The sequence below is a fragment of the Paenibacillus sp. 1182 genome (assembly GCF_017833915.1).
GTDB lineage: Bacteria > Bacillota > Bacilli > Paenibacillales > Paenibacillaceae > Paenibacillus > Paenibacillus polymyxa_D.
Genome location: NZ_JAFICR010000021.1, coordinates 1 through 57,671, shown reverse-complemented (window position 1 = coordinate 57,671; position 57,671 = coordinate 1). Strand labels below are relative to the sequence as shown.

General features: G+C 46.3%; 48 protein-coding genes, 1 tRNA gene and 2 riboswitches (1 of these 51 running past the window's edge). Of the genes, 12 read left to right on the top strand and 37 right to left on the bottom strand.

Translation table 11 applies throughout. The annotated features are described in order from the left end of the window. The 30 genes from minC to JOD82_RS27510 form a co-directional block, all read right to left on the bottom strand. Positions 1-464 carry the 5' portion of a septum site-determining protein MinC gene (gene minC, locus JOD82_RS27655; RefSeq protein ID WP_013311597.1) on the bottom strand. 199 nt of this gene lie to the left of the window's left edge, so the window shows 464 of its 663 coding nt (coding positions 1-464); the start codon lies at positions 462-464; its stop codon lies beyond the left edge, outside the window. Between the two features lie 82 nt (positions 465-546). Then, the gene (mreD, locus tag JOD82_RS27650) at positions 547-1,077 is read right to left on the bottom strand and encodes a rod shape-determining protein MreD (RefSeq protein WP_069290212.1); all 531 of its coding nucleotides are present in this window, start codon (positions 1,075-1,077) and stop codon (positions 547-549) included. Continuing rightward, positions 1,077-1,898 (bottom strand): rod shape-determining protein MreC, encoded by an 822-nt coding sequence (gene mreC, locus JOD82_RS27645; RefSeq protein ID WP_029518420.1) that lies wholly within the window; start codon positions 1,896-1,898, stop codon positions 1,077-1,079. The genes mreD and mreC overlap by 1 nt, the downstream gene beginning before the upstream one ends. 55 nt (positions 1,899-1,953) lie before the next feature. Then, positions 1,954-2,988: a rod shape-determining protein gene (locus JOD82_RS27640; protein WP_013311600.1), complete on the bottom strand. Its 1,035-nt coding sequence runs from the start codon at positions 2,986-2,988 to the stop codon at positions 1,954-1,956. Between the two features lie 106 nt (positions 2,989-3,094). Beyond that, complete coding sequence (gene radC, locus JOD82_RS27635; RefSeq protein ID WP_025722728.1) at positions 3,095-3,787, bottom strand: RadC family protein; 693 nt, start codon at positions 3,785-3,787, stop codon at positions 3,095-3,097. Positions 3,788-3,800: 13 nt separating this feature from the next. Then, the gene (locus tag JOD82_RS27630) at positions 3,801-4,409 is read right to left on the bottom strand and encodes a Maf family protein (protein WP_039272577.1); all 609 of its coding nucleotides are present in this window, start codon (positions 4,407-4,409) and stop codon (positions 3,801-3,803) included. Positions 4,410-4,431: 22 nt separating this feature from the next. Then, entirely contained in the window at positions 4,432-4,674 is a 243-nt protein-coding gene (locus JOD82_RS27625; RefSeq protein WP_023989955.1) for a DUF4321 domain-containing protein, read from the bottom strand. A gap of 121 nt (positions 4,675-4,795) precedes the next feature. Beyond that, on the bottom strand, positions 4,796-6,016 hold the full coding sequence (locus JOD82_RS27620; protein ID WP_069011267.1) for an SPOR domain-containing protein: 1,221 nt from the start codon (positions 6,014-6,016) through the stop codon (positions 4,796-4,798). A gap of 166 nt (positions 6,017-6,182) precedes the next feature. After that, entirely contained in the window at positions 6,183-7,562 is a 1,380-nt protein-coding gene (gene murC, locus JOD82_RS27615) for a UDP-N-acetylmuramate--L-alanine ligase (protein ID WP_013311605.1), read from the bottom strand. Between the two features lie 6 nt (positions 7,563-7,568). Beyond that, complete coding sequence (locus JOD82_RS27610) at positions 7,569-8,945, bottom strand: bifunctional folylpolyglutamate synthase/dihydrofolate synthase (RefSeq protein WP_069011266.1); 1,377 nt, start codon at positions 8,943-8,945, stop codon at positions 7,569-7,571. 36 nt (positions 8,946-8,981) lie between these two features. Further along, positions 8,982-11,648, bottom strand: coding sequence for a valine--tRNA ligase (locus tag JOD82_RS27605; RefSeq protein WP_029518416.1), 2,667 nt, complete (start codon positions 11,646-11,648; stop codon positions 8,982-8,984). A 409-nt stretch (positions 11,649-12,057) separates the two neighbouring features. Beyond that, positions 12,058-13,395 (bottom strand): LysM peptidoglycan-binding domain-containing protein, encoded by a 1,338-nt coding sequence (locus JOD82_RS27600; protein WP_209950331.1) that lies wholly within the window; start codon positions 13,393-13,395, stop codon positions 12,058-12,060. 126 nt (positions 13,396-13,521) lie between these two features. After that, positions 13,522-14,436 (bottom strand): RluA family pseudouridine synthase, encoded by a 915-nt coding sequence (locus JOD82_RS27595; RefSeq protein WP_209950330.1) that lies wholly within the window; start codon positions 14,434-14,436, stop codon positions 13,522-13,524. Beyond that, positions 14,433-15,737 carry a glutamate-1-semialdehyde 2,1-aminomutase gene (gene hemL, locus JOD82_RS27590; RefSeq protein WP_069011263.1) on the bottom strand — a complete coding sequence of 435 codons (1,305 nt, stop codon included), beginning with the start codon at positions 15,735-15,737 and terminating at the stop codon, positions 14,433-14,435. The genes JOD82_RS27595 and hemL overlap by 4 nt, the downstream gene beginning before the upstream one ends. 30 nt (positions 15,738-15,767) lie before the next feature. After that, entirely contained in the window at positions 15,768-16,766 is a 999-nt protein-coding gene (gene hemB, locus JOD82_RS27585) for a porphobilinogen synthase (RefSeq protein ID WP_069011262.1), read from the bottom strand. 48 nt (positions 16,767-16,814) lie between these two features. After that, the gene (cobA, locus tag JOD82_RS27580; protein WP_209950329.1) at positions 16,815-18,371 is read right to left on the bottom strand and encodes a uroporphyrinogen-III C-methyltransferase; all 1,557 of its coding nucleotides are present in this window, start codon (positions 18,369-18,371) and stop codon (positions 16,815-16,817) included. A 4-nt stretch (positions 18,372-18,375) separates the two neighbouring features. Next, entirely contained in the window at positions 18,376-19,302 is a 927-nt protein-coding gene (hemC, locus tag JOD82_RS27575; protein WP_209950328.1) for a hydroxymethylbilane synthase, read from the bottom strand. A 1-nt stretch (position 19,303) separates the two neighbouring features. Then, a complete protein-coding gene (locus tag JOD82_RS27570) occupies positions 19,304-19,951 on the bottom strand; it encodes a precorrin-2 dehydrogenase/sirohydrochlorin ferrochelatase family protein (protein ID WP_069011260.1) in 648 nt (215 codons plus the stop codon). 8 nt (positions 19,952-19,959) lie between these two features. Next, positions 19,960-20,787 carry a cytochrome c biogenesis protein CcsA gene (ccsA, locus tag JOD82_RS27565; RefSeq protein WP_029518408.1) on the bottom strand — a complete coding sequence of 276 codons (828 nt, stop codon included), beginning with the start codon at positions 20,785-20,787 and terminating at the stop codon, positions 19,960-19,962. A gap of 16 nt (positions 20,788-20,803) precedes the next feature. Beyond that, a complete protein-coding gene (hemA, locus tag JOD82_RS27560) occupies positions 20,804-22,198 on the bottom strand; it encodes a glutamyl-tRNA reductase (protein ID WP_209950327.1) in 1,395 nt (464 codons plus the stop codon). A 249-nt stretch (positions 22,199-22,447) separates the two neighbouring features. After that, complete coding sequence (gene speD / locus JOD82_RS27555; RefSeq protein ID WP_025365654.1) at positions 22,448-22,846, bottom strand: adenosylmethionine decarboxylase; 399 nt, start codon at positions 22,844-22,846, stop codon at positions 22,448-22,450. A 268-nt stretch (positions 22,847-23,114) separates the two neighbouring features. Further along, on the bottom strand, positions 23,115-23,702 hold the full coding sequence (locus JOD82_RS27550; RefSeq protein ID WP_029518406.1) for a hypothetical protein: 588 nt from the start codon (positions 23,700-23,702) through the stop codon (positions 23,115-23,117). Positions 23,703-23,989: 287 nt separating this feature from the next. Beyond that, entirely contained in the window at positions 23,990-24,601 is a 612-nt protein-coding gene (yihA, locus tag JOD82_RS27545; RefSeq protein WP_029518405.1) for a ribosome biogenesis GTP-binding protein YihA/YsxC, read from the bottom strand. Between the two features lie 18 nt (positions 24,602-24,619). After that, positions 24,620-26,956: an endopeptidase La gene (gene lon, locus JOD82_RS27540; RefSeq protein ID WP_023989969.1), complete on the bottom strand. Its 2,337-nt coding sequence runs from the start codon at positions 26,954-26,956 to the stop codon at positions 24,620-24,622. Positions 26,957-27,066: 110 nt separating this feature from the next. After that, a complete protein-coding gene (gene lonB, locus JOD82_RS27535; protein ID WP_029518404.1) occupies positions 27,067-28,794 on the bottom strand; it encodes an ATP-dependent protease LonB in 1,728 nt (575 codons plus the stop codon). A gap of 218 nt (positions 28,795-29,012) precedes the next feature. Continuing rightward, entirely contained in the window at positions 29,013-30,131 is a 1,119-nt protein-coding gene (gene ispG / locus JOD82_RS27530; protein WP_025718670.1) for a flavodoxin-dependent (E)-4-hydroxy-3-methylbut-2-enyl-diphosphate synthase, read from the bottom strand. Between the two features lie 110 nt (positions 30,132-30,241). Then, positions 30,242-31,498, bottom strand: a complete 1,257-nt coding sequence (gene clpX / locus JOD82_RS27525) for an ATP-dependent protease ATP-binding subunit ClpX (RefSeq protein ID WP_013311623.1) — start codon at positions 31,496-31,498, stop codon at positions 30,242-30,244. A 12-nt stretch (positions 31,499-31,510) separates the two neighbouring features. Further along, positions 31,511-32,101, bottom strand: coding sequence for an ATP-dependent Clp endopeptidase proteolytic subunit ClpP (clpP, locus tag JOD82_RS27520; RefSeq protein ID WP_016324659.1), 591 nt, complete (start codon positions 32,099-32,101; stop codon positions 31,511-31,513). A 411-nt stretch (positions 32,102-32,512) separates the two neighbouring features. Beyond that, the gene (tig, locus tag JOD82_RS27515) at positions 32,513-33,826 is read right to left on the bottom strand and encodes a trigger factor (RefSeq protein ID WP_028541569.1); all 1,314 of its coding nucleotides are present in this window, start codon (positions 33,824-33,826) and stop codon (positions 32,513-32,515) included. A gap of 143 nt (positions 33,827-33,969) precedes the next feature. Beyond that, positions 33,970-34,878 carry a hypothetical protein gene (locus JOD82_RS27510; RefSeq protein WP_176715714.1) on the bottom strand — a complete coding sequence of 303 codons (909 nt, stop codon included), beginning with the start codon at positions 34,876-34,878 and terminating at the stop codon, positions 33,970-33,972. Between the two features lie 257 nt (positions 34,879-35,135). Here JOD82_RS27510 and JOD82_RS27505 point away from each other — a divergent pair. The 3 genes from JOD82_RS27505 to JOD82_RS27495 all read left to right on the top strand — a co-directional run bounded on the left by JOD82_RS27505 (position 35,136) and on the right by JOD82_RS27495 (position 37,381). After that, positions 35,136-35,209 (top strand) — tRNA-Arg (locus JOD82_RS27505). 311 nt (positions 35,210-35,520) lie between these two features. Next, the gene (locus JOD82_RS27500) at positions 35,521-36,600 is read left to right on the top strand and encodes a hypothetical protein (protein WP_069011259.1); all 1,080 of its coding nucleotides are present in this window, start codon (positions 35,521-35,523) and stop codon (positions 36,598-36,600) included. Between the two features lie 16 nt (positions 36,601-36,616). Further along, positions 36,617-37,381: an exodeoxyribonuclease III gene (locus JOD82_RS27495; RefSeq protein ID WP_029518401.1), complete on the top strand. Its 765-nt coding sequence runs from the start codon at positions 36,617-36,619 to the stop codon at positions 37,379-37,381. An 86-nt stretch (positions 37,382-37,467) separates the two neighbouring features. On the opposite strand, the gene JOD82_RS27490 is transcribed toward JOD82_RS27495, so the two are convergent. Genes JOD82_RS27490 through JOD82_RS27480 form a run of 3 tightly spaced genes read right to left on the bottom strand, consistent with a single transcriptional unit; the run spans position 37,468 to position 39,461 of the window. Then, entirely contained in the window at positions 37,468-37,791 is a 324-nt protein-coding gene (locus JOD82_RS27490) for a hypothetical protein (RefSeq protein WP_230585102.1), read from the bottom strand. A gap of 26 nt (positions 37,792-37,817) precedes the next feature. Beyond that, the gene (locus JOD82_RS27485) at positions 37,818-38,096 is read right to left on the bottom strand and encodes a hypothetical protein (protein WP_029518399.1); all 279 of its coding nucleotides are present in this window, start codon (positions 38,094-38,096) and stop codon (positions 37,818-37,820) included. An 18-nt stretch (positions 38,097-38,114) separates the two neighbouring features. After that, positions 38,115-39,461 carry a GH1 family beta-glucosidase gene (locus tag JOD82_RS27480; protein ID WP_069011258.1) on the bottom strand — a complete coding sequence of 449 codons (1,347 nt, stop codon included), beginning with the start codon at positions 39,459-39,461 and terminating at the stop codon, positions 38,115-38,117. Between the two features lie 311 nt (positions 39,462-39,772). On the opposite strand from JOD82_RS27480, the gene JOD82_RS27475 reads away from it, so the two are divergent. Continuing rightward, positions 39,773-40,813, top strand: coding sequence for a LacI family DNA-binding transcriptional regulator (locus tag JOD82_RS27475; protein WP_029518397.1), 1,041 nt, complete (start codon positions 39,773-39,775; stop codon positions 40,811-40,813). An 85-nt stretch (positions 40,814-40,898) separates the two neighbouring features. Here JOD82_RS27475 and glpK read toward each other — a convergent pair whose 3' ends face one another. Next, complete coding sequence (gene glpK, locus JOD82_RS27470; protein WP_069011257.1) at positions 40,899-42,392, bottom strand: glycerol kinase GlpK; 1,494 nt, start codon at positions 42,390-42,392, stop codon at positions 40,899-40,901. Positions 42,393-42,424: 32 nt separating this feature from the next. Further along, positions 42,425-43,249, bottom strand: coding sequence for an MIP/aquaporin family protein (locus JOD82_RS27465; RefSeq protein WP_069011256.1), 825 nt, complete (start codon positions 43,247-43,249; stop codon positions 42,425-42,427). 318 nt (positions 43,250-43,567) lie between these two features. On the opposite strand from JOD82_RS27465, the gene JOD82_RS27460 reads away from it, so the two are divergent. The 5 genes from JOD82_RS27460 to JOD82_RS27440 all read left to right on the top strand — a co-directional run bounded on the left by JOD82_RS27460 (position 43,568) and on the right by JOD82_RS27440 (position 49,610). After that, positions 43,568-45,049, top strand: coding sequence for a PTS transporter subunit EIIC (locus JOD82_RS27460; RefSeq protein WP_069011255.1), 1,482 nt, complete (start codon positions 43,568-43,570; stop codon positions 45,047-45,049). Between the two features lie 197 nt (positions 45,050-45,246). After that, positions 45,247-46,530: an ABC transporter substrate-binding protein gene (locus JOD82_RS27455; RefSeq protein ID WP_069011254.1), complete on the top strand. Its 1,284-nt coding sequence runs from the start codon at positions 45,247-45,249 to the stop codon at positions 46,528-46,530. Between the two features lie 33 nt (positions 46,531-46,563). After that, the gene (locus JOD82_RS27450; RefSeq protein WP_029518392.1) at positions 46,564-47,439 is read left to right on the top strand and encodes a carbohydrate ABC transporter permease; all 876 of its coding nucleotides are present in this window, start codon (positions 46,564-46,566) and stop codon (positions 47,437-47,439) included. Between the two features lie 22 nt (positions 47,440-47,461). Continuing rightward, on the top strand, positions 47,462-48,289 hold the full coding sequence (locus JOD82_RS27445; protein ID WP_069011253.1) for a carbohydrate ABC transporter permease: 828 nt from the start codon (positions 47,462-47,464) through the stop codon (positions 48,287-48,289). A 148-nt stretch (positions 48,290-48,437) separates the two neighbouring features. Beyond that, positions 48,438-49,610 (top strand): iron-containing alcohol dehydrogenase, encoded by a 1,173-nt coding sequence (locus JOD82_RS27440; RefSeq protein ID WP_069011252.1) that lies wholly within the window; start codon positions 48,438-48,440, stop codon positions 49,608-49,610. A 57-nt stretch (positions 49,611-49,667) separates the two neighbouring features. Here the strand turns inward: JOD82_RS27440 and JOD82_RS27435 are convergent, their stop codons facing one another. Then, entirely contained in the window at positions 49,668-51,086 is a 1,419-nt protein-coding gene (locus JOD82_RS27435; protein ID WP_029518389.1) for an alanine/glycine:cation symporter family protein, read from the bottom strand. A gap of 159 nt (positions 51,087-51,245) precedes the next feature. Beyond that, positions 51,246-51,340, bottom strand: a riboswitch (glycine riboswitch). A gap of 18 nt (positions 51,341-51,358) precedes the next feature. Then, a riboswitch (glycine riboswitch) is annotated at positions 51,359-51,435 on the bottom strand. A gap of 165 nt (positions 51,436-51,600) precedes the next feature. Beyond that, entirely contained in the window at positions 51,601-53,058 is a 1,458-nt protein-coding gene (locus JOD82_RS27430) for a glycoside hydrolase family 1 protein (protein WP_069011251.1), read from the bottom strand. A gap of 213 nt (positions 53,059-53,271) precedes the next feature. Here JOD82_RS27430 and JOD82_RS27425 point away from each other — a divergent pair, with 213 nt between their 5' ends. The 3 genes from JOD82_RS27425 (at position 53,272) to JOD82_RS27415 (ending at position 57,408) form a co-directional block, all read left to right on the top strand. Further along, positions 53,272-54,243, top strand: coding sequence for a LacI family DNA-binding transcriptional regulator (locus tag JOD82_RS27425; RefSeq protein ID WP_069011250.1), 972 nt, complete (start codon positions 53,272-53,274; stop codon positions 54,241-54,243). Between the two features lie 233 nt (positions 54,244-54,476). After that, a complete protein-coding gene (gene licT, locus JOD82_RS27420) occupies positions 54,477-55,319 on the top strand; it encodes a BglG family transcription antiterminator LicT (protein ID WP_023990001.1) in 843 nt (280 codons plus the stop codon). A gap of 232 nt (positions 55,320-55,551) precedes the next feature. Continuing rightward, the gene (locus tag JOD82_RS27415; RefSeq protein WP_029518386.1) at positions 55,552-57,408 is read left to right on the top strand and encodes a beta-glucoside-specific PTS transporter subunit IIABC; all 1,857 of its coding nucleotides are present in this window, start codon (positions 55,552-55,554) and stop codon (positions 57,406-57,408) included. Positions 57,409-57,671: the final 263 nt, after the last annotated feature.

The following is a 57,671-nucleotide window of genomic DNA, read 5'->3' as shown; positions in this document are numbered from 1 at the left end:
CTATTTCCCTCCATCCCTGCATGCGCCATGCCTCGCAAAGCGCCGAGGACATAAATATCACCAGTACATGTTATAATTCCACCCGGGTTTACATCTCCCAAAAAGAGTAGGTTCCCATTGTGATGAAGCACTTGACCAGAACGGATAATCCCTGTCACCGTGTGAATAGGGGGCTTTCCCTGCACTTCCACAGGCAGTCCAGGTGATTCTACAGACCTGATGAGCAGATTCCCCTTTTGCTTCAAGATCTCCAGAATACTTTCCTTCTGTTCCTCTGTCACTTCTCGGCTTCCCAGCTTAATATCCACATGAATGATCGGGCCTGTTAAAATATTTTGATGACTGTGCTCCAGCTTAAAACGCAGCTCACCTAGCAAATCCTCAAACTCGCATTGATCGTCCAGCAGGAATACCAGGCCATCTTTGATGCCTTTAATCGTGACATGATTCGATTTCACCGCCATTAGCCTGTCCCTCCTATCTCAATCATTTCGTCCCCGGGACGTCAAATCCCTGCTAACCCGGACAAAATGTGTGTAAAAAGACCTAGACGGCCTCTTCCTTTTTCACACGGGTACCCAAACGCTGCAATTGCTTGCGAACCGGGACATAAATGATGAGGGCGAACAGAAAATGGATAAATAAATCAGGAATCATATACTGAGCAAGTGCCCAATTGAAAGTCTGATGATTCAGCTGGAACAGCTGATCAATAGCAAAAAGCATAGAATCCAGCAGGAAACTACCAATCAACACGGCTGCCATCATAATGGGCATCGGCGCACGTCGTGCTGTAAAAACAAGCCCCAATAAGTATGCAGACAACCCCATTGCAAAAGAATAAGGCCCAATGATAAACCCATAGAACACTACATCATGAATAAGTCCAAAAACAATACCTAGCACCAATGCTGTATGACGGCTGTAATACACAGACACAAACAAGATCACGACATACACAAAATTCGGAACCATTCTTGAATGCCAACTATCCGGAAGAAGCCATGGAAGAATCGTCCCTTCAGCTATAAACAGTACAAACAGCAGCAGTATTAGAACCTGACCGCGCATCTTCATTATTCCGGTACCTCAGGAGTGTAGAGGATGAGCAGTTCTTTCCAATCCACAAAGCTAGCTGCCGGTTTAATAATCGCTGTCCGTGTTTTGCCAAACTCCCCAACCTGAATCTTCTCTACCGTTCCAACCATTAGGTTTTTGCGGAATTTACCACCTGCGCCAGATGTAATAATCTGATCACCCTTTGCGATTGGATCTTTTTCCTCAATGCGAGTCATTTGAAATCTGTTCGTACCCGGATCATAGCTTTCAATCATACCAAACGATTGATTTTCCTTGCCCAAGACTGTCGCTGCAATAGCATAAGAATTCGGATTTTTAGGATCCAATGTAGTCAATAGGGTAACGGTGGACGTAAAATTCCCCGTTTGACTAATGACTCCGACAAATCCTTCAAGCGAACTGACTTCCTGACCAACCTTCGCTCCGTCCTTCTCACCAATATCGATCACAAGCGTTTTGGAATCATTGCTGACGCTGTTCACTTGAGCAACACGATAATCATAATTATTTTTCGCCTTTTGCGTTTGGGTGAACTTCAGTTCATTCTGCAGTCTGGCATTTGTTTCAACATAATTATGGGTCTGAATTTGGTCACGAGTCAGCTTTGCCACAGCAATTTTTAACCGTTCATTTTCTTCGTAGATACTGCGCATATTCCCGATATCTTCAAAGAAGCCCGCTATTGCAGAAGCGGGCCTGTAAAAGATACCTTGCACAAAGCCAATCGAATCTCTGGCGAACTTCTCGGGCCAGGTTAAGGAATTCCTCTGTCCAAGTGTAATCCCCATAAGGGCAATAAACAGAACGATTCCTATCAATAGAACAAATAGTCTTTTATTGCCAAACAGCTTAAACAGTTCCTACACCCCCGATTCAACGTTTGGAACGGACGGCAGAACTGCTGCGCGATTTGAACAAATGAATATTTTCCAACGCTCTGCCTGTACCGATTGCCACACAATCTAGAGGATTTTCTGCTACGATCACCGGCATTCCGGTTTCACCTGCCAACAGCTTGTCCAGGTTACGTAGAAGTGCTCCACCGCCAGTAAGTACAATACCTCTATCCATGATATCCGCTGCCAATTCGGGAGGGCATTTTTCCAGTGTTACTTTAACCGCATCCACGATTGCATTGACTGTATCCGATAATGCTTCACTAATTTCATCAGAAGTAATCGTGATCGTCTTCGGCAAACCTGTTACCAGATCACGTCCGCGGATTTCCGAGGTTTCCACTTGCTCTAATGGCATAGCTGAACCCACTTCCATTTTCAGTTGCTCTGAAGTCCGTTCACCAATCATCAGATTGTATTGGCGCTTCACGTATTGGATGATGGACTCGTCCATTTCATCGCCAGCGACACGCACGGAGCGGCTTGTTACAATCCCACCCAGGGAAATGACTGCCACCTCGGTTGTACCTCCACCGATATCGACAACCATACTGCCTGTAGGCTCCCATACAGGAAGATCAGCGCCAATTGCTGCTGCAAACGGCTCCTCTATCGTATATGCCTCTCTTGCGCCTGCTTGCTTCGTCGCATCTTCAACAGCACGCTGCTCCACCGCAGTAATGCCCGAAGGCACACAAACCATCACGTTCGGATGGCGTGGAAACAAAGAGCGTTGGGCTTGCGCCTGACGGATAAAATATTTGATCATCGTTGCTGTCGTATCAAAATCAGCAATGACACCGTCCTTCATCGGACGAATCGCACGGATATTTCCCGGTGTGCGACCGATCATTTTTTTCGCAGATTCACCAACAGCCTCAATGGTTTTTGTATCTGTACGCAAAGCGACTACAGATGGTTCACGAACCACAATTCCTTTACCTCTTACGTATACAAGCGTGTTTGCCGTCCCCAAATCTATTCCCAAATCTTTTGTAAAGCCACCCAGCATGATGTAATCTCCTTTTCTCTTCCCTGAAATCTGTTATCCAATGTATAAGCGGTTTATTCAGGCCGGATTATCCGGTCGTGTTTAAATGTTTGATTTAAATATTATATTATATCAGACCTTGTTCCTTCAAACTTACAAAGGTCCCGTCCCCGATCACTATATGATCAAGCACGTCGATACCCACGATGTTGCCCGCTTCCATCAGGCGGCGAGTCAACTGGACATCTTCGGGGCTTGGCTTCGGATCACCGCTCGGATGGTTATGAGCGCAAATTATTGAAGCACTGCTGCATTTGATTGCTGCCCGAAATACTTCACGTGGATGCACGATGGCAGAATTCAGGCTACCCATAGATAGTGTTTCCTGAGCAATGACATGATTTTTAGTGTTAAGGAACAAGCATACAAAATGCTCTTTCTGCAAATAACGAAGCTGCTCAAACAACAGATCTGCCACATCCCGCGGGCAACTAATCACCGGGGTCTCCAAATGGCGAGACAAAGCTAATCGACGCCCCAGTTCGATACCCGCTTTTAGCTGTATCGCTTTAGCATCCCCAATGCCCTTAATCTGGGTCAACTCGCTCAAGCTCATATCCACCAGTTGACGCAAATTTCCTGCCTGCTGCAAAATACGCTGCGCTAAATGCACCGAAGACTCATTTTGCGTTCCTGTACGCAGCAATATTGCCAGCAACTCCGCGTTGCTTAAGGCATCCGCCCCATATGTCATCATGCGCTCTCTTGGTCGTTCTTCATGGGGGAGGTCGCGAAGCATCAGTATTGGCGACTCCAGCATATGTTTATCCCCTTTATGGACGCAACACATTCACTCCAAAATCGGACAGCATGTCCGACAGCAAGGAAAGCGGCAATCCTACGACGTTAAAATAACAACCCTGAATAGATTCCACCAGCGTAGCACCCATGCCTTGAATGCCATACGCTCCTGCCTTGTCAGACGGTTCACCAGTATTCACGTATGCCACAATTTGCTCTTGACTCAGAGGCTTCATTGTAACCTCCGTTTGGCGATGTCTGACAAGCACTTCGCCGGTTCCGGTATGTATGCAGGCTACCCCGGTGTACACGCGGTGTGTCCTTCCCTGCAATGCAGTCAGCATGCGAACTGCGTCCGCATGGTCGGCTGGCTTGCCCAATACCGAACCATCCAGCACGACAATGGTATCACTGCCAATCACCAGTCCGGCTTCCTTCGACTGAGTGACGGTGTTCACGACCGCTTGGGCTTTGCGTGCCGCAAGGGTCTCCACGATTTGCTGAGGCGTCCAGCTCTCAGGCGTGCTCTCATCCGCATGACTTGGCACCACCTCAAAGGGGAGTCTCAAAAATGCGAGCAATTCCTTCCTTCTTGGTGAAGTCGATGCCAAAATAATGCGGGGCGTAATTTTCCCGTCCATAAGGGAAGCTCCTTTTCATCAGTTAGAGCCTGCGGTACAGCCAGAACGCGGCAATGATGCCGATCAGACTAAGCAGGCTCAATTCAAAATTTATTGTTATGTTGTAGCTGATAATATCCAGGTCCGCTCTCGGCGACCAAGATATCCTAGTGGGGTGGGTCAGAAAAGAAAGGAATTTGATCGATTGAAGGGCTTTGGCAATCCATGCACCCAAGAGCCAACCGAGCAACAAAAACAGTATAAGCATTCCTACATTTTTTTTCATCCTGATCTTCCCTCGCCATTTTTTGACACCTTCATTATTATACGGTGATTTGTACTGCAATACAAACAGAAATCCGGCATGGGGAACTATTTCCAGTTCCTTGCCGGAAAATATGGTTAGCCTATTGTTTTATGAATTGGATAAATTCCCTCTCACGCAAAACATATTCCATCATGGAGGACTGAATCTCCCAAATGTGTTCCTTGGCTGTATTCTTATTATATTCCCCAAGTGCAGAGATCGCGCTGTTCATCGCCTTTTCAAGTGAGGTTGCGGAGGCAACCGCTTCCTTTGGAAGACCACTGGGAAGTACAGTGATATTTTGTGTCCACTGCTGATGCAGGTCGTTCAGCTCCTTCATGTCGGAGGCTGGCACCGTATTCGGACCTCCTTCTCCGAGCAAGTTTGAGGAAAGTCCGCTCAACTTACCCACCAATGAGCTACTTAACTGAAAAAAGCTAGTGAGTTTATCACCTTCGCCTCCGTAAGCCGCTTTTTCAAATCCAGGCAATTCAAGCTCACGAACATACAATTCGACTCCTTGTGTTTTCAACTGATTGCTGAGCAACTTGGCTTGCTCCCTATCCGGTGATATTCCTGCATATACCCGGTTTTGGTCCTCGGTATCCCCTCCTGCTGCAATACCTGCCTTTAATAGTTCTTCTTTTGCTTGTAAGGCCCGTTCTGGGGTGCTGAAAACCCCATATTGCAACAAATAGTAGGTTTGAGGTGGTACCTGAGCCTCTATGACAGTGACAGGGACAGAATTCTCTTTTGCAGATATTGCATCCACACCAACAGATTCTTTAAAGACCGGTACAGCCTCCTCTACTGAAGGATCTGATCCCGGAACCATGCCTCCTCCGTTAAACAGTAACAACATAATATATCCAAACATGCCTCCGGTCACCAGTGCGCTGGCTACAGAGCCAACCAGTTTCCATCTAGAAGGGTTGGGCGGACGTCTTCTGTACTCTTGGCCAGAATGATAAGCTTCCTCATCCTCTTCCAGGCTATCCGGTAGAACTTCCGCATCTGACCAGGAAGCCGCCGAACGACCAAAGGGGTCATCCCATCCCTCTTGTACTCTTAATGTCGGAGCAAAACGCCGACTTGAAATGCGTTTATTCCGATCCTCAGGCTCATTGATCTTTGATTCTTGTGTAGTTGCAGTATTTTTCTCCATTCCTCTGTTCCGTTCCGTTCCTTTATGCGGGTTATCAGTTTCACGCTGTTCGTTCGTAATCGACTCGTTTTTGTACGGAAGCACCTGTAGCTTATCCTCCCGGCTTGTCTCCGGCAACTGTTGGTCGAACCGGAATGTCATCTTGGTCTTGTTCATGGATGCACTCCCTCCTTGTCCCATACTTCCTCATAGTCTGTTGTATGAGTCAAGCTAAGAATATATGCCCCAGCATTACAAAAAAGGGTATCCCGAAACACAGTCGTGTTCGGAATACCCTTGAATAATTGTAATTCATTGGCGCAACAGCTCATTTTTATACGGTTTACACTTGCTGTCCGCGAAGATGGCGCGCTAACGCGTCACCTGCTTTCCAGATATCTCCTGCTCCCATCGTCAGCACAAGATCACCCGGCTGTAATCGATCTTTCAACTCCTCGATCACAGCTTCTTTGGTCGGCAAATAGATTGCATTAGCATTGCTGTTTTGGACGATTAAATCCACGAGCTTGGAAGAATGCACGCCTTCAATCTGTTTTTCTCCCGCTGGTGAATAAATATCGGTAATGATGACTTCACTAGCCTCGCTAAACGCGCGGCTGAACGCATCGAGCAGGAAAAAGGTGCGGCTATAGCGTTGCGGCTGGAATACAGCAATAATACGCTTGCCAGTCGCTCTCGCTGCGCTAATCGTAGCCTCAATCTCTGTTGGGTGATGCGCATAGTCATCAATAATCAGTATGTCATTGCTTTCACCTAGTACTTGAAACCGACGCTTCGCTCCGTGAAATTCCACAATTGTAGCAGCGATTTGATCGAATGGAATCCCTGCTTCCAAACATGAAATTACAGTCGCCATCGCATTATACATGTTATGTTTACCCGGCACTGATAGTTCGATTGTTCCGAGTGCTGTTCCCTTACGGCTCATAGTGAAGCTTAATCGACGGTCACCTAATTGGATATCTGTCGCCATATAATCCGCTTCATGCTCCACTCCATAAGTAATGACCCGAGTCTGGAGTTGAGGCAGCATTTCCCGGATGTTCTGATCATCTGCGCATACAATAGCCGCTCCATCCGGTCGAATTTGACTCAAAAACTGTACATAAGCACTTTTCAGACGATTAAAGTCGCCATCGTAATTTTCCAAATGATCTGCTTCAATATTGGTTACGATGCCTTGCCAAGGATGATATTGCAGGAAAGAACCATCACTCTCATCCGCCTCAGCAACGACAAACTCGCTTTTACCTGCTTTGGCATTCGTCCCCAAATTCGTGATTTCGCCGCCAATAATATACGTTGGATCAACGTTACATCTCTCCATAACCAGAGCGATCATGGAAGAGGTTGTCGTTTTACCGTGCGCACCCGCAACAGCTATTCCCTTACGTTCGTTAAGCAAGCGAGCCAGCATCTGCGAACGGTGCAGAGTTGGAATATTCAATTCCTCCGCTGCCACCCGCTCCACATTGTCACGTGACAATGCTGTTGAATAGACGACGATATCCGCGCCTGCAATATGCTCAGGCGTGTGTCCAATATATATTTTTGCGCCTTTTGCCGCCAGTTTTTCTGTCAGCTCCTGTGATGCCACATCTGAGCCAGTCACGGTATAACCCATCTCCAGCATGACTCGAGCAATCGCGCTCATCCCGTAGCCGCCGATACCGATAAAATGAACATGTTCCGAAGTAATCAACAAATTTCACCAACCTTTTTCCGAATCGGTTTGATACATAAGGGTAGCCCGTACATCCGCAATAAGGTACAGCGTGCCGGACACCACCCCCAGATCTTCCGCTTCCGTATGTGATTGAAACAGGCCAAGAGCCTTTTTCCAGTCACCTTCTACAATTATTTTTAAATCCGTTTTGGCATAAGACGGCCGCAGCTTCTCCACGAGATGAGCCAATTCAGCGGCATTCATTTTGCGCCGAAAATCGGGCTCGGTCAGGATAAGCGTATCCACTAGTGGCAGTATATGCTGCAAGTATGCTTCATGATGCTTGTTTGACAGCATCCCCATCATTAAAACCAATTTTTTGTACGAATACACTTGAGGAAGACTCTTGGCCAGCGTCTGTGCTCCTTCTGGATTATGAGCCCCGTCAAGAACAATTCTCGGTGATGTACTGACTTGTTCGAGACGCCCTGCCCAGGCAGTTTGCCTAAAGCCCTCCAGCAGTTCTGCATCATCCAACACAAAAGCCATATACTGACGTAGGACCTCAAGTGCCATCATAGCTCCTGCCGCATTAGAACATTGGTGCTCGCCTAACAACGTGATGTCAATTTCCATATGTCGGAAGGGCCCCGCGAATGAAAAGGTTTGAGCTGTTTCATCTCCGTTTAGCCGTTCATACGTAAATTGTTCTCCTGCCAGGTACAAGGTAGCTCCTTGCTTTGTCGCCGTTTCACGTATGACCTGAATAGCCTCGGGTTGGGAAACACAACTGACGACAGGTACACCCGGTTTGATGATACCGGCTTTTTCCCTTGCAATCTGTTCGAGCGTATCTCCCAAAATATCCGTATGGTCATAGCCGACATTTGTAATAACCGAGAGGATTGGATTCACGATATTAGTTACATCCATCCTTCCCCCAAGACCTGTCTCCCATACCACAACATCTGGGAAAGATACCGTAGCATAGTATAAAATAGCCAACGCTGTCGATACCTCAAACATTGTAGGTGATCCCAATTCACTATCTGCGATTTCTTTCACCAACGGATACAAGCGATTGGCAAGCAAAACCAGCGTTTCATCGGGAATATCGGTCCCATTGAATTGAAAGCGGTTCGTAAATCGGGTGATGTACGGAGACGTAAAAGTCCCGACATTGTACCCACATTTAAGTAGCACAGAGGTCAGAAAGGCACAAGTCGAGCCTTTACCGTTGGTTCCCGCAATATGCACAAATTTCAGATGTCGTTGCGGATCACCCAATTTACTCATTAGTTGTTCAATTCGTTCCAGTCCAGGTCTGATACCAAACGGAATCAAGCCGTTAATCCATTCCACTGCCTCATCATAGCTTTGTAAAGGAGCCGTATCTCCGCCCCTGATCGTATCTGACATCCTCTTCACCTTCAGGTCATTTTATTGTGAGTGAAATTATCCCTTGAGTTCTTCAATACGTGCGATAACTTTAGCGCGCTTATCTGAGTAATCGGCTTGCTTGGCCTTCTCTTCCTCGATGACTTTAGCTGGTGCCTTCGCCACAAAGCCTTGGTTAGATAACTTTTTCTCCACGCGCTCCACTTCACTGTTCAAATGCTGAAGTTCTTTTTCCAGTCTGCTAATTTCCTGGGCAATATCAAGCAGTCCGGCCAGCGGCAGGTACAACTCTGCGCCGCTAACTATAGATGTCATCGCTTTATCTGGAACGGTGAACTCTAATCCCGCGTCGAATTCAGACGTATTACAGAATCTACGCACATATTCCCCATTGCGGTTAATGATATCGAGAACGGCTTGATCGCCGGGTTTTATGAGCAACTCAATTTTTTTACTCATCGGCACATTGACTTCAGCACGGATATTGCGCACAGCGCGAATTACGTCGATCAGCAAATTCATTTCTGCAACTGCATCCTTATCCTCAAAAGCCGGATCATAAACAGGCCAAGCGGCCAGTGTAATCGTTTCTCCCTCATGTGGAAGATGCTGCCATATTTCCTCAGAGATAAACGGCATGAACGGATGAATCATGCGCAGCGTCCGGTCCAATACATATGCAAGTACGGACTGCGTTTTCTTTTTCGCATCTGCGTTGTCGCCATATAGGGAAAGCTTCGCAAACTCAATGTACCAGTCGCACAAATCATCCCAAATAAAGTTATACAGAAGGCGGCCTGTCTCGCCAAATTCATAAGCATCTATTAGACGCGTGATGTCGCGTGAAGTTTCGTTTAGACGATGCAGAATCCAACGATCAGCGGTGCTCAGGTCACCAGTAATGTCTATATCTGCCGAAGTGACGCCTTCCAGATTCATCAGCGCAAAGCGTGACGCATTCCAGATTTTATTGGCAAAGTTGCGGGCCTGCTCCACCCGCTCCCAGCGGAAACGAAGGTCTTGCCCAGGCGTGCTACTGGTGGAAATCATATAACGCATGGCATCGGTACCATATTGGTCAATCACGTCGAGCGGATCAACACCGTTGCCGAGGGATTTGGACATTTTTCTACCGTCCGCATCACGAACCAACCCGTGCATAAGTACGTCCTTGAACGGAATCTCTTCCGTAAACTCGAGTGCTGTAAAAATCATACGCGATACCCAGAAATAAATAATGTCATAGCCTGTAACCAAGACATTAGTCGGATAGTAGCGTTTGAGGTCCTCTGTCTGCTCAGGCCAGCCCAGTGTCGAAAACGGCCACAAAGCCGAGCTGAACCAAGTATCCAGCACATCCTCATCCTGTTTTAGCTTTCTGCCAGCATACTCAGGCAAAGTTGTAGGGTCCTCCGCCGATACAATAACTTCTCCGGTATCCTCATCGTACCAAGCCGGAATACGGTGTCCCCACCACAATTGACGGGAAATACACCAGTCACGCACATTTTCAATCCAATGCAGATAAGTACGTTCAAAGCGATCCGGTACAAAGTTTACCCCGTTGCCAGCCTTCTGCACTTCAATGGCTTTAGCTGCCAGAGGCTTCATTTCCACAAACCATTGTGTGGACAGATAAGGTTCTACAACTACACCTGTACGCTCGCTGTGGCCTACTTGATGTACGTGCTCTTCAATACGAATCAGTACGCCCTGCTCTTTCAGATCAGCGACGATTTGCTTACGGCAATCGCTGCGATCAAGGCCTTGATATTTGCCTGCTTCGGCATTCATCGTTCCCGTTTCGTCCATCACCGTAATTTGTGGCAGCTGGTGACGTTGTCCCATTTCAAAGTCATTCGGGTCGTGAGCCGGTGTAATTTTAACCGCGCCGCTACCGAAATCTTTATCAACATAATCATCCGCAATGACCGGAATTTCCCGTCCGATGATTGGGAGCACAAGCGTTTTGCCGATCATTTGCTTGTAGCGTTCATCTTCCGGGTGTACAGCTACAGCTGTATCGCCCAGCATCGTTTCAGGACGTGTAGTGGCTACCGTAATAAATCCGCTACCGTCTTTCAGTGGATATTGCAGGTGATACAGATTTCCGTTCACCTCTTTGTATTCCACCTCAATGTCCGATAATGCAGTACGTGCAGCAGGGTCCCAGTTTATGATGCGTTTACCGCGATAAATCAGACCCTTCTTGTACAGTTTAACGAATACCTCGCGTACCGCTTGGGACAGTCCCTCATCCAGCGTAAAACGCTCACGAGAATAATCGAGAGAAAAGCCCATCTTTTCCCATTGGTTATGGATATTATCTAGATAAAGATCCTTCCACTCCCACACTTTCTCCAAAAACTTCTCACGGCCCAAATCATAACGTGTCAGGCCTTCTTCACGCAGCTTTTGCTCTACCTTTGTTTGGGTAGCAATACCCGCATGGTCTGCCCCTGGCAGCCACAAGGCATCATAGCCCTGCATCCGCTTGGCGCGAATAATAATATCCTGCAAAGTAAAGTCAAGAGCATGTCCAATATGCAACATACCTGTAACATTCGGTGGTGGAATAACGATTGTAAAAGGCTCTGCCTCTGGATGTTGCCCAGCGCGGAAATAGCCCTTCTCCATCCACGTTTTGTACCATTTTTGTTCTGCTGATTTTGGATCGTACGTTGTTGGCATTTCCAAGGTTGTCTTGTTGTCTTGTTCTGACATATCAGGATACCTCCATGATTTTTCAATTGGCAAATAAAAAAAGCCCTTCATCCTCAAAGGACGAAAGGCTGTTCTCTCGCGGTACCACCTTTGTTTCACCCCTAGTGTATGTATCCACTGATCCATTACACATGGTGTGACACTTTATGCAGATAACGGTTGCGGACCGGCCTTATTCTACCGTGAACCTCTTATCTTCCGTAGGAATTAAATGAGGAACCGTTCAAACAGGCGACTCCCGGGTGACTTCGGCCAGTAGCTTCCTGCGGAACCTCACAGCGCTGCAATTCCACTCTCTGAAGGGCTTGCTGCCTACTCTTCCCGATCTCAGTCTTTCAATAACTATACCACATCATACATTTCCCATTGACTATAGTCAACACCCGCTGTGCATTTTTCAGCAACCGGATCAAGGGATGTACAATACCTGTCCTTCTTCCACATGATGCTCCGCCAATCTGTTATACAGTTGAAGCTCACGCGTGCTGAGCTGATAACGGTCAGCTATGGTTTCCAGTGTATCCTCGCGCTGTACTATGCATAACCGCACCTTACGAAAAGGTGTTTCATCTTGTGTATGAAAAAAAAGGTTCTTCCACTTGGCATTCTCCCGCTCTTCTTCGGCTTTCTGATCCTGCGGCTCCTGCTCCAATTGCTGCTGGTATTCCGCTTCTTTCACCGAACGGCTGGATTGGAGCAATGATGAGTAGACAACCGGGTCTGGCTCGTCTGCCTCTTCATCCTTTTTACTGTTAAGCGCCACACGCATCTCTGGCTTATCCTCAGTAAAAGTGTCATGGGCCTCGTGATTCACCTGTTCTGACGCTTCAGGCCTGAAGTCGAAGCTATCTACTTGACTCGCTTCCAACTGTGGCTCCAGATAGACCTCGGACTCCGTAGCAGGATGCGGTTCAGACAGCAAAGGGTCATAATTTACATTAGGAGATGCGGAAGATACTTTGGACTCATTTCCCCCTGCCCATGCTTCCTTTTGCTGAAATCCCCACACTTCCGGAGACCCATGCTCATGTTTGACCTCGGGAGAGTTATCTTCAACTGCTTTGCCCGTCCAAGGCTCATAGAATCGGTTAGGATCTACTGCTGGCTCATAAGCTTGCTGTTCCGACGATGATTGCTGTTCCCCTTGGTCCTCAGACAGCTGTTCCCAGGAAACGGACTCCTGTTGTACTGGCACACTGTAGGAGGTTTCAGGATCTGTAACGTAATCAGAGGTCGAATCATTGGTAGAATCATTGGTAGAATAGGCCTCTGCCTGACGATACTCTTCATCGGCGGAAAGGGATTGAACCGGATGCTCAGGTGCATGCACTACGGTAAATTCCTCATCCAACCAGACCGCCGTCTCTTCCGCGTGCGAGCTTTCCACACCATGCAAAGAAAGAACGCCTGTAATGTTTAGACTACGTAAAGAAAGCAGGTCTACATCAAAATTTTCAATCTCGACAGAGATATCTTCCAATCTCCCTACGCGGTTTAGCGGAATGGTAATTTCCACAGGGATCAAATGATGAAGCTCGCTCGTGAACTGTTCAGGTGTGCGGTACACGCCCTCCAGCAGCAAATGCCCTCGCAAAGCGGCATGGTCGTCGTGGGTTACAACCTGAATGCGTGGCAGAAGCTCGATTTCCTCCAACTCAGCAATCCCGGCAGCTTCCTCCGTCAAATGAATGCGTTCATAAATATCAAAACGCAAGCCTTGCGGCTGATCATTCTGTTGTTTGTTCAAGGATGGCATCCTCCTTTGGGCAGTCTCCGCACATCCTCTGACTTCTGGTCAGGCGCACGGAAACTCCATATTGCAAACCGTTTCTAGGTTCAAGTATATGCGCCAAAATAGAAGGCATGCCATCTTTTATAGCTGTTTGTGCAGCTTTTGAAAATCATCCGGCCAAGCATCCTCAACAGTAATCGTTTCGCCACTCAGCGGATGACAGAAGGTAAGACACTCTCCGTGTAGCGCCTGCCTGCCAAAATCAGTAGCACGCCCCCCGTATAATACATCCCCAAGCAACGGGTAGCCAGCATGACTAAGATGTACGCGAATCTGGTGCGTCCGTCCTGTCTCCAGCGTCAGATATACGAGACTCACTGCACTTGAACCGCTTCCCCATACTTCCCCGAGTTCAATATGGGTAACCGCCTTCTGCCCAGTCGGAGATACACGACGGCGCTGCTTATGATGCCTGTCCTTGCCAATCGGCCAATCCAACGTTCGCAGCGATGGAGGTACTTTCCCTCGTACCAAAGCTACATACCGGCGGTCGATATCCTTAGCTCTCATTTGCTCGTCCAGCTTGAGCAACGCAAACTCATTTTTGGCATATAGCACTGGGCCCGTCGTATCCACATCCAGACGATGTACATGCCGTACCACCGCATGAATGCCATTCATCTCATAGTAGGATGCGACAGCATGATCCAACGTCAGCGGACCATCCTGCACACCACCGTCCGGATGTACTGCCATACCTGCTGGTTTATGTACTACCAGGCAAAAATCATCTTCATACAGTACCTTCAAATCATACCAGCGAGGGGTGATGCCAAGGTTCATTACAGGAAAAAGGGCCAGCCGCAGCCGGTCCCCTGTAAGTTCAATCTCTTTATCATGGCGCAGTCTGCGCCACAGCTTTTCCGGTAATTCCAAACGATTCAGCAACCACTGATCTACAGCATCAGCGCTGTTTTTTTCCCCGTCTGTGATTTCCCGTCCTGGCGTGACTTCCAGCCACGGTCCTCTTCTTTTCCAGCCACCTTGCCAGCTCATAGACGTTTGAGCGCGCGATAGTTCGCCTCAATGGTGGCATCAATATCCTCTACCGTATGCACGCCCGATACAAACATACCCTCAAATTGAGATGGTGCTACACTGACTCCCTCATTCACCATTTCAGTAAAGTAACGACGGAAGTGGTCCTGATTACTCGTTTTAGCTGTATCAAAATTGACAACCTTTTCTTCTGTAAAAAATGGACAAACCATGGAACCCACGCGATTGATCGTGACAGGGATACCTAGCTCGTTCGCATTACGTTCGAATCCGGCTTGAAGTCGTGCTGCCCGCTCTTCCAAGCGATCGTATACTTCTGGCGTCAGCAATTTAAGTGTCGAATAACCTGCTGCCATAGCCAGCGGATTTCCGCTAAGCGTACCCGCTTGATAAATGGGCCCCGATGGAGCAATCCGCTCCAGAATATCACGACGTCCGCCGTAAGCACCTACAGGGAGTCCACCACCAATCACTTTACCCAAACAGGTAAGATCCGGTGTCACACCAAAGCGACCTTGAGCCGAATGAAGTCCAACCCGGAATCCAGTCATCACTTCATCAAAAATCAGCAGACTTCCGTACTGCTGGGTTACCTCACGCAAACCTTCCAAAAATCCAGGCTGTGGCGGTACAACTCCCATATTGCCTGCTACTGGCTCGACAATAATTGCGGCAATCTCTTCGCCAAATTTCTCAAAAGCTAGCTTCACCGAAGCTAGATCATTATAAGGGACAGTGATGGTATGGGTGGCCACAACTTCAGGCACACCGGGACTATCGGGCAAGCCTAATGTGGCAACACCAGAGCCTGCTTTAATCAGCAAGCTGTCCGCATGACCGTGATATGATCCCTCAAATTTAAGAATTTTACTACGGCTCGTAAATCCGCGTGCGAGTCGAATCGCACTCATAGTCGCCTCAGTACCGGAGTTAACCATACGTACAATGTCCATAGAAGGAACACGCTCACATACGAGCTTGGCCATTTCGGTTTCTGCCAACGTTGGTGCGCCGAAGCTGGTTCCTTTTACAACAGCAGCCTGTAAAGCTTTAACCACTTCGGGATGTGCATGGCCCATAATAAGCGGTCCCCATGAACATACATAGTCTAAATAGGATTGACCATCAATATCATATACGCGCGATCCTTCGCCATGGTCGATATACACAGGTGTAATTCCAACAGATTTAAAAGCCCGTACCGGGCTGTTTACGCCACCCGGAATGTATTGTTTTGCCTCATCAAAGGCTACTTTGGAGTTCGTATCCTTGCGCACTGTTCGTTGTTCGTCGATCATTCTGACCACTCCTATCTTCTGAAAATAGACTTATTGCTTCAACCATCTTGCCGCATCCTTGGCCGAATAGGTAATAATCATATCTGCACCCGCACGCTTCATACTTGTCAAAATCTCTAGCACCATTGCTTTTTCATCAATCCAGCCTTGAAGAGCCGCTGCCTTGACCATGGCATATTCACCACTAACGTTGTAAGCCACCATAGGCAGATCAAATTGATCCTTAATCGTGCGCATTACGTCAAGATAAGAAAGGGAAGGCTTCACCATCAGCATATCTGCCCCCTCCAGCACATCAGATTCTGCTTCTCGCAATGCTTCACGTGCATTAGCAGGATCCATCTGATAGGATTTGCGGTCACCAAACTGCGGCGCAGAATCTGCGGCCTCCCGGAAAGGACCGTAAAAAGCAGACGCATATTTGACGGAATACGACATAATTGGAATATGTGAAAAGCCTTCTAGATCCAACCCCTGCCGAATCGCCTGTACAAAACCGTCCATCATATTAGATGGCGCGATAATATCTGCACCAGCTCTGGCCTGAGATACAGCTGTACGTACCAGCACCTCCAGAGATTCATCATTCAATACCTCACCGCATACCTCACCATCATGCTCATGCATGTGCACCATACCGCAGTGTCCATGGTCCGTAAACTCACACAAACAAGTGTCAGCCACAACCAGCAGTTCGGGATAACGCGACTTGATCAGACGAGTAGCTTCCTGAACAATACCATCGTCCACAAAAGCCGAAGTCCCTACGCTGTCTTTGGTTTCTGGGATGCCAAATAGGAGCACAGCGGGAATGCCGAGCTCACTAATCTCTTTCAGTTCTTCCTCCAGCCGATCCAGAGAAAAACGGTATACACCTGGCATAGAGCTAATTTCCTGTTTCACCCCAGTGCCAAATGTTACGTAGATCGGTTGGATAAAATCAGTGGGATTCAATACGGTCTCACGCACCATACTGCGGATTGCAGCCGACTGGCGCAAACGGCGATGTCTGGTAAAAGGAACACTCATGATTACAAACCTCCATTTTTTATACATTCATTAGTAAAAACAAAAAAATTATAATGTCATAACAGTACTTGAACGTTTCCACTCACACAACGATTGGATCAGACTTTCAATGGTCGCCTTCTCTGACATAAAACTTACAGTCAAGCCGGCTTGGGTAGCTGTCTCACCGGTCAAAGGACCTATCACAGCAATCGTAACTCCCTCCAGCAGCGACACCGGATCATGGATCCCCATTTGTCTGAGGGCTTCTAAGAAAAAGGTTACAGTTGAGGAACTGGTAAACGTAATCGCATGAATGGCACGCTCCTGAAGCAGCTTGAGAAGTTCATCATCCTGTGTGTTGGCTGCTAGCACCGTTTGATACAAATCAGCCTCGGTCACATGAAGTCCCATCTCCCTCAGCTTTTCTGGCAGCCACGGCCGAGCTAGATCACCTCTTGGGAGAAATACGTTCTGCCCTGCCTGCAAATCCTGCTCAAATCCTTCGAGCAAGCCCTCTGCCTGAAATGGGCCCTCGATCTGTTCTGCCACAATTCCGTGCGTCCGAAGCGCGGCTGCTGTAGCCGGTCCGACTGCGGCAATACGCGCTTTGAACAGCATACGTACGTCCTTGCCCTGTTCCTTTAAGTGCGTGAAAAAGTATTCCACTCCATTAACGCTGGTAAAAAACACCCAATCATATTCTGGCAGTCGCGCAAATGCCTCTTTAATTTCCTGTTTGGTTGGCTCGTCCGAAGGGGCGACCGTCTGAATAACTGGAAATTCATAAGGCTCGCCACCAAGCTCTTCTATCCGATGGACCAGACTGCTGGCCTGCGCACGCGCGCGAGTAACCAAAATTCGCTTGCCAAACAAAGGCATGTCCTCAGCCCATTTTAACTGTTCACGTTGATTGACCACTTCTCCGACAACGATGACGGCGGGAGGCTGAAAATTCGCAGCCTTCACCTTAGCTTCAATATCCGCAAGCGTACCCACCAGCGTATCCTGCTCGGCACGGGTTCCCCAGCGGATCAAGGCAACAGGAGTATTTGATGGCTTGCCGTGTTTTATCAGCTGTTCACTGATATAGCCAATCTTTGCTACACCCATCATAAAGATCAGTGTGCCCGTTGCGTTCGTCACTTTATCCCAATGAATACTTTTGTCGAGTTTATCCGGACTTTCATGACCTGTAATGATAGATAGCGATGAGGCCATATCCCGGTGTGTGACTGGAATCCCCGCATAGGCGGGCACACTGATTGCTGATGTGATGCCGGGTATAATTTCATAGGAAATACCATGTTTACGCAGTAGCCCGGCTTCCTCGCCGACTCGTCCAAATATAGTAGGGTCTCCCCCTTTAAGACGAACAACTGTTTTTCCTTCCAAGGCCAAATCCACCAACAGCTGATTAATTTCCTCTTGCTTCATAGTGTGACGATCTGGCAACTTTCCAACATATATTTTTTGGGCCCCTGGCTTCATCAATCCCAAGAGGCGCGGGCTTGCCAGTCTGTCGTACACAATGACATCGCCCAATTGAATGCATTCCCAACCCTTGACCGTAATTAATCTTGCGTCTCCGGGTCCTGCACCTACCAAATATACTTTTCCTGCCATGCTATCATCCCCTCACCTGCGCCAGAATCTGTTCTGCTCCTTTGGCTATCAAACTGGCCGCCACCGCTTCTCCCAGCTTTTGCGGATCATTTCCCTGGAGCGTTTCCTTCAAAATAACCTCGCCATCTGGCGAGCCTACCATGCCCGTAAGGCTGATTTCTTGACCAGCCCAGACGGCATGAGCCCCGATCGGCACTTGGCACCCCCCATTTAACACGCCCAAAAAGGTTCGTTCTGCCGCAACGGTAGCCGAGGTATCCCGGTCGTTGTAAAGGCGCAGCAAGGCCAATAGCTCTTCATCACTCGCGCGACATTCAATACCCAGCGCTCCCTGCCCAACCGCCGGCAAACAGTCTTCTTCCGGTATATAGGATGTAATTCGATCTTTCCAGCCCATCCGATGCAAACCTGCTGCCGCCAAAATGATAGCGTCAAAACCTTCCGTCTCCAGCTTTTTCAGACGGGAATCAATATTCCCACGCACAGGCTCCAATTGTAGATCAGGTCGCATGGACTTGATTTGACTGGCTCTGCGCAGGCTACTCGTGCCCACCTTTGCCCCTTGAGGCAAATCCTCCAGGCTCTCGGCGCCCAATGTGATCAGGCAATCACGTGGATCCTCACGACGCGGTACAGCGCCGTTGACAAGCCCTTCCGGCAATTCGGAAGGCATATCCTTCATACTATGTACTGCCATATCAATCTCACCAGCCAGCATGGCCTGTTCAATCTCTTTGACAAAAAGCCCTTTGCCACCCACTTTGGACAAGGTTACATCCAATATTCGATCACCCTTGGTCAGGATTTTCTTTACGACAAATTGCAAATCCATTCCATGCTCCGCGCATAGCGCGTTCAAATCTTCAATGACATGCCCGGTCTGAGTTAACGCCAGCGCACTCTGTCTGCTGCCTACCACAATTGTTCGCATGTTATTCCTCCTGATTTTGCGCAATCCACAGGTCTATTTGTTGTTCGGTCCAAGCCATAAATTCATGACGGCGTATTTGATCCAAAATTCCGCTACTCGCCAAGCGCCTCAGTAGTTTAGTCCTTTGCTGTGGGGAACTTATCTTACGTTTGATGATCTGTCGCATATCGTGCATGAAATCCAGATATGGCTCGTATTCGCTACCAAACAACGTATCCAAGGCTGATGTAATATCAGCGGTCACAGCGGGGCCTGCCCCTTCTGTAGAGATACTAATCGTCAGTCTCCCTCGTCGGATGATGCCCGGCGTTATAAAATCTCCCTCTTCCGAGCGATCCGCCACATTTACCAGTATACCCCTTTGTCTGGCCTCATGCGCAACCTTATTATTCACTTCTCTCTGGTTCGTAGCGGCATATACAAGAAAGGCTCCCTGGAGGTCACCCTCGCGATATACGCGATTTACCCAGTGGAGCTGCTTGTGATCGGCCAGGACCTGTAAATCCGGCGTTATATTCGGGCTAATGAGGGTAATGGACGCCCCACTTTCCATCATCCCCTTAACCTTTCGTTCCGCAATCCTGCCGCCGCCTACAATACAACAGATCTTATTGTTACAATTCAACGAAATCGGGACAAAATGCTGCAAATGGCTTTTCACTCTCCCGTCCACTGATGAAATACAGACCAGGAATTCAGCAAAAAATTAAGAATCAATAGCGTGTAGCCCACCAATGCCCACTTTGCCATCACAAGCCCTGAACGCTGATTCAATCTTTTGCTCACTAAAAATATAATATACACACACAGGGCAATCGCTGTCATCAGCACCTTGGTATCTAGCAAGAGAAGCCAGCGTTCCTCAGCAATAATAGAAATAACGGCAACTACAATAGAGACTCCCAGCAAAGGAGTACCAATCAACAGCGCCATATGCGTATACCGATCCATCATTTCCAGACTCGGCAGGCGTCTGATCGTGTCATTCCATTTCTTTACTTTCAATTTACGATGCAAAAACAGATATAACCCCGAAAATACAGCTGCTACCGTCATCGCTACAAAACCAAGATTAGCCAGCGCAATATGAATCAGGAGCAGCCCATGCACGGTATGCCAATTTCCAAGTGGATTGTCGAGAGGCTCCATCCATATATTGTTGAGCACCAGCACTGCAAAACTAATAATATTAAGCAGCAATACCGCAAATTCGGAACGCTGATAACGTGTCAAAATCAAAGAAATCAGCACTAAAATAACTGAAAACAGAAATAGAAAATCGTAGGTCACGAAAATAGGAAGGTGCCCTTCATTCCAGGTTCTTATCCCCATATAAGCAAGCTGGAGCACCAGAACGACAACAAGAAGCCCTGTACCTGTCCGTTTAGCATTCGCATTGCGACGAATCCCATCCGAGAATACAAACAGAAGGCTCAGGGCAAAAACATAAATCATTGAATCATATATAAGCATGCCTGAAGCCACGTCTGTTCACCCACTTTTACAGGCTGGCCGGCGCAAACGACGCTGGCAAAGCCTGAGCCTGAACGGTTTTTTCATGAACACCGGCTTCCGGTTTTATTAACGCAGATGCATCGCTTTTATCTACTTTCTGAGCGGCGTCATCCAAACGATCCTCCAGAGCAAAAATGTGGCTAAACATGTCTAGGGCCTCATTTCCCTGTTTTTGGACAGCCAGTTCCTTTACCCGATTGATCGGATCATGCATCATCTGGTTCAGCATACTCTTCGTCAAACGGCTAATCACTTTGCGTTGCCGTTCATCCAGCTCGGGAAGCTTATTGAACAAGCTTTCCAACGTATCCTGATGTACAGACTCCGCTTTTTCCTGTAATGCACGAATCACCGGACGCACTCCCATCGTTTTCAACCATTGATAAAACTCGCTAAGCTCATCTTCGATCATATGCTCGATTTTTGTAGCTTCGGTACGGCGCATTTCCAAATTGCTCTCCACGATCCCTTCCAGATCATCAATATCGTACAGGAAAACATTCTGTAATTCACCAATAGCCGGGTCGAGATCACGCGGAACCGCAATATCAATCATAAACAAAGGACGGGACTGTCGACGTTTCATACTTGCTTCAACCCGAGTCCGATCCAGAATATACCCATGGGCACCTGTCGAGCTAATAACAATATCCACGTCCGCCAACCGATTCATGCCTTCCTCCATCGTAACCGGCGTTCCATGGAACTTGGAGGCAAGGTCTTCCGCACGGGACAAGGTTCGGTTGGCTACAATAACCTCGGCTGCTCCGCCGCTGTACAAATGCTTAACCGTAAGTTCGCTCATTTTACCAGCACCGAGAATCAGTACCTTTTTATCGGTAAACATCCCGAAAATCCGTTTGCCTAGCTCAACTGCTGCATAGCTGACAGATACGGCACTTTCTCCAATAGATGTCTCTGAATGGGCACGCTTGCCCAATGTGACGGCCTGCTTAAACAACATATTAAACCACGTTGCCGTAATTTTCTGGGATTGAGCCTGAAGAAAAGCGTTCTTTACCTGTCCCAAAATTTGTGTTTCTCCGATTACCATAGAATCAAGACCACAAGTCACACGGAACAAATGCCGAATCGCCTGCTCGTCCTCATATATATATAAATGTTGTGTAAATTGATCACGCGGAATGCCAAACCATTGCTCCATAAAACTGCGTATAAAATAGCCGCACATGTGAAGGCGGTCCACTACAACATATATTTCAGTCCGATTGCAGGTTGCGACAACTACGCCCTCCAACACACTTTTGGTAAGTTTGAGTTGCTCCAGCGCTTTTGGCAAATCTTGTTCTGCAAATGTAAAACGCTCTCTGACTTCCACAGGCGCCGTACGATAATTCAACCCAACAACGACGATGTGCATTGCAAATTCACCTGCCTAAACTGTAATAAGAATATCCACTGTTATCATAAACTATGTTAATTATATCACAGAAGTCCGAATCTCCTCCGGCTGTTTTATGAATTGTTTATGAAAATTGGATGACTTTCATGAACATCTAGCACGTTCTGTATGATTTGATTTAGTGTAGACCACTTTTAAAACAAATAACCATGGAAATGTTCCATGGTTATAATATAGGACGCACAAATGGCTCCATAAAAGAACGATTTACACTAACTCAGCCAGCTTGCACTCTGGTGATTCCACCTGAAGTTCTCCCAAGCCGCGAATCAGCTTTTTCGCATATGTTTTTTTCGGTTTTAGAACGGATACCAGGTAATCAATAGCCAGCTGCGGATCGACAGTCTCACCGCAAGTATAACAATCAATAGCGGCAAACCCTCTCTCAGGATACGTATGAATAGAGAGATGACTCTCCGACAACAGTACAAGCACGGTAGCTCCCTGTGGTTCGAACTGCTTGGATTGAACGGACATCACCGTTGCTCCGCAAGCTTCAGCTGCTTCAACTAATTGAGCCTCCAAAAACTGCGCATCATTCAGTAATTCAAACTCAACACCCCAAGTATCTACGGCAACGTGTCTTCCGAAAGTTGAGTACTCCAATTCCATCTTTCGGTTCCCCCTTCCTAGGAATAAAATGTTTGGAAAAATTTCATCCGCTAGGACCTACGTCATTCACTTCCCGAGGGAATAACCTCTCGCAACATTCAATGTCCTGAGTGAATCCTGGTTCCTATATTTCATTTTCAACGAGATTAAAAATAACATCTATGTGCAGCAAATGCAATCATTTTTTCGGAATAAAAAAGCCTATTTCGGTAAAGAAAGGGACTACACGGCATAACGATTCATTCCATATATTCATGCCTTATTAAGCTTCCAGTGCAAATAATTTTGAGCAACTCATTCGAAGCTTGTGGTCAATCTGTTCCAACTCCGAGAAAGTACGCGCCAAATTCCGCTGGTCAAGCAACGAATTAATGAGATGATATACGTCAGATATTTCATTTTCGACGTTCTGATGCTGAAAAAGCTGTTGCAATTCCTGCACCGTATTTTTATATTCGAATACCAGCCTGGAGCCTCCGGCATTCTTCTCCATAATTTTACGAACCGTACCTTCATTATAAAAATACACCATAGTGAATCCTTGATACATTCGGTAAACGATGCCTTCGCCCTTAAAACGAACAAAAAGTTTGCGTATAAACAGGGTTAGTTGCGGATGAATTAAGCGACAAGTCAATTCACACACAAACGCTCCCTCTTTGGCTTCAAAAAACAAATGAACTTCCTCACCCGCACTATGCTCCAGAACGATTTCCTGTCTTCCGTTATCTAGAACTTTAATATAGTAATGCACCTGGGGATCATCCACTGCCCGCAAAAATTCGTCCATTTGGGTTTCCGACAAGGTCAAAGTGGTTTTAACATACTCTGTGGCTAACCGCTGAGCCATACCCATCTCCTCAATTCTTTCCTGAACCTATAAGTTTAAGCTTTAAATTTATTATACACCAGACCTAAAACGCTTTTCTTGCACATCAAATTATAAATTCCCGCCATACATCGGAAATAAACGGAAAATAATGGGGTTGAGACTGCATTATCCCCCATATACTCACTTTTCGGCTTAAAATCCACGAGTTCTTTTTGTTATTATATATTATTCCCACCTATTTAGTAAGTTTATTTTCTTGAAGCCCGAACCATGAAAAAAGGACGTCCTCAAGGACGTCCCTAACCTTACAATTCCGTCTGCTCTTCTTCGTCATTCTCTATATAGCTGGAGATGACAGACCACAGCTCTTCCTTGCCCATACCTTCTTCGGATGAAAAGGGGATAAACAATCCCCCGGGAAGTATTCCGAGTTCCTGCTTGATTACCTTGTAATGCTTTTCTCGCCGCGTTTTAGGGATTTTATCTGCCTTCGTGCCTACAACACATACGGGAAGCCCGTTATGACGCAGCCAATCATACATCATGATATCGTCCTTGGACGGCGGATGGCGCAAATCTACCATTTGAAGCACCAGTTTGAGTGGCTCACGCTCCAGCAAATAAGACTCAATCATCTGCCCCCAAGCCTTGCGGGACGTTTTGGATACTTTGGCGTAACCGTAACCGGGAAAATCGACAAAATAGAGATCATCATTAATCCGGTAATAATTGAGTTGCTGGGTTTTACCTGGCGTAGAACTGGTACGCGCCAAATTTTTACGGTTAATCAACCGATTAATCAATGAAGACTTTCCTACATTGGAGCGCCCCGCCAGAGCAATCTCTGGCAAAGCGTCCACAGGAAACTGATCGGGACCAACCGCACTTATTATAAATTCTGCTTTTGTTACTTTCATTGTGTCCTTAATTCCTCTCTAATGTACCCTTGCCTGCTCAACCAAAGCATGCTTTAGCACCTGATCCATATGGGCAACGGGGACAAATTCAACATCCTGCCGGATACTGTCGGGAATATCCTTCAAATCCCGTTCATTATCTTTGGGAAGCAGAATTTTTTTGTAGCCTGCCCGGTGGGCAGCCAGCGACTTCTCTTTTAAACCACCAATCGGCAATACACGGCCGCGCAGAGTAATTTCGCCCGTCATAGCCACATCCTTGGATACATGACGGTTGGTCAAAGCTGAAATTAACGCGGTAGCAATAGTAATTCCCGCAGATGGACCATCCTTCGGAATCGCACCCTCAGGAATATGAATGTGGATATCATTTTTCTCATAAAAGTCCAGTTCAATGCCCAGATCAACTGCTTTGGAACGGGTGTAGCTGAATGCCGCCTGTGCAGATTCCTTCATAACGTCTCCCAGTTTACCCGTAAGAATCAGTTTACCGCTACCAGGTACGACCGTCACTTCAATCATCAGTGTTTCACCACCGACCTCTGTCCATGCCAAGCCTGTAACCGTACCGATCTGATCCTCCAGTTCTGCAACACCGTAACGGAATTTAGCGATACCCAGATAATCCTTCAGATTATCCGGTGTGATTTGAATTGGTCCTTCGCCACCAGATACAACGGACTTCGCCGCCTTGCGGCACAGAGAAGCCATTTGTTGCTCAAGATTCCGCACACCGGATTCACGCGTATATTCGCGAATGACACGCAGTAGCGTATCCTCCCCGATAACCAGTTGTTCCTCGTCCAAGCCATGCTCTCTCTTCTGCTTGGGCAATAGGTACCGATTGGCGATTTCCAGCTTCTCCAGTTCGGTGTAGCCAGGAATATAGAGCGTCTCCATCCGGTCCATTAGCGGACGCGGGATGTTGTGTGCAGCATTGGCTGTCGTTACAAACATCACATTGGACAGGTCAAACGGCAGCTCGACAAAATGGTCACTGAACGTATTGTTTTGTTCAGGATCAAGCACTTCGAGCAATGCCGCCGATGGATCTCCTCGAAAATCGGAAGCCATTTTATCAATCTCATCCAGCAAAAATACTGGATTAGACGTTCCTGCGGTCTTCATCCCCTGAATGATTCGCCCCGGCATCGCACCAACATAAGTCCGACGGTGACCACGGATTTCCGCTTCATCCCGCACACCTCCGAGAGAGATGCGGACAAATTCCCGACCCATAGATTTGGCAATCGAACGGGCCAACGAGGTCTTGCCGACCCCTGGCGGACCCACGAGACACAGAATCGGTCCCTTAATGGTCTTCACCAGCTTGCGTACAGCCAAATACTCCAATACACGCTCCTTGGGTTTATCCAATCCGTAGTGGTCGTTATTAAGTACCTCTTCAGCTTTGACGATATCCAGATCATCATCGGTAAACTTGTTCCATGGCAAGCTTAACAACCAATCCACATAATTACGGATGACGCCACCCTCGGCAGAGCTTGCCGGCATTTTTTCCAGACGATCGATTTCCTTTTCGACCTTCTCCTTCACCGGAACAGGCAACTCCAGTTCACTTAGCTGGTTGCGCAGTTCTTCAACTTCTCCCGCGCGACCTTCCTTCTCGCCAAGTTCCTTCTGAATTGCCTTCATTTGTTCACGCAGATAATACTCCTTCTGCGTCTTTTCCATCTGCTTCTTCACACGCTGGTTGATTTTACGTTCCAGCTCCAGTACTTCACGCTCATTGTTCAAAATATCCAGAAGCTTCTCCAGACGCTGAGTAACGTCGATCGTCTCCAGTATATCCTGTTTTTCCTTAATTTTGAGCGTCAAATGACTTGTGATTACGTCTGCTAGCCGTCCCGGCTCCTCAATATCCGATACCGCAGCGAGAGTCTCCGGTGTTACCTTTTTGGACAAGTTGATATAATGCTCGAACTGAGTTAATACAGTGCGCATTAGCGCATCCGTCTCAGGCTGTACGTTTTCTGCCTCGTGCAGCTCCTTCGCCATTACCTCGTAATATTCTTCATTGTCCGTATATTGAATAATCTCGGCGCGTTCCAGCCCTTCCACCAATACTCGAATGGTTCCATTAGGAAGTTTGAGCATCTGGCGTACCTTGGCTACCGTGCCGACTCGAAAGATGTCCTCTTGTGTAGGTTCTTCAATATTTACTTCTGATTGAGAACACAGGAGAATCAAATTGTCTTCAACCATCGCTTTTTCCAAAGCCTTGACCGATTTTTCCCGGCCCACATCGAGATGCAGAACCATACTCGGGTAGACCAGAAGCCCTCTTAAAGGCAGCAAAGGAAAACGACGACCTTTTGTCTTGGTGGGTCCCATCGCTTTCGCACCTCCAGTGATTCTCAGGTTCCGGATTTTACAATCCTCAAGTTGTTATCTTTCATATTTTATCAAATGTTTTATGAAAAAACCAATGAAAGGGTGGTTCATCAGCAAGATCCTGTATCTGATATCGTCCCGTTATGCGTTCCATCAGCCTGTAACAAGGAAGATTGGGATGGGCGAAAAGTCTCAATTGGCGCATGTACAGGCGAATCCGACGTTATCTCTTCCCCGAACACATGTCGGAACACTTCGGTAACCGACTGTACGGGAATGACTTTTAAACCCTCAATGCTGTCAAAAAGAGCTTGCCAGTTGTCCTGCGGAATGATCACTTTTTTGGCTCCTGCCTGAAAAGCGGCTTCAACCTTGGCTAATACACCACCAATCGGTTTGACACGACCATGGATGCTAATTTCGCCAGTCATTGCAATTTCATGATCCACCGGAATTCCCCGCATCGCGGAAGCAATGGCTGTTGCCATCGCAATTCCTGCGGACGGGCCATCTACCGGCGTACCCCCAGGGAAATTGATATGCAAATCGTAATTCGACGGAGACAATCCGAGCGTACGCAAAACGGTTAGAACATTTTCTACAGAACCTTTAGCCATGCTCTTACGGCGCAGTGTACGGGACCCGCCTCCGATTTCTTCCTCATCCACAACCCCCGTAATATTATAGCTGCCCTTTCCCTCAGGAACCGGAACTGCTGTAACTTCAATTTCAAGCAGCATCCCCATGTTCGGGCCATATACAGCTAATCCGTTAACGAATCCGATTTGCGGCAAGCCTGGTATTTTTCGGTCAGGACGCGGTTGAATTTGACTACTGCCCGCTACCCATTCGACGTCGGAAGCATTGAGACATTCCCTTTTCTCGGTAAGTGCCAAACCAGCAGCCAGCTGGATCATATTGACCGCCTCCCGACCGTTCGTTGCGTAACGCTGTACAACTTCTACCGCCTCAGGACAAGGGCCAAAGCCTAGCTTGTGGACAGCATCCTCTGCAATACGAGCAATCTCCTGTGGCTGCAAGGCACGGAAATAAATCTCCATGCACCGGGAGCGAATCGCAGGTGGCAGTTCATGCGGCGAACGGGTCGTCGCACCCACCAAACGAAAATCGGCTGGCAAACCGTTTTGGAAAATATCGTGGATATAAGCAGGAGTATTCGAATCTTCCGAGTTGTAATACGCACTCTCCAAAAATACCTTGCGATCCTCTAGTACTTTCAAGAGTTTATTCATCTGCGTTGGATGCAGCTCACCAATCTCATCAATGAACAGCATCCCCCCATGCGCCTTCGTCACAGCTCCGGGTTTAGGTTGTGGGATACCCGCTACCCCCATCGCTCCTGCCCCTTGATAGATTGGATCATGCACTGAACCTATCAGCGGGTCCGCAATACCGCGCTCATCAAAGCGGGCCGTCGTAGCATCAATCTCCGTGAATTTGGCATCTCCCTTGAACGGAGAGGACAGATTCTTCTTAGCCTCTTCCAGCACAACGCGTGCAGCAGCTGTCTTCCCTACACCCGGCGGGCCATAAATAATGACATGCTGCGGATTCGCACTACATAACGCAGCCTTGAGCGCGCGCAGTCCATCCTTCTGACCCACGATATCCTGTAATGTGGCAGGACGTGTGCGTTCAGCCAACGGCTTGGTAAGTGAAATAGAACGCAATTTGCGTAGCTTATCCAATTCCTTGCGGGATTCCCGATCCACCGCACTACGGTTCGTTTTCTGGCTCCGCAGGAGGTTCCAGAAATACAGACCAATAACAATCCCGAAAAACATTTGCACCAATAACAAAATCATAGTCAAGTCCATCGTATTTCCTCCGTTTCTCATCTCAGCAATTTTAAAAATGCCGCTCTATGAAAAACAGTATTTCCTTTTCCGCGATAGCTAAACGGCGGTCTTTCAAAAGATCAGAGAGAAATACAAAAACACCGCGAAGAACAGTTCTGTAGCAGAGCTGCTCTCCACGGCGTTTAAATGATGACAATAGATTATGACTATGCCTCTTTATAATAACTGCTTTTTGCCTACACCTTCTCGGCGGTATGACGTTCTTCACGTCCAGGTATTTTCCCTGTTTCCTCATATGCTTTGACGATGATATCAATTTCTTTTTTCAATTCGTCCACCATATCAGCCTCAGGTACTTTGCGAATCATTTTTCCATAACGGAACAAAAGGCCTTCACCGCGCGCTCCGGCAATTCCAATATCAGCTTCCTTCGCTTCACCCGGGCCATTTACTGCACAACCCAGTACTGATACTTTAATCGGTACCTTGAGTTTTGCAATGTAGTCTTCTACCTCGTTGGCAATAGAGAACAGATCAATATCCAGACGTCCGCAAGTCGGACAAGAAATCAGTGTAGCTGCGTTTGTGATTAATCCAAACGTCTTGAGCAACTCACGAGCTACCTTCACTTCTTCCACCGGATCAGCACTAAGTGAAATACGCATTGTGGAGCCGATGCCTGATGCTAGCAAAGCGCCCATACCTGCCGCGCTTTTAACTGTACCCGTAAAGAGTGTACCCGCTTCGGTAATACCCAGATGGAGCGGATACTTAATAATTTCAGCGGCCTTCGTATAAGCAGCAATCGCCATAGGAACATCAGACGCCTTCAGTGACACGATAATGTCATGGAAATCAAGCTCTTCCAGTATCCCGATATGATACAGCGCACTTTCTACCATCGCTTCTGGTGTAGGGTAGCCATACTTATCAAGTAAATGCTGTTCCAATGACCCGGCATTCACACCAATTCGAATCGGAATCCCTTTTTCCTTACATGCCTTCACAACAGCTTCCACTTTTTCACGTCGTCCTATGTTACCTGGATTAATGCGAACTTTATCAATCCCATTTTCAATTGCCAGTAGAGCCAGCTTGTGATTAAAGTGAATATCTGCAACTAGCGGAATATGAATCCGTTTTTTAATTTCCTTAATGGCTGCGGCAGCTTCCTCATTGTTGACGGTAACCCGCACCAGTTGACACCCGGCTTCTTCCAAGCGAAGAATCTCGGCTACAGTTGCTTCCACATCTGCTGTTTTAGTTGTACACATGCTTTGGATGATGACTTCATTGCTGCCGCCAATCGTCAGATTCCCGACTTTAACGGGACGTGTGTCTTGTCTTAAGAACATGTACTTTTCTCTCCCATTAACGCCAAACCTCCACCCCTTAAAACCTCATACAGGTTTAGTGAAGTGGAGATCCGGCTTCTCATGTTTTAGAGATCGCGAAGTATCAATCCTTAGGCGCTCTCTTCTTGTTTTTTATCCTTATCTGTACCACCGAGTTCCGGTGCGATTTTGTCTTTTACAACCTGCTCATTGATGACGCAAGTAGTCACATCCTCACGGGAAGGAACCTCATACATTACGTCCAGCATAATACCTTCGATGATCGCACGAAGGCCACGGGCACCCGTGTTACGCTTGATCGCTTCACGAGCAATGGCTTCCAGAGCATCTTGCTTAAACTCCAGTTGCACATTATCCAGCTCAAGCAGCTTCTGGTATTGCTTGGTTAACGCATTTTTCGGTTCGGACAGAATACGAACCAATGTGTTCTCATCAAGCGGCTCCAGCGTAGAAATTACTGGCAAGCGTCCTACAAATTCCGGTATCAGACCGAATTTCAAAAGATCCTCAGGCAATACCATTGAAGTATATTCGCCTGGTTTCAGATCTTTTTGTTCGCTGGTAGCGTTGAAGCCGATAACCTTTTTACCGATACGGCGTTTGATCATTTGCTCCAGACCATCAAAGGCACCACCACAAATGAACAGGATATTCGTGGTGTCAATTTGAATAAACTCTTGATGTGGATGCTTGCGACCGCCTTGAGGTGGTACAGAAGCAACCGTGCCTTCCAAAATTTTAAGCAACGCCTGCTGTACACCTTCACCCGAAACGTCACGCGTAATGGACGGGTTTTCGGATTTGCGGGCTACTTTATCAATTTCGTCAATGTAGATAATGCCGCGTTCGGCTTTTTCTACATCATAATCGGCAGCTTGAATCAGTTTCAGCAAAATATTTTCAACGTCTTCACCCACATAACCTGCTTCCGTAAGGGAAGTGGCATCTGCGATAGCAAAAGGAACGTTCAAAATTTTAGCCATGGTTTGCGCAAGCAACGTTTTACCCGAACCTGTAGGTCCAAGCATCAAGATGTTACTTTTTTGCAGTTCCACATCATCAATTTTGTTTTGAGTATTAATTCGTTTGTAGTGATTATATACCGCTACAGACAACGATTTTTTCGCTTGATCCTGACCAATAACATATTGGTCCAGAATGTCACGGATTTGCATTGGTTTCGGAATGTCTTTCAGATCTACTTCTTCTTCATGACCCAATTCCTCTTCTACAATCTCCGTACACAACTCAATGCATTCGTCACATATATATACGCCCGGTCCGGCAACAAGCTTGCGAACCTGATCCTGAGATTTACCGCAGAAAGAACATTTCAATTGTCCTTTTTCATCATTAAATTTAAACATAGAGCCACCCCTTTACAGATTAATCGGTTTAGACAGCACCTGGTCAATGATACCGTATGCTTTTGCCTCTTCCGCTTCCATGAAGAAATCCCGGTCAGTATCACGTTCGATTTTTTCGAGGGGCTGACCCGTACGCTCTACATAGATTTGATTCAGCTTAGCACGTGTTTTGATAATCCAGTCCGCATGAATCAGCATATCGGAGGCTTGCCCCTGAATGCCACCAAGTGGCTGATGAATCATGACTTCACTATTGGTAAGCGCGTATCTCTTACCTGGCGCACCCGCTGTTAGCAGCAACGAACCCATACTTGCAGCCATGCCTACACAGATCGTCGATACGTCCGGCTTAATGAATTGCATTGTATCATATATACCCATGCCCGCAGTTACAGAACCGCCTGGCGAGTTAATGTACAAATTAATATCCTTCTCTGGATCTTCCGCAGAAAGGAACAATAGCTGTGCAATGACGAGATTGGCGACATCGTCATCAATCGGGCCACTTAGGAAAATAATACGATCCTTAAGCAACCGCGAGTAAATATCGTAAGATCGTTCTCCTCGATTCGTTTGTTCCACAACCATAGGGACGAGACTCATCACGACCAACCTCTTTTCTTTATTAAAATGAACACCTGTATTCATCCGCTTCCTTATGTCCCATTAAAACGGAAGCAGCAAGCATGAAACGTGAACACCTTACAAAATATTTTAACATGTTCAGAGTCTCGTGTCATATTTGCATGCGCTCATATATGCAGTGCGGGCTATTTACAGTACACTCTGCCGAGACCTTCTCATATTTAACCATGTTTCGTATGTATGTGCAAATATACGGTAGTGACTTATGTAAAACAAGAAAACGCGACTCACAGCACTTTCCATAAACGACTAAAATTTGGGTTATCAAAGGTAAAAATAAGGCACGTAACTTTCACTACGTGCCTTATCCCTATCTAATTACTACGTTTCAGCTTGTTACAGCATACTCCGTATATTTTATCGTCTGAATTACTCAGCAGCTTCAACTGGCGCTTCTACTTCTTTGCTGTTTTCCACCAACAAAGCAATGGTTTTGCGCAGTGAAATTTCTTCTTTCAGGTTAGCGAACGAGCCGTTACCTTCCAGAATGCTACGGATTTCTTCAACTGAACGTTTGTAAGCTTCAGCCATGTTTTTCAGTTCTTCATCAATTTCCGCTTCGGAAACTTCGATGTTTTCTGCTTTAGCCACTTGCTCCAGCACGAGGTTGTTACGTACGCGCTTCTCAGCATCAGCTTTCATTTGCTCTTCCAGGTCTTCCTTGCTTTGACCAGAGAATCCAAGGAACATTTCAAGGTTCATACCTTGGCTACGCAAACGGTTGTCGAAATCGCGAACCATGTTTTGCACTTCGCTCTTCACCATTGCTTCAGGAATGTCGATTGTTGCATTCTCAGCAACTTTCTCCACTACAGCACCCTCGCGGGCTGCTTTAGCTTCGTTTTCCTTACGATCCAACAATTGCTTTTTCAAGTCTTCCTTGAATTCAGCCAGTGTGTCAAATTCGCTTACATCTTTAGCAAATTCATCGTCCAGTTCAGGAAGAACTTTGCGTTTCAGTTCGTGAACTTTCACTTTGAATACCGCTTGTTTGCCAGCGAGGTCAGCAGAATGGTAGTTCTCAGGGAACGTTACTTCAACGTCCTTGGAATCGCCAGTGTGCAAACCAACCACTTGCTCTTCAAAACCAGGGATGAATGTGTTAGATCCCAGTTCCAAAGAATACTTCTCAGCTTGTCCGCCTTCGAATGGTACACCGTCCACGGAACCATCGAAGTCAATAATAGCTGTATCACCGGATTGAGCAGCATCTTCATCAACGACAACCAGTTCAGCATGACGTTGTTGCAGGCGCTCCAGTTCTTGAGCCAGTTCTTCGTCGCTTACTTCGAGTTTGCTTACAGGCACTTCTACGCCTTTGTAATCGCCCAAAGTCACTTCAGGTTTAACAGTAACCTTTGCTTTGAACTTGAAAGATTCGCCTTTAGCAAATTGATCAATTTCAACGTCAGGGCTGTCAACCGGGAAGATGTCCGTTTGCTCTACAGCTTGGCTGTAAGCTTCTGGCAACAGGATGTCAATTGCATCTTGGTACAGACTTTCAATACCATAGCGTTTTTCAAAGATAGGACGTGGTACTTTACCTTTACGGAATCCTGGTACACTTACTTGTTTTGCCACTTTATTAAAAGCTTTGTCGAGTGCAGCGGCTACACGATCCGCGTCAACCTCAACTTCAAGAACCCCAAGGTTCTTCTCTATTTTCTCCCAAGTTGCTTTCATTTTATGCTTTCCCCTCCAACAAAATCTTCACTTAGTTTTCATTACAATCAACGCACACAAAATAACCACTATAGTATATCTAACATTACTGTCTTTTTCAAGAGCAGCCCTTTGAATGCTTCACAGGTAAACGTTTCCGGTCACTAAGGAGTGTGCATTCCCGCCGCTACGAATAGTCGCATCGACCGATACGCCTGCTCAAAACGGAAGCGCAACGCATCTGTAATACCATATATAGCACGGGTTTCTTCCTCATTATTATTACCGTTCAAACTTTCCGAAACGGTCTGATGGAGTGCTGCGGCCCAAATATCCGGCATTCCGTCCTCTTCCACCAACATGGATCTATAATCATTCGTACCGTATACTGCCATCACAAACTGTGACCACAACTCCTGTGCAAAATAGAATAGTGTAGGCTCGTGCACCTCAGTCTGATCAGCCACCCGTTCCAAAATACGCATAATCGACTCTGGAAAATCACCAGGCTGTAACGGAACCGTTTCAATGTCGATTTCCGCTTGTTCATCACCCCGTCTGATTTCTATCGTCCCTTCCATTCCGCGTCGTCGCATTGTCTGTAGAACACGGAATTGAAGTAAAGGATGGATTTCCCGGTCCATAATCCAGCGAAGCAAGGCATCGTCGATTTCTGGCAGTTCCAAATAGGACAACTGCTCCAACGCTAAAATCGTCTGTTCGGATAAGGGTTCATCCATAGCCATCCGCAACAGCTTGTTGCCGTAGCCCGCATCCTGCTCCTGCTTAAAGCGTGCATGACGGCGAGCTAACTCTACTTCACTGACCTCTTCTTCCACAGCGTCCGTTATCGCCCCGCTGTCAGCGTGCTGTGGAAATGCAGCTTCCAGCCATTGTAATAGAGCGTTCCATTCATCGTATTGCTTCTGCTCCTGTCCCTGACACTGCATTAAAAAACGCAGCATCGCCATCGCCTCTCCGTAACGTTCGTTTTCAAGCATCACAGTAAGTTGGATTTGATAATAGTCCAGTGTCTTCGGAAACAATACAATATTATTTTCTTTTGTCGTCACCTTGGAGTCCTTTATTCAAGGCACCCCCTCTCCTTCACAAGCTCAAGTATTTGTAGATTATATGAGAAATAGTAGCCGAAGTCCAACCACTCGTCTTACACATATTCACCTGTATTCTAACATACCCTTTTATAAGGCAAAAAAAACTACGTCTACTCAGAATTTATGCTGTATAAAGCCTAAATAAGCGATATATGCAAAATAAGACTTGAATTTCTTTTATCCATATGATATATTAATATTCGCTTGAATTTTATGTCCCAGTAGCTCAGCTGGATAGAGCAACGGCCTTCTAAGCCGTCGGTCGGGGGTTCGAATCCCTCCTGGGACGTCATAACAAGAAGCTTCCATAATGGAGGCTTTTTTTGTTCTCATGAAATAACTCACAGGGGAACGTCGGCCCATCGGCATCGTTAGCCTATACTTCGCAGTCAACCATAGGGAGAGTATCTCTCTTGATAAATTACATCAAAAAAAGCTTCCGCAAGGGAGCTTTTTTTGATGATAAATAATGTAGAAAGAATAGTCTGCCACGCTACTTTAGGCGCTGGTTTCAAGTCACTACTCTTTCAATAAAACGCAGATATTGCTATCATCTATCATGTTACACCATTTTGAAGTAAAGGAGGTTGGCTGACTCCCTTGACTACGAATAAACTCCAAAAGTCGCGGGAAATTCATCGTTTTGTTGCCACTTTGCTTTCTATATTAGGTACTGGATTGGGTATGTTTTATCTCGCCATTCCTTCCTATATGATTGGAGGAGCGGCTCTGATCATCACACAGGGAATTCTGATCTATTTTACATTATTTTCTCTCGGATACCTGCTTATTATTTCGGGACCGCTGGCCATTATTCTCCACATTTTAGGCATTATTTTTACAATACGATCTTTTCAAATTACAAGCAATGTGGGTAGCGCGCCGACAAGTGCATCGTTGCCTTCCAAATGGCGCATGTTGCTCAGTCTCACTGTGGGAGCTACACTTCTACTTCTTGCAGTCACAATGAAATACGTAGATATTATAGAACCTTTTACACAAACAGGTGAAAATAAACGCAACGTAGCCGCAGAATCAGAGCAATATCTGGAGCAGAAATACGGAGAGGACTTTCAAATTCAAAATATTAGCTATCATAGTATTCCCTTCACTGAATATACCATGGAGGCGATCTCTAATCGTCATCCTTCCGTCCTCTTTAACATGACCAAGCGTCCTTATGAGGATGTCCCATTTAGAGAAAAATATCTTAACGCCCTTTGGGAGAGCCAACTGGACATGAAGCTCAAACCTGTTATACAGAAGCTATACAATGATGCAGCCGCTGTTCATTCTGGGGTGCAAGAAGGGGAAACAGATAAAATGATCAAAGAATACGACGATTTTAAACTGAATCCCGAAGCGGTCGGCGATCAATATATTCGTATAATTGTATTCGAGGATCTAACTGACTCAGGATTGTCATTGGAAAAAGAACGGGTATTACAAACTGCAAAAGTTCTCAAAACAGTGTTGGCCGGAAATAAAGCCTCATTAGACATCGAATACTTCCCTTCGGCTATGAATACCAACCGAAACCTTAAGGCAATAGAACTAAACGATTATATGTTTGGTCAGGACCATTTTGATGAAAAGACCTATGAAGTCAAGATAGAAGACATTTATAAGCTTATGTCAACAAAGGATATACAAATCACATCGCTTGACCGCGTGAAGTAGCAAGGAGATTAATCAAATGAAATTAATATCTTGGAATGTAAATGGCTTAAGAGCCTGTGTGACCAAAGGGTTTTATACTTATTTAAAAGAAACGAATGCCGATATTTTTTGCGTACAGGAAACGAAGCTTCAAGAAGGGCAGATCCTCATGGAGAACATGGAGGAATACACACAATACTGGAATTATGCTGAGAAAAAAGGATATTCCGGCACGGCTATTTTCACCAAAATCAAGCCGCTCTCTGTGCATTATGGACTTGAAGAAAATGAAGAACCGGAGGGCCGAACCATCACTTTGGAATTCGAAAAATTTTATCTCGTCAATGTGTACACACCAAATACCAAACGGGACTTATCCCGACTGCCCTACAGACTGGAATGGGAAGACCGTTTTCGCAGCTACCTGCAACAACTGGATGCTTTGAAGCCTGTCATCGTGTGTGGAGACTTGAACGTAGCTCATCAGGAGATCGATCTCAAAAACGCCAAAGCTAACTACGGAAATGCCGGTTTTACGCCTGAGGAACGGGAACGCATGTCACAGCTGCTAGACGCCGGATTTATAGATACCTTCAGAACCTTTTATCCTGACCGGACGGATGTTTATTCCTGGTGGTCCTACATGCCAAAGGTGAGAGAAAGGAATATTGGCTGGCGGATCGATTACTTCCTCGTCTCGGAGAGACTTCGTTCGCTATTGATGGATGCGAACATTGATTGTCATATTACAGGCAGTGACCACTGTCCTGTGATATTGGAGTTGCAAGATATTTCAGCATAAGCCCCCTGCCCTGACACAAGGATTTATGAAACTTTAAAAAGCGGTCATGCTCTGTTATTGCAGCATGACCGCTTTAATGAATGGAGCTATGTCCCCAAATATACCTCGATACGGGAAATCAACCGCTCTCTCACATCTTGTGCCTCTTTATGATCTAATATAGCCTGTCTTATCGTCTTCTTTTCGCCACTAGCGTAATGCAGTACATACTGGGTCACTATGCATTCCGGTGGATAAGTATCCTTGCGATCCGTATTAAAATAAGTCACCTGACAGCTTCCGAGAAAACAGAAAGATAGCTCACCTGTAGCTGTGAACAGCCAGCCTGGCAGCTTGGGCTCCAGCTTCAAGGATAGGCCCCTATGATCATAGCCAAACGGCTGCCCGCCCGTCATCATCCATATCCACATATGAATAAATTCTGCCGTAGATCCGCTCAGCCTCGCGATATATCCCGTTCCATGCAAACTTGCATCAGGATTAGCACTGCTAGCAATAAAGGAGCTGTTCGGTTGGCCGGAAAAAACTCCATGATAGCTCCATTCTTATCCTCCACACCAAAGCTCGCAATTCCTTGTCCACGATTAACATAATACGCCCACAGAGGAATTCCCTGAACACCAGCAATACCGGGTAGAAAACTGGAAAAGGGCTTGGCCTGCGCAAAATTCTCAATCACAAAACGTCCTTGATCGTCAAAATAATACTGCTGCATCGTGCACCCCTTTTCTTTTTAAAACCCGTTATTCGCCATCATTTGCTTGAACCACAGCGCACTTTGTTTGGGTGTCCGTTCCTGCGTATCGTAATTGATGTGTATAATACCAAAACGTTTGCTGTATCCCCAGGCCCATTCGAAGTTATCGAGGAATGACCATACAAAATAGCCCTTAAGCTGACCTCCCTCCCCAATAAAGCGATGGCATGCCTTTAAATGTTCCTCAATGTAATGCTGACGCCCAATGTCTTCAATCTTTCCATTCACCAGTTCGTCCTTCATCGCTGCTCCGTTTTCTGTAATCAGGATGGGTAATCCTCTGGTAAAATCCTTCTCAATCCGTGTCAGCAGCTTATAAAAGGATTCAGGGTGAATCTCCCATCCCATATCCGTTACCGGTTCCTCTATGGAAATCTGCTCGACCTGAAGCAACGAAGCGTCTGTAGTCGCTCGAATGATACTGCGGGCGTAGTAGTTGATGCCCAAAAAATCCCCTGGCTGCTGAATCAGCTCCATATCACCAGGCTGTACAAAATCCAATCCGTTCAAATGCTCCCCGTACCATTCCACCATATCCTCAGGGTATTTCCCGTTAAACAATGGCTCGGCAAACCAACGATTAATAAAGCCATCCCGCCGGACAGCAGCGGCTACATCCTCGGAGTGTTCAGAGGCTGCATCGACATGCTCCATGTTCAGCGTAATACCGATATTGCCCGTCAGGCCCTTTTCCTTGTGTAAGTTCATGGCTATCCCGTGACACATCAGAATATGATGAGCGGCAGCAAGAGCTTCCCTCCAGTTCTCATGGCCGGGGGCATGCTCGCCTGTGCCATAGCCCAAAATAGAGGCGCAGTAGGGCTCATTTATCGTATTCCACCAGCTTATACGCTGTCCAAATCGATCCATGATTACAGAGGCATACGTTTTAAAATGTTGGATAGTCTCTCGCTGCGTCCAGCCACCCTCGTCCTCAATCCATTGCGGCAGATCCCAATGATACAGCGTCAGCATTGGAATTAGCCCAGCCGACTCAATCTCATCCAGCAGACGCTCATAGAAGAGTAGCCCCTGTTCGTTAACCACGCCAGGTGCGGGAATAATGCGCGGCCAGGCCACGGAAAAACGGTAATGTAAAAAGCCAAGTTGCTTCATTAATTGCACGTCTTCCTTAAAGCGGTGAAAATGGTCACAAGCCACATCTCCGCAGTCCCCTCCGATCACCTTCCCGGGTACTTGACAGAAAGTATCCCAAATAGAAGGCGTTCTTCCTTCCTCATCCACGCCACCTTCAATTTGATAAGAAGAGGTCGAAGTTCCCCACATAAACGTGGTGGGGAATGTATAGGTATTCTCATTCATACTTGGTATCATCCTTTCAGGAATCAAGACTTCACAGCTCCGGCTATCTTAGAATAAATGCACTTACCTTTACGAAAGCGGTTTAGTTAATTACAGCTACTATTATGTATCGGATAGCCTGTATTTGTAAATAGAGATTTGTAAATTATCAAATAAAATACAAATCACCGTTATTACTCCTTAAAATATTAGGAACCATCCTTTATTAGCACGGTTGACTCACTTCTATGAGGTAGCATAGAATACGAGTAATCATTAATTTTGAAAAACAAAGTCAATTTAACTAAATCAGTTTAGTTGCGGAGGATTCCATGAATATAAAAACAATAGCTAGCATGGCAGGCGTTTCAGTAGCAACGGTTTCGAAAATCATTAACAATTACACAGACATCAGTGAGGAAACCCGGCAGCGGGTACTTAAAATCATGGAGGAAACAGGCTATAGACCCTCCTCCTCGGCTAAAACACTTGCTACCAAAAAATCTAATCTGGTAGGCGTTATATTTGCTGGTAAGCTGAATGTTGATTTTAGTCATCCTTTTTTTGTAGATATCATTAATGTCTTCAAAAAACAGATTGGCTTGCTCGGTTACGATCTGCTGTTTTTTTCAAATGAGAAATTTCTGGATAATGGAGAGGACTATTTGGCACGCTCGAAATATTTTTCAGTGGACGGGTGCATTATTATCGCTGGAGATGAAGTGGAGAAGAGTGTTTTTGATCTCGACGCCAGCCCTATCCCCTGCATCGGTGTCGATATTGAGCTAACCGGAGCCAGCTCCTGCTACATTATGTCCGACAATCAGAAGATTTCAATGAAGGTTGTTGAGCACTTTTACATGAATGGATACCGCGACATGGGTTTTATAGGCATTGAACGCCCCTCCTTGGTTATTAAAGAGAGAGAGGAGGCCTTTATCGCTTCACTAAAACGGTTTAGTCTTGATGTCAGACCTGAATGGGTCGTATATGGTAAGGACTACGCGGCAGAAGATGGATACCAGGTCGCGAAGGCGTGGATACAGCAAGGAAATTTACCAAAAGCTATTTTTGCGGCTACCGACCTGCTTGCCTTTGGTGCCATACGTGCTTTCAAGGAAAGCGGCTTGAGGGTACCCGAGGATATTGCTGTAGTGGGATGTGATGATATAGAAGCCTGTCGTTATACCGAACCTCCACTGACAACTGTAAAACAAGACAAGCAAAAAATAGGCCGTCTAGCTGCTATGGTGCTGTTTGACCTGATGAATAAACAAATGGATACCAAATGTATTAAAGTCGAGCCGGAACTGGTCATTCGTAGTTCCTGCGGAGCCGGCCAACATTGGAACCATACGAAGGTCAAAGGTTAGCTCATGCCTTAAAAAAGATGACTCCTGATAAGATTCAGAAGTCATCTTTTTGCAGTTTAATATTCAGAGACCCAGCGCTTAATCATTACTTGTAGGCCATCGTCGCATTCACAGCCTTTTTCCAGCCTTCATACAAGTCTGCACGTCTTGATTCATCCATATTCGGGGCAAAAGAGGTTTCCACCCTCACCCGCTTACGAAGTTCATCCGTACTCTTCCAATATCCAATAGCCAAACCTGCCAGACATGCAGCCCCCAGTGCCGTCGTCTCATGGATCACTGGCCGCTCCACCGTTGCATCTAAAATATCGCTCTGGAATTGCATCAGAAAATTGTTCAATACAGCTCCTCCATCCACCCGCAGCGTCTTCACCGCAATACCTGAATCGATCTCCATGGCTGTAAGCACATCTTTGGTCTGATAAGCGAGTGACTCCAATGTGGCGCGGATAAAATGCTCCTTCGTGGTCCCTCGTGTTAGGCCGAACATCGCTCCGCGCACCTCGCTATCCCAGTAGGGGCTCCCCAGTCCGACAAAAGCGGGGACAAGATACACTCCTTCCGTAGACGAAACACGAGCGGCATAAGGCTCACTGTCCTTCGCTTCACGGAACATACGCAGCCCGTCTCGCAGCCACTGGATCGCCGACCCCGCTACAAACACACTCCCCTCGAGTGCGTATTGCACTTTGCCTTCCTCCAGTCCCCAAGCGATGGTCGTAATCAGGCCGTGTTTAGATTCAACAGGCTGATCCCCCGTATTCATTAGCATAAAGCAGCCTGTGCCGTAAGTATTTTTGATCATCCCTTTTTCGTAACATGCCTGACCGAACAAGGCTGCTTGCTGGTCACCTGCTGCACCGGCGATCGGTACATTCTGACCGAAGAAATGATAATCCACGGTGTGCGCATATACCTCAGAAGAAGGTCTTACCTCAGGCAGCATGATTTTCGGAACACCCAGAATGTCCAGCAGCTCTTCGTCCCACTTTAGCTCATAAATGTTGTACATGAGCGTCCTGGCTGCATTCGAGTAGTCCGTCACATGTGCCTTTCCGCCGGATAGTTTCCAGATCAGCCACGAGTCAATCGTACCGAATAACAGGTCACCTCGTTCCGCCTTTTCCCGCGCGCCCTCTACATGGTCCAGTATCCACTTTACTTTAGTGCCTGAAAAATACGGGTCGATCAGCAGCCCTGTTTTGCTGTGAAACAGTTCCTCGTGCCCTTGTCGCTTCAATTCATCACAGATGTCCGAGGTTTGGCGTGATTGCCATACGAGTACATTATATACGGGCACTCCTGTATTTTTGTCCCACACAGCCACCGATTCTCGCTGATTGGTAATGCCGATGGCAGCCACTTGATTTGCTTTTACACCGGATTCGGAAAGACAGGAGGCAATGACTCCGAGAATAGAACTCCAGATTTCATTCGCATTCTGCTCTACCCAGCCGGGATGAGGAAAATATTGCGGAAATTCTCGCTGAGCCGAGTACACTACATCTCCCTCGCTATTGAACAAAATCGCTCTTGAGCTTGTCGTTCCCTGATCTAGTGACAAAATATATTTTCCCATTGTTCATCTCTCCCCGTGTAAATCCATCGTTTTTACGCTGTAAGTTTGTGATCCGTTTTATGATTTTTATAAGTACGACTCATACGGAAGGTAATCAAGAGTACAATCACGATGATCCCTAGTAAAATCCAGAAAGCCGGAGTCACACTCCCCTTAAAAACAGCCTGATAAAACAGCCCTGCGAAAGATCCACCCAACAGAGGCCCTACAATGGGCACCCAGGCATATTTCCAGTTGGATGCTCCCTTACCGGGAATCGGTAGTAAATAATGCATCAGACGCGGCCCAAAATCCCTCGCTGGATTGATGGCATAGCCCGTTGTGCCTCCAAGGGATAAACCGATACTGACAACTAAAAAACCAACAATCAGCGGTTTCAGGCCGTCTGTAAATGAATTGGCGCCAAACGACAGTAAAGCAAGAACAAAGATGAAAGTACCTATCATTTCACTAAGCACGTTGGCAAACGGATGATCAATAGCTGGTCCTGTCGCGAATACACTGAGTTTGGCTGCTGTGTCCTCCGTCTCTTTCCAGTGGGGCCAATAATGCAAAACGACGATGATCGCACCCGCCATGGCCCCAAGAAGCTGAGCCACAATATAGCCGGATACATCTTGCCATGGAAAACTACCCTGAAATGCCAACGCGAGTGTAACTGCCGGATTCAAATGCGCTCCGCTGATTTGACCCACTGCATACACCGCAATAGCTACCGCAAGCCCCCAACCCATTCCGACCACAATCCAGCCGGAAGCGTGGGCAAATGACTTTTTCAGGGACACCCCTGCGCACACTCCGCCACCTAGGGCAATAAGAATCATTGTCCCTATGAATTCGGCTGCGTATGGCGACATACAACCTACCTCCTCAATAGATCACCCGATTTTGATCGCTTTCATCGCACAAAAAAAAGAAAAGCCATCACAAATCAACCCTGTGCTATACCATGGGATGTCTGCGTGGCTCTCTTGTCTCCGTCACGATTATTAACTTAAATTTGATACTATATAAGCATGTAAGCGATGTCAACTGCGGATTTACGTCATTTCATAGCTTAAAATAATCGTTGACCATGTTAGATCCCCCGATTTATGATGTAAAAAAATGGGCACAAGTAAGGATTTCAGGATGAATACGACACTCCCAAACTCGATGAAGAAGGGAAGAATGTTATGCTGAAATTTCTGCAAAAAATCGGCAAGTCGTTAATGCTTCCAGTAGCTACTCTACCCGCCGCAGGGATTTTGCAAGGATTAGCTCTGATTAATTATGAAACGGATATACCGTTTGGTCCCGTAGTTGGCGGATTTCTGAATCATTATGTCACTCCTTTTCTGAACGAGGGGGCGGGGGCTATCTTCGGTAACCTTGCGCTCATTTTCTCCATTGGTGTTGCCATTGGTCTGGCAGGCGACGCAGTAGCCGCATTATCGGCAGTCATTGCCTATATGGTGTTGACCCGTATTTTGGCGGCAGTGCCGGGTATATTTGCATATATTCCAGACGACGTCAAGCTGGACATGGGCGTATTGGGTGGTATTTTTATCGGTGGATGGTCTGCTTTTCTGTTTAAAAAATATCATAATATTCAGCTCCCGGATTGGCTTGGCTTCTTCTCAGGCAAACGTTTTGTCCCCATGATTACCGCCTTCACGACCATGATTCTGGCCATTCTGCTCGGAATGATCTGGAGTCCGGTACAAGATGGGATTGCAGCCTTCGGCAACTGGATTGTCGGGTTTGGCGGAATCGGATCAATGGTATTCATGATTGCCAATCGGCTGCTGATCCCGCTCGGTTTGCATCATGTACTAAACTCAATCGCGTGGTTTCAGATTGGTAACTATACGAATGCAGCTGGCGAAGTTGTTCATGGTGACCTGACCCGTTTCTTTGCAGGCGATAAATCAGCTGGTCTATTCATGTCCGGTTTCTTCCCTATTATGATGTTTGCTCTCCCGGCAGCCGCTCTCGCATTCATTCATACGGCTAAGCCGGAAAAACGTAAAGCCGTCGCTTCCATTTTCATCGGTTCTGCGCTGGCATCGTTCCTGACCGGAATTACCGAGCCCCTCGAATTTTCGTTTATGTTCATTGCACCATTGCTTTACGGCGTTCATGCTCTGCTGACAGGCCTGAGCGGCCTGGTCGTATACCTATTGGATGTCAAACTGGGCTTTTCCTTTTCAGCAGGACTCATTGACTATTTGGTCAATATGAAACTCTCCACTCACCCATTGCGAATGATCCCGGTCGGGCTTGTCTTCGCCCTCATCTATTACTTTCTGTTCCGATTTATCATTCTCAAATTCAACCTAAAAACTCCTGGGCGTGAAGATGATGGAGAAGACAGTCACCTGTCTGAGGCTAACGAATCTGTACCCATTGGAAAGGCAAGCGCCACATCCGACACTCCGTCCAGTCAGGCAGGCAGAATACTAACCTATCTCGGTGGTTCGGACAATATCCTAAGTATTGATGCCTGCATCACACGGCTGCGTCTTGTCGTCAAAGACGACAAAGCAGTTAACGATCAAGCTCTCAGGCGGCTCGGAGCGTCGGGAATCATCAGGCTTGGTAACGGTACCCTACAGGTCATTTTCGGGACTCGGTCCGAAATTCTGAAAGATGAAATACAGCGGTTGATGTCATGAGCTGAATCCCTAACTTAAGCACGTGCGTTCTTCATATAACAGACGCACGTGCTTTTTTTTATGGATAAACGTTTCAAATTTTTTGTTTTTGGTTAAGGCAATGCACATAAATGGGTAACAGCTTCATATGATGGAGCTAAACCATTTACAACTTGTTTAGCAGGCAGATTATCTCAGACAGCAAGGAGGGAAATGATGTGAAGACAGTACAATGGTTGGTATTATGTCTTACTTTTCTCACTATGTTCAGTGCTTGTAGTGGACCCTCGTTCTCTGAAAGTCAATCATCTGAAACTAATTTGTCAAACGGAAAAAAGATAACGCTTACATTATGGTATTGGAACCGTTCCATTGATGATGAACTACTCGCCCAAGCGGAAAAACACTTTCCCAACATTGAATTAAAAACTCAAAAAATAGGTGGTGACTTCAAAGCTAAACTGAAGACAACGCTCGCAGCTCGTTCTGGTGAACCAGACATCGTAGCTCTGAACGACTGGATGGTGGAGCTATTTCCTAGTGCGGATCGTTTTTATGATTTAAGGGAACTCGGAGCAGACCGCCTAAAAGATCAATATTTGGAATGGAAATGGAATCAGGGGATCACTCCTGATGGTAAAATGATTGCATTTCCCATGGATACTGGGCCTACTGCCCTCTTCTATCGAAGCGATCTATTTGAGCAAGCAGGCTTGCCTAGTGATCCTGAAAAGGTTAGTGCCTCGATCCGCACATGGGATGATTACATGGCAGCCGGAGAACAACTTCAGCAGAAATTCGGAAGCCGTTCGTTTTTGGCTGATAATATTGTAAACGTTTACAATCAAGTGCTCGCTCAGCATACAAACCTCTACTTCAAGCCGGATGGCAGCTATATTGGCAATCAATCTCCTGACATCCGTCTGGGCTGGAAAACCGCTGTCGATTTCCACAAGAAGCATCTGCTCGCCAATGCGGATGGCTGGACTCCCGAATGGAACGCTTCGGTCAATAACGGCAAAATTGCCTCTTTTGTAGGGGCTGTTTGGATGAAGCAAGTTCTCACAGAGGCCGCGCCGGATACAGCGGGCAAATGGAGAGTCGCCCGTGCTCCTGGAGGAGACGGCAACCTGGGTGGTTCGTTCATTTCTATCCTCAAATCCAGCAAACATCCCAAAGAAGCCTTTGAAGTCCTGACCTGGCTGCAAAACCCGGAACACCAGTTGGAAGCCTACCACAAAATCGGTCTGTTCCCGTCCACTCCCGGCGTCTATAACGATCCTATCATGGGGATACCCGAGCCTTTCTTTGGGGGTCAGGCCACCGGACTCATCTTCTCCGCCTCCGCACGTCATGTGAAAAGCAGCTATTTCGGCGAGCGCTACCCTGTCATCCACGGCATTGTGACCCGTCGCCTTGCTAATGTTGCCAAGCAGGATGCTAATCCTGATGCATTATGGACGGAAACCATGGAACGAATCGAACGGGAATTACAGCGATAAAAAAACAAAATTCAAAAAAGGCGTGTGGACAATATGCTGAGAGAAATCTGGAAGCACCGTGCCGTTTATGCTGCGATCTCGCCGTTTTATCTGCTGTTTGGCATCTTTGGACTGTTTCCGATTGGTTTTTCATTATACCTGGCGTTTCACAAATGGGACGGAATCGGAGACATGACCTACAACGGCTGGGGCAACTTTCGCTACCTTGTAACAGATCATGAATTTTGGCAGGCTGTAGGCAACACCTTTGTGATCTGGGTGTATGCAACGATTCCAATGCTATTCTTCGCACTGATTATTGCCTTTCTGCTTTATGCCCCATTTGTGAAAATGCGCACCTTATGGCGAGTTGGATTCTTCCTGCCCAATGTGACGTCTATTGTGGCTGTCGCCATCATATTTGGTGCCTTATTTGCCAACAATTTCGGATTTCTCAACTACCTTCTGCAACTCTTGGGACTGCCCATGGTTCAATGGCTGAATGTGCCATGGGGTATCCAAATTGCCATTTCTTCTATGGTCGTATGGAGATGGATGGGCTATAACGCAATCATCTATCTGGCCGGACTTCAGAGTATTCCGCATGTGCTGTATGAGGCCGCCAAAATAGACGGAGCAACCGGAGCGCAAGCTTTTTTCCGCATCACTATCCCCATGCTGCGCCCAGTCATTCTGTTTACGGTCATTACGTCCACCATCGGCGGTATGCAACTCTTCACCGAGCCACAGGTCCTGGTCGGTAATGACGGCGGTTCCGGGGCAAGTGGCATGACCATCGTTTTATACCTGTACCGCGAGTCGTTCATTAACAACTATTTTGGATATGGTGCAGCCGTCGGATGGGGCATGTTCCTCATCATTGCTCTATTCTCCATCATCAACTGGAAACTCGTTCAAGGTAAAAAATAACGATGGGAAGGAGCTTCACAACATGATACAGACACGTGCAAAATCCTTTGTTTTATATGCCGGATTGTTGGTGGGAATCATCCTGTCGATGTTTCCATTTTACTGGCTGATCGTTATGGCAACCCGTACAACTTCAGACATCTATCGTTTTCCACCGCAATTGTGGTTTGGTAGCCACTTCTTGGATAACATAACTAGAGTATTACAGCAGATTAATTTTGCCGGAGCCTTTTTTAATACCCTTTTTGTAGCCGGTTCTGTTACCTTATTGGTTCTGTTTTTCGATTCACTGGCAGGTTTTGCATTCGCCAAGTTTGATTTTCCGGGCAAAAAAGTGCTATTTATCGTTCTGCTAGCTACCATGATGGTCCCTTCACAACTTTCGCTTGTCCCCTCCTTTGTCATGATGGCCGCCTTTGGATGGGTAGGTACGTTCAAAGCGCTTATTATCCCGGGGATGGTAAATGCCTTCGGCATTTTCTGGATTCGTCAATATGCGGAAGAATCCATTCCAAAGGAGCTGCTGGATGCGGGGCGGATGGACGGATGCAGCTTTTTTCGACTGTACTTGAATGTAGCACTGCCTATTCTACGTCCTGCGTTCGCTTTTCTCGGCGCGTTTACCTTTATAGGAGCCTGGAATGATTATTTATGGCCGCTAATCGTCTTAACGGATGAGCGTAAATTCACGCTCCAGATTGCACTGTCACAGTTAAACGGGATTTACAATACGGATTATGCGATGGTCATTGCGGGCACCCTGCTTGCTGTACTGCCACTTATTATTTTGTTTCTTTTCATTAGCCGCCAGTTTATTTCCGATCTTGCCGCTGGTGCGGTCAAAGATTAGATTCACTTGAATTCCCTTATTCATTTCATGTATAATAGTTAATCGTCATTTCAAATAGCTTACATGGTAAAGTTAGGTATTCAACAGGCAATCAGGTTAAGCGATTTACGATTTGAACATGAACTATGAACTGAGGGGAACTTTCCAGATGAACAAATTCACATATTATAACCCCACCAAATTAATATTTGGAGACAATCAAATTGAAGAACTGCAGCAGGAGCTGCTGAATTACGGCAAAAATATTTTACTGATATACGGAGGCGGAAGTGTCAAGCGAAATGGTCTGTATGACCAGGTATTAAACGCGTTAGAGCCGCTACATCTTAACATTCATGAATTGTCCGGCGTAGAGCCGAATCCGCGCTTGTCTACCGTTAAGAAGGGCATCGACATTTGCCGAAATGAAAACATCGACTTCTTACTTGCAGTAGGCGGCGGAAGCGTTATTGATTGCACCAAAGCCATCGCAGCAGGGGCTAAATATGACGGCGATGTGTGGGATATTATCAACAAAAAGCACATGCCGACCGAGGCTCTACCATTCGGCACCATCCTCACACTCGCCGCCACCGGTTCAGAAATGAATCCGGATTCTGTCATCACCAACTGGGAAACGAACGAAAAATACGTATGGGGCAGCGCGGTGACGCATCCGAAGTTTTCGATTCTGGACCCAAAAAACACCTTCTCTGTGCCACGTGATCAGACGGTATATGGCATGGTGGATATGATGAGCCATGTATTTGAACAGTATTTTCACAATGTTAAAAATACACCGTTGCAAGATCGTATGTGCTTTTCCGTGCTGCAAACCGTAATCGAAACTGCACCTAAGCTGTTGGAGGATTTGCACAACTACGAGCATCGCGAAACGATTTTATATGCCGGAACGATTGCTCTTAACGGAACACTGCAAATGGGCTACTTCGGGGACTGGGCTTCGCATACGATTGAACATGCATTATCTGCTGTATATGATATTCCTCATGCTGGCGGTCTGGCGATCCTATTCCCCAACTGGATGAGACATACGGTGGATCAGGATGCTGCACGCATGAAACGGCTGATGCTCAGCATGTTTGACTTAGACACCGTAGATAAAACAGATAGAGAAATCGCTTTGGAGGGTATTGACCGTCTTAGTGCATTCTGGACAAGTCTCGGTGCCCCTTCCACCCTGGCCGATTACAATATTAATGATGAGCAATTGGAAAAAATCGCAACCATTGCAGCCCGTGAAATGGAATATGGAGGCTTCGGTAATTATAAAAAGCTGAATCAAGAAGATATTTTAGCTATTTTGCGTGCATCGTTATAACATTCAAAAGGGAGTGTCCTCAAGCCTGTGATGGCTGAGAGCACTCCCTTTTGAAATTTATGAATTAACCGTTTGTCCCTTTTCTTCTACTTGAATAGCTGCCCCTACACTGGCACCTGCAAGAATGCCCTTTTTCTTACTAGAATTCAGAGAATCCATATAGGTTCGGGTTTCTGCAACGACAATGCCTGATAAGCCGAGCAGTGCAATCAGGTTCGGGAAAGCCATCATTGCGTTAAAGATATCTGCCAGCAGCCAAATCGCATCCAGTTTAATGAACGCGCCCCCGCCAACGAGTAGAATGAACAGATAACGGTATGGCTTAATCCACTTGACCCCAAGCAAATATTCAACACAGCGTTCCCCGTAATAGTTCCAGCCGAGCATGGTGGTGAACGCGAACATAATCAGAATAATTGTGAGCAGTTCTGCCCCCAGCGGGAATGCGCTGGAAAATGCTTGCTGAGTCATCAGACCCGCATCGGTAGGCCCGCTCCACACACCGCTAACCAGTAGCGTCAACCCGGTCATCACACAAATAACCATCGTATCAATAAACACGCCTGTCATGGAAATCAACCCTTGCTCCGCAGGCCATTTGGTTTTGGCAGCTGCGGCTGCAATCGGTGCGCTCCCCAATCCGGCCTCATTGGCAAAAATACCTCTGGCTACCCCACTTCGCATCGCCAGCATAATCGTAGCTCCGGCAAATCCGCCCGTTGCAGATGTAGTTGAAAATGCCGAATGGAGCACCAGCGCAATTGCGGCAGGAAGCTGGTCAGCAAACCGAATCAGTACGATGAGACAGATCAGTACGTACAAGCCTGTTTTAAAAGGAACGACCTTCGTCGATACCTTGGCAATGCTTTTGAGTCCTCCAATAGTAACCAGTCCAGTAAGGATAGCTATAATCAGTGCCGTTACAATGGGCGGAACGCCAAAACTGTTTTCCGTCGAAGATACAATCGCTTTGACCTGCGGAAACGTTCCAATCCCGAACAACGCCACCAGCATGCCCGAAAAAGCAAACAGCATCGCCAGCGGTTTAAAACGACGTCCTAGACCTTTCTCAATATAATACATCGGGCCGCCGGAAAATTGTCCATTCCGATCCTTCACCCGGTATTTTACTGCAAGTACACCTTCCGCATATTTCGTCGCCATCCCAAAAAAGGCTGCAACGACCATCCAGAACAAGGCACCCGGCCCGCCCAGCTTAATGGCTGTCGCTACGCCGACAATACTTCCTGTGCCAACTGTAGCCGCTAGCGCCGTACTCAAAGCCGCAAAACTACTTACATCCCCGCTGCCTTCATTCGGGGCCTTACCGATCAGCTTGATCGCCAGGGGCAGGCGGAATACCTGCAACATTTTCAGACGTATGGTCAGCCACAACCCCGTTCCCATGACAAGAATGATGAGAGGCGCCCCCCATATCCAACTGCTAATCGCTTCTAACACATGTACCAAATTCATTTCAACCCGCTCCTCCAGCATATTAGAAAACAAAAAAGAGTCAAATCAGCTGATTCGACTCCTGGAGAGGTTAAAGGCACGAAAAAATACAACCATCTTGTGCAGGTTTCTGCCTCTAATAGCTCATAAAAAAGCCTAGGGCATTCCCTGTCACAGGTTATTCGCGTCTCTGTCCTTTTGCCTGAGAGTTTAAGCAGATGTTCTCTGCGGTGCACCTTCGGCGCCCAATTAAGGGTCTCTCCAGAGTTCTGTCCGTTTACGGTCCCCGCTTGTGGCTGTAAACAGCCTAAGCACCTGAGAGTTTTGCCCCTTCGGTCGGAACTTTCGTTCCATCTCCCGCAAACATCAACCAGACATATGAAATTTTTATTCATTATACAGAAAACTTTCAGCTTATTACAAGTGAAAAGTTTGTGAAGCCCTCTGAAATATTATTATGTCTATCAAAAAAGCGGGTACAGCAGATTGCATCCTTAGGATGTCCTCTGCTATACCCGCCCGAGACGATATGAAATTACAATTCTTCACCATTGGTTGCTATCACATTTTTATACCAGTTAAAAGAGTCTTTTTTGGAGCGTTTGAGCGTTCCGTTACCGTCATCATCCAGATCAACGTAAATAAATCCGTAGCGCTTGGACATTTCGGAAGTAGACATGCTCACAAGGTCGATAGGGCCCCAGTTGGTGTAACCAATCAGATCAACACCGTCGGCAATCGCTTCCTTCATTTGGACAATATGCTGACGCAAGTAATCAATGCGATACGTGTCATGCACAGAGCCGTCCTCTTCCACCTTATCATATGCACCCAAGCCATTTTCCACGATGAACAGAGGCTTTTGATAGCGATCATAAAACGTATTCAGTGTAACACGCAGGCCGATCGGATCGATCTGCCATCCCCAGTCGGAGGACTGCAGATACGGATTTTTCACGCCGCCAATCAGGTTTCCTGCTGCTTTCTCGCCTTCTGGACCTGCCGATACGGTCAAGGTCATGTAGTAGCTAAATGAGATAAAATCAACCGTATTATTTTTCAAAATTTCGTCATCGCCGGGTTCTGTCTGGATCACAATATTATTTTCTTCAAAATAACGATTCATATAGTTGGAATATTCCCCACGGGCATGCACATCCGTAAAGAATAGGTTCATCTGATTTTCATGCTGGGCTTTCAGTATATCCGCTGGGTTACACGTATGTGGATAGCTTTCTATACGTGCCAACATACAGCCGATCTGAGCACCCGGGATGATCTCATGTCCCCGTTTGGTTGCCAGTGCACTAGCTACAAATTGATGATGCAATGCTTGATATATCGCTTGCTGTTTGTTTTCTACACGGTCAATAACCACACCGCCACCGGTGAACGGACTCATGGTCATTACATTGATTTCATTAAAGGTCAGCCAGTATTTTACTTTATCCTTATAGCGTGTAAACACCGTTTCGGCATAATTGACGTAATGCTGTATGACTTCACGACCCAGCCAGCCATTATACTTCTGAGTCAGACCTAGCGGTGTTTCATAATGTGACAATGTTACCAAGGGCTCAATATTATATTTGCGCAGCTCATCAAATACATTGTCGTAGAATTGCAATCCTGCTTCATTCGGCTCGTGATCATAGCCATTCGGGAAAATCCGCGACCAGTGGATGGACATACGAAATACTTTAAAGCCCATTTCAGCGAACAATGCAATATCTTCTTTGTAGTGGTGGTAAAAGTCCACACCTTCACGTTTTGGGAAACGGGCATTGACTTTGCCTGCCAAAATGTCTTCGAGTCGCTCGGACGAAATCTCTATAGCGTGATCGTTCTTACGTTCCGCTTTGGGTACATAAGCAATCATGTCTGCGCTGGACAAGCCTTTTCCATCTACGTCAAAAGCACCTTCCAATTGGTTGGCTGCAGTTGCCCCGCCCCACAAGAAGTTTTTCGGAAATCCTTTTAGCATCTTCGTCATGGTATAAAGACCTCTTTCCGTATATAAGATTTTTACTTTGGCCTAAGTAATCCCATCAAATGCTGCAAATGTGAATCCATACCTAACGGTAACCGTTCTCCTTTGAAATGCATTGACAGATGCTTTAAAATAGATGTAATGCCCTCATAAGCATCCTAATTGTTGTAACGCGTTTCATGTCAAGTATTTTTTTCTTATGTGAGGAGAAGCACCATGTCGAATCTTGATCAAATTGCAAAACTGGCGGGCTTTTCCAAGGCTACGGTATCCAGAGTATTAAATCAGTCCCCCCATGTCAGTCATGAAACAAGAGCTAAGATTTTGAAAATCATGCAGGAATTAGATTATGTTCCTAATCGGAATGCCATTTCCCTATCCAAGGGTCAGACGCTTCAGATTGGTATCATCACTTCAACGATTAATGAAATTGTTCTTGCTTTTCTGGACAGCTTTGTAGAAATCGCCGGACAATATGAATTCCAGACCATTATTTATACTTCGGGAGAAGACAAAAAGAAAGAGCTTCAAGCTTTTGAAGATTTAAAAAGAAAAAGAGTCGACGCGCTGGTCATCATTTCCTGCGTGAATGACACTGATTTTTTGAGTACCTATTGTAAATATGGCCCGATCGTGGCCTGGCAACGAATGGAGCATACCGATATTCGCTCCGTCGCAATGGATCAATATGAAGGTTACATGCTAGCATTAAAGCATTTGATACAAAAAGGCTATACCCGTATAGCCAATGCTTTTGGTCGTCCGAGCAGCATCAATACCCATAGCAGACAACGAGCCTATGAACAGATCATGAGTGAGCACAATCTGTCAGTGTTGCAACACTGGAATCACTCTTCAATTTATAATATCCGTGATGGCGAACAGGTCGTACGGGATTTGTTACAGCATCGGGGGGAATTCCCAGAGGCTATTTTATGTGCTAACGATTATGTAGCTGTGGGCATTCTCTGCGAAGCACGCAGACAACGGCTGAACGTACCGGGAGATCTGGCGATTGTTGGGTTTGATAACACGGAGCTGTCGCATACGTTGGGGATTACAACCATTCAAAATCCCATCATGGCTCAAGCACAAAATGCTTTTTTCATGCTTTCCCCCCAGCTGATTGGACGCCAAATGGAGCTTCATTCGCTAGAGTACAGCCTCATTGAACGTACGACCACATAAGGTAACGCTTTACTTGCAAATTAGGCAAAAGGGTCTTGATATAAAATGTTTTTTGTCGAAACAGAATAAAAAATGTTGAAATCGCTTTTTTTTGTGCTACAATAGCACTATATCGAAGGATTGTGACCGGTGATGCGGGCAATGCCTGAGTTCAATTGAGTACTATTGCTAACAATAGTATTGAATTGTGCTTAGGCATTTTTTATTGGTAAAGGATGGGAGGGGGAACTTCAATGATTATTGAGAAGGTGCTCAATAACAACGTCCTATTGACTAAAAACGATAAAGGCAAAGAGGTCATCGTGATGGGAAGAGGTATTTCCTTCAAAAAGGTGGCTGGCGATCAAGTCGATGATGATAAAATAGATAAGATTTTCATGTTAAATGAAAACGAGTTCACGGCCAAACTAACCGAGCTGCTGAACGATATTCCTGTATCTCATCTGGAGGTCGTGAATGAAATCGTAACCCATGCAACAGAAGTGTTGGATACGGAGTTAAGCGATAATATTTATTTAACGTTGACCGACCATATTCATTTTGCCATACAACGGCAAGAAAAAGGACTGGCACTCCAAAACGCGATGCTGTATGAAATTAAACGCTTTTACAAAAAAGAATTTGCAGTTGGACTGGATGCTCTCCAAAAAATTGAAAATACGCTCGGAGTAAAATTGGGCGAAGATGAAGCGGGATTTATTGCATTGCATATGGTGAATGCACGGATTGACGGTAACGAAATGAAATCTACACTGAAAATGACTGAGATTGTCCAACATATATTGAACATTATTACGTACCATTACGGGATTGTGCTAGATGAGTCTTCTTTTAGCTATTCGAGATTTTTGACACATTTGCAATATTTTGCGATGCGAGTGATTCGTAAAGAAGTCATTCACAGTGGTGAAGAATTCTTGTACAACCAGGTGAAGCAGACGTATACCGAAGCTTTTGCTTGCGCCCAAAAGATCAATGAGTATCTGGAAAAAACATACGATCAATATTTAAGCAAGGATGAATACGTATATCTAACTATCCATATTCATCGGGTAACTGAGCGTAATAACATATAAGACTAACAACTTCATACCCCTCATCGTTCATGGATTGTGACTGGTAAGGCAGGCAAAACCTAAACTGATGGTGAAATCGACGTTCCCTTATAGGAAGAGTGCGCAGTTTTCACCACGAGTTTAGGTTTTTCTTGTTTACAAGGTTAAAAAGATGCATGCCGGCGCATCTTAGCAACAAATGTAAACGGTAAACCCTATCAGTAGCAAGAATAACCCATAAGGAGTTCTAAATATGAGTGATAAAGAACTATCTAAAAAAATAGTGACTCTCGTTGGCGGCGAAGAGAATGTCAATTCCGTATTCCATTGCGCTACACGCTTGAGATTTAAATTAAAAGATCGCACAAAAGCAGACAAAGCTGCACTGGAAGCAACACCTGGTGTCATTACAGTGGTGGAAAGCAGCGGCCAGTTCCAAGTGGTCATCGGCAACAATGTAGGTCAAGTATTTGAGCATATGATGGCAGAAACGAATTTGCAGGATGCAGACAATCCTAATGCCAAAAAGGAAGAATCTTCCGAAAAAACAAATGTTCTCGGCAAAGCGGTCGATATCATTTCCAGCATTTTCTCACCTCTCTTGGGTGCTCTTGCCGGAGCAGGTTTGCTCAAAGGGATTATGGCCTTAATTGCGTCGCTTCATTGGATTGATACTACAAGCGGTACGTATCTCATTTTGAACGCCGCTTCGGACAGCGTATTTTATTTCTTGCCTATATTCCTGGCTATTACTTCGTCCCGTAAATTTAAGACAAATGCCTTTGTATCGGTCGCAGTTGCTGGAGCACTCGTGTACCCGGATGTTATTGCAGCGGTGGATCATCCGGCAAAACTGGCTTTTCTCGGGATTCCAATCATTCTGATAAAATACAGTTCCAGCGTAATCCCAATTATTCTCGCGGTATGGGTACAGTCCTATGTGGAACGTTGGTTTAATTCCTTTGTTCATCAATCGGTTAAAAACATTATCGTCCCTATGCTATCACTGCTAGTTGTTGTTCCGTTGACGTTTTTGGCCTTTGGTCCAGTCGGTAACCTGATCAGTCAAGGCTTGGCGAACGGTTTTACATGGGTATACAATTTAAGCCCATTGATCGCCGGAGCTGTGGCTGGTGCATTCTGGCAAGTGTTTGTTATTTTCGGTGTACATTGGGGCTTCGTTCCTATTATGCTGTCCAATATTCAAACATTGGGTTATGACACGATGCTTCCAATGCTTACAGCAGCCGTACTTTCTCAAGCCGGTGCAACACTGGGGGTATTCCTGAAATCACGAAATACTCAAATGAAGGCTTTGGCGGGTTCCTCTACACTGGCAGCTGTATTCGGGATTACAGAACCAACGATTTATGGTGTAACTTTGAAATTGAAAAAACCTTTCATTTATGCTTGCATATCCGGTGGTATTGGGGGCGCTATTATCGCTTCTGGCGGAGCGACTGCAAAATCCTTCTCCCTGCCTAGTTTACTGGCGCTGCCAACTTATTTTGGAGCTGGATTCTTGTGGGTAGTCATCGGTTTGCTCGTTGCCTTTGTACTCGCAGTTGTGTTGGTTATGATTTTGGGCTTTGATGATCCAAAAGAAGAAACTGCAAAAACAGAAGCTGCGCCTATAAAGAAAGAAGTGACAATCGAGAAAGAAATTCTCGTAAGCCCACTGCAAGGTAAAGTATTGCCTTTGGAACAATCTTCTGATGTTGCTTTTGCTTCAGGTGCTATGGGGAAAGGAATCCTTATTGATCCTACAGAGGGTGTGCTGACATCTCCTGTCAATGGAACGATTACGACCGTATTCCCAACCGGACATGCCATCGGTATTACTTCCAATGACGGAGCAGAAATTCTGATTCACGTTGGTGTGAATACAGTGAAGCTGAAAGGACAATTCTTTGACAAGCGCGTCAAAGAGGGTGATGTAGTGAAGCAAGGGCAATTGTTGCTCGAATTTGATATCGAACAAATTAAGGCGGCAGGCTATACAACGACTACGCCGATTATCGTAACAAATTCCGCTCAATACCTGGACGTATTGAACACAATGGAAACTGAAGTGAAGCGTGAGGATTACTTGTTGACTGTTGTGGTCTAACATTTAATTATCAGACTAGGGCATTTTGCATAAATCCCAGGAGCGTTTTCAAATCAGCAGTATATAGATCGAAATGCTTTAATTCGTCTATATACTGTACTTACAAGCGTTGGGAATCGAATTATGCAAAATGCTGACTAAAGAAGCTTTCCCTACGGGAAAGCTTCTTCAGATTGTCGAGAAACCCCGTCATTTTGAGACGTGGGTTTCTTTTTTACATCATAATGCTCTGGTCTCTGGAGAAGCAGGGGGGTTACCCCTGT

What these genes read in the sequence shown, in the direction of transcription:
- mreD (WP_069290212.1), bottom strand. Translation starts at nt 1,077, where the DNA reads ATGAAGATGCGCGGTCAGGTTCTAATACTGCTGCTGTTTGTACTGTTT.
- JOD82_RS27640 (WP_013311600.1), bottom strand. Translation starts at nt 2,988, where the DNA reads ATGCTGGGTGGCTTTACAAAAGATTTGGGAATAGATTTGGGGACGGCA.
- radC (WP_025722728.1), bottom strand. Translation starts at nt 3,787, where the DNA reads ATGCTGGAGTCGCCAATACTGATGCTTCGCGACCTCCCCCATGAAGAA.
- JOD82_RS27630 (WP_039272577.1), bottom strand. Translation starts at nt 4,409, where the DNA reads ATGGACGGGAAAATTACGCCCCGCATTATTTTGGCATCGACTTCACCA.
- JOD82_RS27625 (WP_023989955.1), bottom strand. Translation starts at nt 4,674, where the DNA reads ATGAAAAAAAATGTAGGAATGCTTATACTGTTTTTGTTGCTCGGTTGG.
- JOD82_RS27620 (WP_069011267.1), bottom strand. Translation starts at nt 6,016, where the DNA reads ATGAACAAGACCAAGATGACATTCCGGTTCGACCAACAGTTGCCGGAG.
- JOD82_RS27610 (WP_069011266.1), bottom strand. Translation starts at nt 8,945, where the DNA reads ATGTCAGATACGATCAGGGGCGGAGATACGGCTCCTTTACAAAGCTAT.
- JOD82_RS27605 (WP_029518416.1), bottom strand. Translation starts at nt 11,648, where the DNA reads ATGTCAGAACAAGACAACAAGACAACCTTGGAAATGCCAACAACGTAC.
- JOD82_RS27595 (WP_209950330.1), bottom strand. Translation starts at nt 14,436, where the DNA reads ATGAGCTGGCAAGGTGGCTGGAAAAGAAGAGGACCGTGGCTGGAAGTC.
- hemL (WP_069011263.1), bottom strand. Translation starts at nt 15,737, where the DNA reads ATGATCGACGAACAACGAACAGTGCGCAAGGATACGAACTCCAAAGTA.
- hemB (WP_069011262.1), bottom strand. Translation starts at nt 16,766, where the DNA reads ATGAGTGTTCCTTTTACCAGACATCGCCGTTTGCGCCAGTCGGCTGCA.
- cobA (WP_209950329.1), bottom strand. Translation starts at nt 18,371, where the DNA reads ATGGCAGGAAAAGTATATTTGGTAGGTGCAGGACCCGGAGACGCAAGA.
- hemC (WP_209950328.1), bottom strand. Translation starts at nt 19,302, where the DNA reads ATGCGAACAATTGTGGTAGGCAGCAGACAGAGTGCGCTGGCGTTAACT.
- hemA (WP_209950327.1), bottom strand. Translation starts at nt 22,198, where the DNA reads ATGCACATCGTCGTTGTTGGGTTGAATTATCGTACGGCGCCTGTGGAA.
- JOD82_RS27550 (WP_029518406.1), bottom strand. Translation starts at nt 23,702, where the DNA reads ATGGCTCAGCGGTTAGCCACAGAGTATGTTAAAACCACTTTGACCTTG.
- yihA (WP_029518405.1), bottom strand. Translation starts at nt 24,601, where the DNA reads ATGAAAGTAACAAAAGCAGAATTTATAATAAGTGCGGTTGGTCCCGAT.
- lon (WP_023989969.1), bottom strand. Translation starts at nt 26,956, where the DNA reads ATGGGACCCACCAAGACAAAAGGTCGTCGTTTTCCTTTGCTGCCTTTA.
- lonB (WP_029518404.1), bottom strand. Translation starts at nt 28,794, where the DNA reads ATGGACTTGACTATGATTTTGTTATTGGTGCAAATGTTTTTCGGGATT.
- ispG (WP_025718670.1), bottom strand. Translation starts at nt 30,131, where the DNA reads ATGTTCTTAAGACAAGACACACGTCCCGTTAAAGTCGGGAATCTGACG.
- clpX (WP_013311623.1), bottom strand. Translation starts at nt 31,498, where the DNA reads ATGTTTAAATTTAATGATGAAAAAGGACAATTGAAATGTTCTTTCTGC.
- clpP (WP_016324659.1), bottom strand. Translation starts at nt 32,101, where the DNA reads ATGAGTCTCGTCCCTATGGTTGTGGAACAAACGAATCGAGGAGAACGA.
- tig (WP_028541569.1), bottom strand. Translation starts at nt 33,826, where the DNA reads ATGAAAGCAACTTGGGAGAAAATAGAGAAGAACCTTGGGGTTCTTGAA.
- JOD82_RS27495 (WP_029518401.1), top strand. Translation starts at nt 36,617, where the DNA reads ATGAAATTAATATCTTGGAATGTAAATGGCTTAAGAGCCTGTGTGACC.
- JOD82_RS27490 (WP_230585102.1), bottom strand. Translation starts at nt 37,791, where the DNA reads ATGTGGATATGGATGATGACGGGCGGGCAGCCGTTTGGCTATGATCAT.
- JOD82_RS27485 (WP_029518399.1), bottom strand. Translation starts at nt 38,096, where the DNA reads ATGCAGCAGTATTATTTTGACGATCAAGGACGTTTTGTGATTGAGAAT.
- JOD82_RS27480 (WP_069011258.1), bottom strand. Translation starts at nt 39,461, where the DNA reads ATGAATGAGAATACCTATACATTCCCCACCACGTTTATGTGGGGAACT.
- JOD82_RS27475 (WP_029518397.1), top strand. Translation starts at nt 39,773, where the DNA reads ATGAATATAAAAACAATAGCTAGCATGGCAGGCGTTTCAGTAGCAACG.
- glpK (WP_069011257.1), bottom strand. Translation starts at nt 42,392, where the DNA reads ATGGGAAAATATATTTTGTCACTAGATCAGGGAACGACAAGCTCAAGA.
- JOD82_RS27465 (WP_069011256.1), bottom strand. Translation starts at nt 43,249, where the DNA reads ATGTCGCCATACGCAGCCGAATTCATAGGGACAATGATTCTTATTGCC.
- JOD82_RS27460 (WP_069011255.1), top strand. Translation starts at nt 43,568, where the DNA reads ATGCTGAAATTTCTGCAAAAAATCGGCAAGTCGTTAATGCTTCCAGTA.
- JOD82_RS27450 (WP_029518392.1), top strand. Translation starts at nt 46,564, where the DNA reads ATGCTGAGAGAAATCTGGAAGCACCGTGCCGTTTATGCTGCGATCTCG.
- JOD82_RS27445 (WP_069011253.1), top strand. Translation starts at nt 47,462, where the DNA reads ATGATACAGACACGTGCAAAATCCTTTGTTTTATATGCCGGATTGTTG.
- JOD82_RS27440 (WP_069011252.1), top strand. Translation starts at nt 48,438, where the DNA reads ATGAACAAATTCACATATTATAACCCCACCAAATTAATATTTGGAGAC.
- JOD82_RS27435 (WP_029518389.1), bottom strand. Translation starts at nt 51,086, where the DNA reads ATGAATTTGGTACATGTGTTAGAAGCGATTAGCAGTTGGATATGGGGG.
- JOD82_RS27430 (WP_069011251.1), bottom strand. Translation starts at nt 53,058, where the DNA reads ATGACGAAGATGCTAAAAGGATTTCCGAAAAACTTCTTGTGGGGCGGG.
- JOD82_RS27425 (WP_069011250.1), top strand. Translation starts at nt 53,272, where the DNA reads ATGTCGAATCTTGATCAAATTGCAAAACTGGCGGGCTTTTCCAAGGCT.
- licT (WP_023990001.1), top strand. Translation starts at nt 54,477, where the DNA reads ATGATTATTGAGAAGGTGCTCAATAACAACGTCCTATTGACTAAAAAC.
- JOD82_RS27415 (WP_029518386.1), top strand. Translation starts at nt 55,552, where the DNA reads ATGAGTGATAAAGAACTATCTAAAAAAATAGTGACTCTCGTTGGCGGC.